Origin of the sequence: Tardiphaga sp. vice154 (assembly GCF_007018645.1) — a bacterium.
Lineage (GTDB): Bacteria > Pseudomonadota > Alphaproteobacteria > Rhizobiales > Xanthobacteraceae > Tardiphaga.
The window spans coordinates 4,905,134-4,960,250 of the sequence record NZ_CP041399.1 but is presented as its reverse complement, the minus strand read 5'-3'; the positions used below and the strand labels follow the sequence as shown (position 1 = coordinate 4,960,250).

Annotated in this window: 54 protein-coding genes and 1 pseudogene (1 of these 55 only partly in view); 26 read left to right on the top strand and 29 right to left on the bottom strand. The window is 65.1% G+C overall.

Going from position 1 to position 55,117, the window contains the following annotated elements:
- Positions 1–265: 265 nt before the first annotated feature.
- Positions 266–814: a hypothetical protein gene (locus FIU28_RS23345; RefSeq protein WP_143575492.1), complete on the top strand. Its 549-nt coding sequence runs from the start codon at positions 266–268 to the stop codon at positions 812–814.
- Positions 815–976: 162 nt separating this feature from the next.
- Here FIU28_RS23345 and FIU28_RS23340 read toward each other — a convergent pair whose 3' ends face one another.
- Positions 977–1,858 (bottom strand): metallophosphoesterase family protein, encoded by an 882-nt coding sequence (locus FIU28_RS23340; RefSeq protein ID WP_143576360.1) that lies wholly within the window; start codon positions 1,856–1,858, stop codon positions 977–979.
- A gap of 136 nt (positions 1,859–1,994) precedes the next feature.
- Between FIU28_RS23340 and FIU28_RS23335 the strand changes: the two genes are divergently transcribed.
- Both FIU28_RS23335 and FIU28_RS23330 read left to right on the top strand, forming a co-directional pair.
- Positions 1,995–2,483 carry an NUDIX domain-containing protein gene (locus tag FIU28_RS23335; RefSeq protein ID WP_143575491.1) on the top strand — a complete coding sequence of 163 codons (489 nt, stop codon included), beginning with the start codon at positions 1,995–1,997 and terminating at the stop codon, positions 2,481–2,483.
- Between the two features lie 44 nt (positions 2,484–2,527).
- Positions 2,528–3,040 (top strand): GNAT family N-acetyltransferase, encoded by a 513-nt coding sequence (locus FIU28_RS23330; RefSeq protein WP_143575490.1) that lies wholly within the window; start codon positions 2,528–2,530, stop codon positions 3,038–3,040.
- 163 nt (positions 3,041–3,203) lie between these two features.
- On the opposite strand, the gene FIU28_RS23325 is transcribed toward FIU28_RS23330, so the two are convergent.
- The 3 genes from FIU28_RS23325 to FIU28_RS23315 form a co-directional block, all read right to left on the bottom strand.
- The gene (locus FIU28_RS23325; protein ID WP_143575489.1) at positions 3,204–5,552 is read right to left on the bottom strand and encodes a TonB-dependent receptor; all 2,349 of its coding nucleotides are present in this window, start codon (positions 5,550–5,552) and stop codon (positions 3,204–3,206) included.
- Positions 5,553–5,672: 120 nt separating this feature from the next.
- Positions 5,673–6,032: a hypothetical protein gene (locus tag FIU28_RS23320; RefSeq protein ID WP_143575488.1), complete on the bottom strand. Its 360-nt coding sequence runs from the start codon at positions 6,030–6,032 to the stop codon at positions 5,673–5,675.
- A 202-nt stretch (positions 6,033–6,234) separates the two neighbouring features.
- On the bottom strand, positions 6,235–7,161 hold the full coding sequence (locus FIU28_RS23315; RefSeq protein WP_143575487.1) for a LysR family transcriptional regulator: 927 nt from the start codon (positions 7,159–7,161) through the stop codon (positions 6,235–6,237).
- A gap of 101 nt (positions 7,162–7,262) precedes the next feature.
- On the opposite strand from FIU28_RS23315, the gene FIU28_RS23310 reads away from it, so the two are divergent.
- Together FIU28_RS23310 and FIU28_RS23305 are read left to right on the top strand one after the other, a co-directional pair.
- Positions 7,263–8,978, top strand: a complete 1,716-nt coding sequence (locus tag FIU28_RS23310; protein ID WP_143575486.1) for an FAD-dependent oxidoreductase — start codon at positions 7,263–7,265, stop codon at positions 8,976–8,978.
- Positions 8,975–9,955 (top strand): Bug family tripartite tricarboxylate transporter substrate binding protein, encoded by a 981-nt coding sequence (locus FIU28_RS23305; protein ID WP_143575485.1) that lies wholly within the window; start codon positions 8,975–8,977, stop codon positions 9,953–9,955. The genes FIU28_RS23310 and FIU28_RS23305 overlap by 4 nt, the downstream gene beginning before the upstream one ends.
- A gap of 20 nt (positions 9,956–9,975) precedes the next feature.
- Here the strand turns inward: FIU28_RS23305 and FIU28_RS23300 are convergent, their stop codons facing one another.
- From FIU28_RS23300 to FIU28_RS23285, 4 genes are read right to left on the bottom strand one after another with little or no spacing between them, the layout of a single operon-like run.
- Positions 9,976–12,039, bottom strand: coding sequence for a hypothetical protein (locus tag FIU28_RS23300; RefSeq protein ID WP_143575484.1), 2,064 nt, complete (start codon positions 12,037–12,039; stop codon positions 9,976–9,978).
- Position 12,040: 1 nt separating this feature from the next.
- The gene (locus tag FIU28_RS23295; protein WP_143576359.1) at positions 12,041–14,854 is read right to left on the bottom strand and encodes a DUF4159 domain-containing protein; all 2,814 of its coding nucleotides are present in this window, start codon (positions 14,852–14,854) and stop codon (positions 12,041–12,043) included.
- Positions 14,854–15,798, bottom strand: coding sequence for a DUF58 domain-containing protein (locus FIU28_RS23290; RefSeq protein WP_210245435.1), 945 nt, complete (start codon positions 15,796–15,798; stop codon positions 14,854–14,856). Before FIU28_RS23290 ends, FIU28_RS23295 begins: the two co-directional genes overlap by 1 nt.
- A complete protein-coding gene (locus tag FIU28_RS23285; RefSeq protein ID WP_143575482.1) occupies positions 15,798–16,799 on the bottom strand; it encodes an AAA family ATPase in 1,002 nt (333 codons plus the stop codon). Before FIU28_RS23285 ends, FIU28_RS23290 begins: the two co-directional genes overlap by 1 nt.
- Before the next feature lie 214 nt (positions 16,800–17,013).
- Here FIU28_RS23285 and FIU28_RS23280 point away from each other — a divergent pair, with 214 nt between their 5' ends.
- From FIU28_RS23280 to FIU28_RS23265, 4 genes are read left to right on the top strand one after another with little or no spacing between them, the layout of a single operon-like run.
- Positions 17,014–17,640, top strand: coding sequence for a DUF1285 domain-containing protein (locus FIU28_RS23280; protein ID WP_143575481.1), 627 nt, complete (start codon positions 17,014–17,016; stop codon positions 17,638–17,640).
- Positions 17,641–17,648: 8 nt separating this feature from the next.
- A complete protein-coding gene (locus tag FIU28_RS23275; protein WP_210245434.1) occupies positions 17,649–18,314 on the top strand; it encodes a CoA pyrophosphatase in 666 nt (221 codons plus the stop codon).
- Complete coding sequence (locus tag FIU28_RS23270; RefSeq protein WP_143575479.1) at positions 18,311–18,574, top strand: DUF6111 family protein; 264 nt, start codon at positions 18,311–18,313, stop codon at positions 18,572–18,574. The genes FIU28_RS23275 and FIU28_RS23270 overlap by 4 nt, the downstream gene beginning before the upstream one ends.
- The gene (locus FIU28_RS23265; protein WP_143575478.1) at positions 18,571–19,827 is read left to right on the top strand and encodes a CCA tRNA nucleotidyltransferase; all 1,257 of its coding nucleotides are present in this window, start codon (positions 18,571–18,573) and stop codon (positions 19,825–19,827) included. Before FIU28_RS23270 ends, FIU28_RS23265 begins: the two co-directional genes overlap by 4 nt.
- 200 nt (positions 19,828–20,027) lie before the next feature.
- On the opposite strand, the gene FIU28_RS23260 is transcribed toward FIU28_RS23265, so the two are convergent.
- The 4 genes from FIU28_RS23260 to queE form a co-directional block, all read right to left on the bottom strand.
- Positions 20,028–20,231 carry a YodC family protein gene (locus FIU28_RS23260; RefSeq protein WP_143575477.1) on the bottom strand — a complete coding sequence of 68 codons (204 nt, stop codon included), beginning with the start codon at positions 20,229–20,231 and terminating at the stop codon, positions 20,028–20,030.
- A gap of 97 nt (positions 20,232–20,328) precedes the next feature.
- Positions 20,329–21,054, bottom strand: a complete 726-nt coding sequence (locus FIU28_RS23255) for an aspartate/glutamate racemase family protein (RefSeq protein ID WP_143575476.1) — start codon at positions 21,052–21,054, stop codon at positions 20,329–20,331.
- Positions 21,055–21,072: 18 nt separating this feature from the next.
- Entirely contained in the window at positions 21,073–21,438 is a 366-nt protein-coding gene (locus tag FIU28_RS23250) for a 6-pyruvoyl trahydropterin synthase family protein (RefSeq protein ID WP_143575475.1), read from the bottom strand.
- 28 nt (positions 21,439–21,466) lie between these two features.
- Complete coding sequence (queE, locus tag FIU28_RS23245) at positions 21,467–22,099, bottom strand: 7-carboxy-7-deazaguanine synthase (protein WP_143575474.1); 633 nt, start codon at positions 22,097–22,099, stop codon at positions 21,467–21,469.
- Positions 22,100–22,262: 163 nt separating this feature from the next.
- Between queE and FIU28_RS23240 the strand changes: the two genes are divergently transcribed.
- Positions 22,263–22,811 carry a YkgJ family cysteine cluster protein gene (locus tag FIU28_RS23240; RefSeq protein ID WP_210247742.1) on the top strand — a complete coding sequence of 183 codons (549 nt, stop codon included), beginning with the start codon at positions 22,263–22,265 and terminating at the stop codon, positions 22,809–22,811.
- A 13-nt stretch (positions 22,812–22,824) separates the two neighbouring features.
- Here FIU28_RS23240 and FIU28_RS23235 read toward each other — a convergent pair whose 3' ends face one another.
- Entirely contained in the window at positions 22,825–23,007 is a 183-nt protein-coding gene (locus FIU28_RS23235) for a hypothetical protein (protein WP_143575472.1), read from the bottom strand.
- A 303-nt stretch (positions 23,008–23,310) separates the two neighbouring features.
- Between FIU28_RS23235 and FIU28_RS23230 the strand changes: the two genes are divergently transcribed.
- The 4 genes from FIU28_RS23230 to FIU28_RS23215 all read left to right on the top strand — a co-directional run bounded on the left by FIU28_RS23230 (position 23,311) and on the right by FIU28_RS23215 (position 25,021).
- The gene (locus FIU28_RS23230) at positions 23,311–23,490 is read left to right on the top strand and encodes a hypothetical protein (RefSeq protein ID WP_143575471.1); all 180 of its coding nucleotides are present in this window, start codon (positions 23,311–23,313) and stop codon (positions 23,488–23,490) included.
- A gap of 107 nt (positions 23,491–23,597) precedes the next feature.
- Positions 23,598–24,329 carry a Crp/Fnr family transcriptional regulator gene (locus FIU28_RS23225; protein ID WP_143575470.1) on the top strand — a complete coding sequence of 244 codons (732 nt, stop codon included), beginning with the start codon at positions 23,598–23,600 and terminating at the stop codon, positions 24,327–24,329.
- 124 nt (positions 24,330–24,453) lie between these two features.
- The gene (locus FIU28_RS23220) at positions 24,454–24,669 is read left to right on the top strand and encodes a hypothetical protein (protein WP_143575469.1); all 216 of its coding nucleotides are present in this window, start codon (positions 24,454–24,456) and stop codon (positions 24,667–24,669) included.
- Between the two features lie 157 nt (positions 24,670–24,826).
- The gene (locus FIU28_RS23215; protein ID WP_143575468.1) at positions 24,827–25,021 is read left to right on the top strand and encodes a hypothetical protein; all 195 of its coding nucleotides are present in this window, start codon (positions 24,827–24,829) and stop codon (positions 25,019–25,021) included.
- Positions 25,022–25,046: 25 nt separating this feature from the next.
- Here FIU28_RS23215 and dmeF read toward each other — a convergent pair whose 3' ends face one another.
- From dmeF to FIU28_RS23195, 4 genes and pseudogenes are all read right to left on the bottom strand, one after another.
- The gene (dmeF, locus tag FIU28_RS23210) at positions 25,047–26,012 is read right to left on the bottom strand and encodes a CDF family Co(II)/Ni(II) efflux transporter DmeF (protein ID WP_143575467.1); all 966 of its coding nucleotides are present in this window, start codon (positions 26,010–26,012) and stop codon (positions 25,047–25,049) included.
- A 32-nt stretch (positions 26,013–26,044) separates the two neighbouring features.
- On the bottom strand, positions 26,045–26,323 hold the full coding sequence (locus tag FIU28_RS23205; protein ID WP_143575466.1) for a metal/formaldehyde-sensitive transcriptional repressor: 279 nt from the start codon (positions 26,321–26,323) through the stop codon (positions 26,045–26,047).
- Between the two features lie 66 nt (positions 26,324–26,389).
- On the bottom strand, positions 26,390–26,836 hold the full coding sequence (locus FIU28_RS23200; protein WP_143575465.1) for a tRNA (cytidine(34)-2'-O)-methyltransferase: 447 nt from the start codon (positions 26,834–26,836) through the stop codon (positions 26,390–26,392).
- Positions 26,837–26,907: 71 nt separating this feature from the next.
- Positions 26,908–28,200 (bottom strand): annotated as a pseudogene (locus FIU28_RS23195) (PepSY-associated TM helix domain-containing protein).
- 466 nt (positions 28,201–28,666) lie between these two features.
- Here FIU28_RS23195 and petA point away from each other — a divergent pair.
- From petA to FIU28_RS23155, 8 genes are all read left to right on the top strand, one after another.
- Complete coding sequence (petA, locus tag FIU28_RS23190) at positions 28,667–29,194, top strand: ubiquinol-cytochrome c reductase iron-sulfur subunit (protein ID WP_143575464.1); 528 nt, start codon at positions 28,667–28,669, stop codon at positions 29,192–29,194.
- 71 nt (positions 29,195–29,265) lie between these two features.
- Positions 29,266–31,329, top strand: a complete 2,064-nt coding sequence (locus FIU28_RS23185) for a cytochrome c1 (protein WP_143575463.1) — start codon at positions 29,266–29,268, stop codon at positions 31,327–31,329.
- A gap of 177 nt (positions 31,330–31,506) precedes the next feature.
- Positions 31,507–32,181 carry a dienelactone hydrolase family protein gene (locus tag FIU28_RS23180; protein ID WP_143575462.1) on the top strand — a complete coding sequence of 225 codons (675 nt, stop codon included), beginning with the start codon at positions 31,507–31,509 and terminating at the stop codon, positions 32,179–32,181.
- A gap of 54 nt (positions 32,182–32,235) precedes the next feature.
- Positions 32,236–32,472, top strand: a complete 237-nt coding sequence (locus FIU28_RS23175; RefSeq protein WP_143575461.1) for an AbrB/MazE/SpoVT family DNA-binding domain-containing protein — start codon at positions 32,236–32,238, stop codon at positions 32,470–32,472.
- Complete coding sequence (locus FIU28_RS23170; protein ID WP_143575460.1) at positions 32,462–32,863, top strand: PIN domain-containing protein; 402 nt, start codon at positions 32,462–32,464, stop codon at positions 32,861–32,863. The genes FIU28_RS23175 and FIU28_RS23170 overlap by 11 nt, the downstream gene beginning before the upstream one ends.
- Positions 32,860–33,330 carry a GNAT family N-acetyltransferase gene (locus FIU28_RS23165; protein WP_143575459.1) on the top strand — a complete coding sequence of 157 codons (471 nt, stop codon included), beginning with the start codon at positions 32,860–32,862 and terminating at the stop codon, positions 33,328–33,330. Before FIU28_RS23170 ends, FIU28_RS23165 begins: the two co-directional genes overlap by 4 nt.
- Positions 33,331–33,528: 198 nt before the next feature.
- On the top strand, positions 33,529–35,706 hold the full coding sequence (locus FIU28_RS23160) for an anthranilate synthase component I (protein ID WP_143575458.1): 2,178 nt from the start codon (positions 33,529–33,531) through the stop codon (positions 35,704–35,706).
- 9 nt (positions 35,707–35,715) lie between these two features.
- Positions 35,716–36,261, top strand: a complete 546-nt coding sequence (locus FIU28_RS23155) for an adenine phosphoribosyltransferase (protein WP_143575457.1) — start codon at positions 35,716–35,718, stop codon at positions 36,259–36,261.
- A gap of 136 nt (positions 36,262–36,397) precedes the next feature.
- On the opposite strand, the gene FIU28_RS23150 is transcribed toward FIU28_RS23155, so the two are convergent.
- From FIU28_RS23150 to FIU28_RS23105, 10 genes are all read right to left on the bottom strand, one after another.
- Positions 36,398–37,066: a hypothetical protein gene (locus FIU28_RS23150; protein ID WP_143575456.1), complete on the bottom strand. Its 669-nt coding sequence runs from the start codon at positions 37,064–37,066 to the stop codon at positions 36,398–36,400.
- A gap of 223 nt (positions 37,067–37,289) precedes the next feature.
- The gene (locus FIU28_RS23145) at positions 37,290–38,039 is read right to left on the bottom strand and encodes a hypothetical protein (protein WP_143575455.1); all 750 of its coding nucleotides are present in this window, start codon (positions 38,037–38,039) and stop codon (positions 37,290–37,292) included.
- A gap of 135 nt (positions 38,040–38,174) precedes the next feature.
- A complete protein-coding gene (locus tag FIU28_RS23140; RefSeq protein ID WP_143575454.1) occupies positions 38,175–39,143 on the bottom strand; it encodes a small ribosomal subunit Rsm22 family protein in 969 nt (322 codons plus the stop codon).
- Positions 39,144–39,352: 209 nt separating this feature from the next.
- Positions 39,353–42,817, bottom strand: a complete 3,465-nt coding sequence (gene smc / locus FIU28_RS23135; RefSeq protein WP_143575453.1) for a chromosome segregation protein SMC — start codon at positions 42,815–42,817, stop codon at positions 39,353–39,355.
- A 208-nt stretch (positions 42,818–43,025) separates the two neighbouring features.
- Positions 43,026–44,006, bottom strand: a complete 981-nt coding sequence (locus tag FIU28_RS23130; RefSeq protein ID WP_168203020.1) for a hypothetical protein — start codon at positions 44,004–44,006, stop codon at positions 43,026–43,028.
- 1 nt (position 44,007) lies between these two features.
- Positions 44,008–45,003: a DUF262 domain-containing protein gene (locus FIU28_RS23125; RefSeq protein WP_210245433.1), complete on the bottom strand. Its 996-nt coding sequence runs from the start codon at positions 45,001–45,003 to the stop codon at positions 44,008–44,010.
- A 917-nt stretch (positions 45,004–45,920) separates the two neighbouring features.
- Entirely contained in the window at positions 45,921–46,583 is a 663-nt protein-coding gene (locus FIU28_RS23120) for a DsbA family protein (protein WP_143575450.1), read from the bottom strand.
- A 103-nt stretch (positions 46,584–46,686) separates the two neighbouring features.
- The gene (locus FIU28_RS23115) at positions 46,687–47,166 is read right to left on the bottom strand and encodes a DUF721 domain-containing protein (protein WP_143575449.1); all 480 of its coding nucleotides are present in this window, start codon (positions 47,164–47,166) and stop codon (positions 46,687–46,689) included.
- A 31-nt stretch (positions 47,167–47,197) separates the two neighbouring features.
- The gene (locus tag FIU28_RS23110) at positions 47,198–47,518 is read right to left on the bottom strand and encodes a HigA family addiction module antitoxin (protein ID WP_143575448.1); all 321 of its coding nucleotides are present in this window, start codon (positions 47,516–47,518) and stop codon (positions 47,198–47,200) included.
- On the bottom strand, positions 47,490–47,774 hold the full coding sequence (locus FIU28_RS23105) for a type II toxin-antitoxin system RelE/ParE family toxin (RefSeq protein ID WP_143575447.1): 285 nt from the start codon (positions 47,772–47,774) through the stop codon (positions 47,490–47,492). Before FIU28_RS23105 ends, FIU28_RS23110 begins: the two co-directional genes overlap by 29 nt.
- A gap of 76 nt (positions 47,775–47,850) precedes the next feature.
- On the opposite strand from FIU28_RS23105, the gene mutY reads away from it, so the two are divergent.
- On the top strand, positions 47,851–48,936 hold the full coding sequence (gene mutY / locus FIU28_RS23100; RefSeq protein WP_246660784.1) for an A/G-specific adenine glycosylase: 1,086 nt from the start codon (positions 47,851–47,853) through the stop codon (positions 48,934–48,936).
- Positions 48,937–48,941: 5 nt separating this feature from the next.
- Here the strand turns inward: mutY and FIU28_RS23095 are convergent, their stop codons facing one another.
- Positions 48,942–50,687, bottom strand: coding sequence for a sensor domain-containing diguanylate cyclase (locus FIU28_RS23095; RefSeq protein ID WP_143575445.1), 1,746 nt, complete (start codon positions 50,685–50,687; stop codon positions 48,942–48,944).
- A 228-nt stretch (positions 50,688–50,915) separates the two neighbouring features.
- Between FIU28_RS23095 and FIU28_RS23090 the strand changes: the two genes are divergently transcribed.
- Together FIU28_RS23090 and FIU28_RS23085 are read left to right on the top strand one after the other, a co-directional pair.
- Positions 50,916–51,452 carry a PAS domain-containing protein gene (locus tag FIU28_RS23090; RefSeq protein WP_143576358.1) on the top strand — a complete coding sequence of 179 codons (537 nt, stop codon included), beginning with the start codon at positions 50,916–50,918 and terminating at the stop codon, positions 51,450–51,452.
- Positions 51,453–51,507: 55 nt separating this feature from the next.
- On the top strand, positions 51,508–52,746 hold the full coding sequence (locus tag FIU28_RS23085; protein ID WP_246660783.1) for a methyl-accepting chemotaxis protein: 1,239 nt from the start codon (positions 51,508–51,510) through the stop codon (positions 52,744–52,746).
- 181 nt (positions 52,747–52,927) lie between these two features.
- On the opposite strand, the gene FIU28_RS23080 is transcribed toward FIU28_RS23085, so the two are convergent.
- The gene (locus FIU28_RS23080; protein WP_143575443.1) at positions 52,928–54,061 is read right to left on the bottom strand and encodes a site-specific DNA-methyltransferase; all 1,134 of its coding nucleotides are present in this window, start codon (positions 54,059–54,061) and stop codon (positions 52,928–52,930) included.
- A gap of 229 nt (positions 54,062–54,290) precedes the next feature.
- Here FIU28_RS23080 and ypfJ point away from each other — a divergent pair, with 229 nt between their 5' ends.
- Positions 54,291–55,117, top strand: partial view of a KPN_02809 family neutral zinc metallopeptidase gene (gene ypfJ, locus FIU28_RS23075; RefSeq protein WP_143575442.1) — the 5' portion only. Its footprint extends 103 nt past the window's final position; the window shows 827 of its 930 coding nt (coding positions 1–827); its start codon is at positions 54,291–54,293; the stop codon falls past the right edge of the window.

Below are 55,117 nucleotides of genomic sequence, written 5' to 3'. Positions count from 1 at the left end.
AGTGTCCCCTCCCCCACCGGGCGAAGCGAAGCTTCGCTAGGTGGGGGAGGGTCAGGGAGAGGGGGAGCCAGAGGCTCTGTCGCCCGTGGCACCCCTCTCCCGTACGCGCTGCGCGCGGCCACCCTCCCCCGCAAGCGGGGAGGGGACCCAAACATGGCCAGTCGAACTCATGGCTGGCCGAAGTGTCTGGAAACAAACGGCCTTTTCGAGGCTTATGGTTACTGATAGGTTAATTGCCGTGCAGGCCAGCGTTGAGGCCGGGAGTATGTCGAGCGTGTCACCCTACGGGACCCCTTCGGACGATGACAAACCCTTGCGGCTGCGCGATGCGTTGCGCCGCGCCCGGATCGAAGCCGCGGACCGCAGCGGCGTGGTGGTTGAATTGCGCGATGCCGAAGTGGCGCGGCTGGAAATCCTCAACGACGCGCTCGACCCGCTGTTCGACGAAATTCCGGCGCGCGTCGATCTCTTTGATCGCGGCATCAGCCAGGGCGACGCGCCGCGGCTGTGGATCGACATGGTCGCCCATGTCGCGATGGGACGCGACAAGCGGATGTATCGCTTCGTGCAGGACGCCCGCTTCGGCCGCGTGGTGCTGGCCGAATCGCATGACGTCACCGCGATCGTCAAAGCCGTCACCGACTACATCGCCCGCCGCCTGATCGAGCGCGAGCACGCGCTGGCACCGGCGCCGGCGCCGGCCACGGCGCTGGCGAAGCCGCGCAGCCGGTTCTGGCCATTCCTGCTGGGCGTGATCGTCGGCGCGCTGGCACTGTTCGCCGTGGCACTCGTGGTGGCCGTGCAGGGGGACTGAAGGTTCACTGTCGTTCCGGGGCGCGAGCGCATCAGCGCGAGCGAACCTCAGCCACTCCAATTGGAGTGGCGGGGAACCTCGAAGTGTTACGATGAACATCTCAAGATTCCGGGCCTGCGCCATCCGGCTTCGCCGTCTGTCGCATCCCGGAATGACAAACTGTTAGGTCAGCGCGGCCCGCTGCAATTGCTGAATCCCCGTTCCATCCCCGAACCCGCGCACCGTCTGCTCGCAGCGCCACGCATCGCCCGCGCGTTCGATCGCAAACAGGTTATATGCCGCCGCCGGCCGATGTCCGTGCGCGATCGCTGACGCCGAGGGCACGCCGATCGCCGGGATGCGGCACGACGGCCCCTCGAACCACATCGTCGAATGGATGTGGTCGTGGCCATGGAGGATCAGCTCAACGCCGTGGCGCTTCAGCACCATTTGCAGCGCGTCGGAATCGGTCAGCCGCTTGTGCTTGTGCTTCGACCGCAGCGGGTGATGGATCATCAGCACGCGAAACAGCTCCGCGCCGGACACTTCGCCGAGCATGCGGTCGAGTGTGGCGAGCTGCGCCGCACCCAGCGTTCCCGTCGCCATGAACGGCGCCGTCGGCACGGCGGTGGACAGCCCGATCAGCGCCAGCGGTCCGCGCCTCTGCAGATAGGGAAACCCCACAGCCCCGGTGTCGCTGCGCATGTAATCGCCAAAGGTCTTCTCGAAGCGCGGCACGGCGTTGCGCGTATAGGCGTCGTGATTGCCGGGCACCAGACTCACAAGCTGAGGCGCGCCGACTCCCTCGATCCATTGCCGCGCCGGCGCGAATTCGGCGGCGTGTGCGAGATTGACGAGATCGCCGGTGACCGCGATATGGTCGGGCGCCTGCGCCTTGATGTCGGCGACCAGCGCGTCCAACACGTCGCTCTGGTGGATGCGGTGCCGGTTGCGCTTCCAGTTGATATAGCCGAGCATCCGCTTGCCCAGCAGTTCGCCGATCGCGGGTTGCGGCAGCGGCGGCAGGTGCACGTCGGACAGATGCGCGAGCGTGAACGCCGTCATCGCGGGCGGCCGGTTCGGCAAGTTGTGTTCAGCCGGGTCACGTCCGTACCATCCCTGTGAAATCTTTCAATGTTTTGGCAAGGTAGCGGATGTTACGCAAGACCCAGCCGCCAGCCAGACCAGGACTTCGCCCGCGATGACCACCCCGACCCTGCGGCTGCGGCTCGAGCCGTATCTGCGAAAAATCTTCCATCTGTATTTCCGCGTCGCCCGCGGCATGACGCTCGGCGTCCGCGCCGTGGTGCTCGATGCCGACAACCGCGTCTTCCTGGTCCGGCATACCTATGTCTCCGGCTGGTACCTGCCGGGCGGCGGCGTCGAGGTCGGCCAGAGCTTTCGCGAGGCGATGCTGCGCGAATTGATGGAAGAGGGCCGCATCGAGGTGCTGGGCGAGCCTGTGCTGCTCGGCGTCTATCTCAACAGCCACGTCTCGCCGCGCGACCACGTCGCGGTCTATGTGGTCCGGCAGTTTCGCCAGGACCGGGCTCCCGAGCCGAACCGCGAGATCGCCGAAACCGGCTTCTTCGCCCTCGATTCGTTGCCGTCTGACACCACCGAGGGCACAAGGCTACGGCTTGCCGAGGTATTGCACGGCCGGCCGGCCGGCATCACCTGGCGCGACTGACCGCGATGGACCGGGGCGCCGCCAGATGCTATTCCGCGCCCGACATGAACGATCTCTCTTTGACCATTCTGGCGGAAACCGCCAACGACGCCCAGATCGTCGAGCGGTTGCACGCCCGCACCTTCGGCCCCGGCCGCTACGTGCTGTCGGCCTACCGGCTGCGCGAGCAGGTCGGCCATCTGCTGGCGCTGTCCTTCACCGCCCGCATCGGCACGCTGCTGGTCGGCTCGGTGCGGCAACTGCCGATCTGTGTCGGCGACACCAGGGCGCTGCTGCTCGGCCCCCTCACGGTGGAGCCGCCGTTCCGCAGCCGCGGCGTCGGCCGGGCTTTGCTCGACCGCGCCATCTCTGACGCGCGAAAGGCCGGCCACCGGCTGATCGTGCTGGTCGGCGACGAACCCTATTATGCCCGCGTCGGCTTCAAGCTGATTCCGCCGGGCACCGTGACGATGCCCGGCCCGGTCGATAAGAAGCGGCTGCTGGTGCTGGAACTGGAAGAGGGCGCCGCCGAGGGCCTCGCCGGCGCGGTGCGCCCGGACTGGGACGCGGCCAAATAACGCGCTGTAGCCTTACCTCTCCCCGGCGGGGAGAGGTCGACCGGCGAAGCCGGTCGGGTGAGGGGCACACCGTCATTCGAAGTCCCAAACCCCTCACCCGGATGTCCTCGCTGCGCTCGCACATCCGACCTCTCCCTACGGGAGAGGTGACAGCGAGCGGAACTCAGAACTTCAAATTCGCAAACGCCCTTACATTCAACCCCGGCTGCAGCACGTCGTTCTTGTTGTAGGACGACGCGTTGCGGATGTTCTCGTTGAGTAGGTTGTTGCCGACCACGCCCACCGTCATCTCCTTGGCGCCGTAGATCCGCGGATCGAGCCTTGTGTTGTAGCTTACCTCCGCCTTCAGCAGATTGTAGCCGTTGGTCGGCGTCTCCGCGATCACGGCGACGTCGTTCTGCGCGAAGGCATGCAGCAGGTTGACCCGCGTCAGCCAGTTGGCGTCGCGCCAGAACAGGCCGCCGCCGGCGCGCACCGGCGGAATCCGCGGCACGTTGGTGCCGTCGGCAAAGGTCGCGCGCACCACGTCGGCCTGGGTCTCGATGCCCCAGGTGCCGCCGTAGAATTGCGAGACGTCGAGCTGGCTCTGGAATTCGCCGCCGCGGAAGGTGGCATCGCGCTGCGAGTAGATCGCCTGGTTCAGCTCTAGCCCGGCGCCCGCGATGCAGCTCGCGCCGTCGCACGAGTTGCCGGTGAGGCGGCGGTAGATGAAGCCGTTGAACTGCGTGTAGTAGCCGGTGATCTCGAAGCGGAACGGGCCGGTCGCCTTGCTTAGCGCCACTTCCACCGACTTCGCCGTCTCGATGCCGAGGTTGGGATTGCCGATGTCGAAGGTGGTCGTCGCATCATGCCCGCCGCGCGAAAACAGCTCGGCCGCCTTCGGCGCGCGCTCGACATATTGCCCGGTGACGCTGGCGATGAGGTCGTAAGGCAGCGCCTGGATCAGGCCGAGGCTGAAGCTCTTCGGCGCGAACGACAAATCGCGCCCGGTCGCAGCACCGATGTCGCCGGGATTGGCGGCGAGATCGAACAGTTGCGGGATCAGGCTCGGCGTGGTGCCGGTGAGGTTGACGTGCTCGATGCGGCCGGCGACCTGGGCCTTGGTGGTCTCGGTGAACTTCAACTCGTTGAACACGTAGCCGGCGACGCGGGTGTTCTTGTTGGGCGAGAACAATCCGTTGAGCGGGCTGTTCGGATCGTCCGGGCTCGGCGCCGTCAGCTCCTGATGGCTGGCCTGCACGCCGAACGCGGTGGTCACGGTAGCGAAGCGGGCGTCGAACGGCATCATCTGCAGCTCGACGCGGCCTTCCTGCTCCTTGTTGGTGAAGGTCTGGCGGACGCCGTCGCTGGCGGGATCCGCGGCATCGGCGCGGCCGACCTCGTTGTGGCGGTAGTCGGTGATCCCGGCCCAGAACCGGACCGCCTCGATCGCCGCCGAATCCGGACGGTACTCGCCCTTGGTGGTGAACTTGGTCTGGTGGCCGACGATCCGCGTCCCCACTTGAGCGCCTTCGGGGCCGGGAATCCGATAGACCGTATCGTTCTGCGTCAGGGCCGCGCCGATGAAGCCGCCGTCGAAAATATAGGAGCCGCCGATCGAGGCGCCGCTGGATTGGTTCGATGAGTTCGGCTGCCGGCCGTTGAAGGCGAGGCCGGGGGCGGCATAGGGGTAGCTCGGCACATTGTAGTCGCCGCCGCGGCGGCCGTAGACGTCGGCATGCAGGGCGACATTGCCGCCGGCGGCATCGAGCAGCACGCCGCCCTCCACGCCGCGATCGGCCGAGGAGATCGAGGTCCGCGTTTCGGCATTCATGCAGGGCGCGGCGCCCAGCACAGGCGCCTTCGCCGGCAGGCCGTAGCTCTGGAACGGCGCGGTGGCGCAGGCCGGCATCGCGTCGGGGATCCGGTTGTTGCTCGACGACACCACGCCGCCGATCGATTGCGAGCCGTAGCGCAAGGTCGCGGGGCCGCGGATCACCTCGATCTGATTGGCCGCGAACGGATCGACCGGCACGAAGTGGTCCTCGCCGAGATCGGAGGCGCCGTTGCTGGCGATGCCGTTCTCGACGATGCCGACGCGGTTGACGTCGAGGCCGCGGATGATCGGCCGGCTGGCCGCGCCCGGCGCGTAGCCCGAGGCGGTGATGCCGGGCTTGTTGCCCAGCAGGTCGCCGAGCGTGGTGGCGCCGGAGCGGCGCAACTCTTCGGTGGGCACCACGGTGACGGTGGCGAACTGGTCGGTGACGACGGGCAGCACGCCGCGCTGTGGCGCCAGCGCGGCCACGGTCTCGGGGGGCGTACCGGCATTGCGGCCGGGCGCGGTGCGGGCCACGCGCACCGGCGCGCGGGCGACGGCCGGCTTGCGCCGCACGATCGGGCTCGGCGCGGTGACGGAGATGGTGGGCAGTTCAATGGGCGCGGCGCTCTGGGCGAGCGCGGTGCCATCAAGCAGACCGAGGCCGGCGATGGCGGAGCCGCCGAGCAAGACGGCATGGTGGAAGCGGATGGGCATGGAGGTGTCCTGACTGTACCAGCAGCGCCGCAGGAGCGGCACGCCAACCGGGACCTGCACGGCGCAGGTCGACTTTAGAACGACCGCCGCGACGGGGCGGCGATCAGCAAAGGTCGGAGGTCAGGCGAGGGGTGGGCCGCGCGGCTGGAACGCGACGCCGGACGCGGCGCGATCAACGAACTGCTCGCGCGCATCGAGCAGCCGGAAGTCTGTTGCAGGCGGCGGCGGCAGCGCGGGTGGCGATGCGGCCAGCACGGTGCCGGCCATCGAGAGGACGGCGCAGATGTCGCAATGGTCGGCGGGATGCTGGTCGGATGCAGGAAGCTGGTCGGCCGGAAGGTGAAGCGACTCGATGGCCGAGCCGGCTGGCGCCTGCGCTCGCGCCGGGTGGACATGGCCGAACGACAGCACGAGCTGGATCGCCAGCGCGAGCAGCGCCAGTCGCGATCCATTCCTGATGTGTGTCCGAAACCACTTCATGCCGTCAGGCGCCTTGCCTCGGGCATGGATACTCTCCATATCGCCCCGATGTTACATTGTAACATCGCAGGCGATGGAAGCCGATGTCAATGACGGACCGGGGCTCTCAATGAAGGGGGCTCTTACTGTGGGATTACGGCAACGCTCGCCGCCGCCTTCCGTTGCCCGGCCCCTGCAGAGGTGACCATACAGGTATCCCGCGCTATGCGACTGGGCGCCGCGCAATGGCTGTGGCGTGTGCGCTGGCGACGACGCGAGCGGTCATTTTCTGAAATTGTCGCGCTGCCGGTGACAGCCCGCGGCCGGTCTGCTGGATCCAGGATAACTGGCGCATGATCGCCGGTCGCACCAGCGGGAAGGCGATCAGTCCCGGATACTGTTCCGTAGGCATCATATAGGACGGCAAGATCGCGTAGCCGATGCCCTTCGCTGTCATCGACAGTGCGGTGTTGATAAGGGACACCTCGTGGGTCGGAACAAGTGTTTTGCCGTCGCGCGCCAGCCGGCGGTCGATCTGGGCGCGGATCAAGGTGTCGTGCCGCATCGCGATGGTCGGCAACGTGGCGAGTTCGTCCCAAGACAGCGTTTGCATCGATGCGATCGGACAGCCCGGCCAGCCAATGGCGCTCAGGCGCCCTTTGACCAGGGGCGTCAGTGTGACATCGGGCACTGGCCCATCGACGCTGCCGATCGCGAACTCGGCGTCCGACGCGAGAAGCGTGCCGACAAGCTGGTCGGCTGCGACATCGCGCATGATGACGTCAACGCCGGGATACGCCGTGCGAAAATCGGCCAGCACCGCAGGCATAAGTGCCGAGGCTGCGCCGGCCGATGCGACGAACACTACCGTGCCGGTTCGAGCTTCCGACAAACTGCGCATCTGGCGCGAGAGGCCGAGGGTGTCGCCGAGGATGCGTTCTGCGGCCTGTATGGCCTCACGCCCGGCTGCCGTCGGCGTGCAAGACCTTGTCGTGCGATCGAACAGCCGGACGCCCAAATGCAATTCAAGCTGGCGGAGCAGCAAGCTGATTGCCGCTTGGGTGACGTGCAGTTGTTCGGCTGCGCGCGTCATGGAATTGGCGCGGCTTACTGCGACCAGGGCTTCTAGCTGGCGAAGCGTAATGTTCATCAGGTAGACTTATCAAGTATACCTGAGAAAGAGAATTCTCTTATCAAGATTTCTTGTTAGCCTCGAGGCAATGCGCGCAGACGCAGTCGGGGAAGGTAACGATGCAGAATTATGAGACGTCCGTCGTCGTCGTCGGCGCAGGTCCGGTCGGACTCACCGCGGCGCTGGACCTCGCGTCCCGAGGGATCGATGTCATTGTGATCGAGACCCGGCACGCCGGTGAGCCGCCCAACGTCAAATGCAATCACGTTTCGGCCCGGTCGATGGAGGTCTTTCGCCGACTCGGCATCGTCACCAAGCTCCGCGATGCCGGCCTGCCGGCCGACTTCCCAAACGATTGTTCGTATCGCACTACCGCAACCGGCATCGAACTCGCCCGCATCGTCATTCCGTCGCGTGCGACACGCTATACTGCGACCGATGGTCCTGACACGTGGTGGCCGACCCCCGAACCCCCGCACCGCATCAACCAGATCTATCTGGAGCCCATCCTGTTCGCGAGTGCTGTTGCCAATCCCAAGATTACGATCCTGCCTCGCACCGAGATGGTGCATTTCGATCAGGATCTCTCGGGTGTCTCGGTCGACGCTCGCGAACTCGATGGGGACCGCGCTTTCACCATCCGCTGCCGCTTCCTCATTGGGTGCGACGGAGGGAGGTCGTTGACGCGCAAGCTGATCGGCGCAGCTTTCGTCGGAACCCCGATTATCCAGCGCGTCCAATCGACGCTCATCGATGCCCCCGATCTCAAGACCTTGATGCAGCCGCATACGCCGGCCTGGATGGTGCTGTCGCTCAACCCGCGCCGGACCGGCACAGTCGTTGCCATCGACGGGCATGACCGGTGGCTGATTCACAACCATCTGAAACCGGACGAGCCCGAATTCGATACTGTTGATCGTGACTGGGCGATCCGCACGATCCTCGGTGTTGGCCCTGACTTTGTTTACCGGGTCGTCAGCAAGGAGGATTGGGTGGGTCGCCGTCTCGTTGCCGATCGCTTCCGCGACCGTCGCGCGTTCATCTGCGGCGATGCCGCGCATCTTTGGATGCCATACGCCGGCTATGGGATGAATGCCGGGATCGCAGATGCGGTTTCGCTGTGCTGGATGCTGGCTGCGCATCTCAACGGCTGGGCGGACGTCGGCCTTCTCGATGCCTATGAGGCCGAACGTCAGCCGATCACCGAACAGGTGTCGCGGTTTGCCATGGAGCACGCGATTGCCAGCATCGGCCAGCGCGCCGCGGTGCCTGCGTCGATCGAGGAAGACTCGGAGGCTGGCGCGGAGGCCCGCGCGACGGTCGGTCGGGCTGCCTACGAGCTCAATGTCAAACAGTACTGCTGCGCGGGACTGAACTTCGGCTATTTCTACGACCGGTCGCCGGCGATCGCGTATGACGGTGAGACGGCTCCATCCTATACGATGGGTGATTTCACACCATCGACCGTGCCGGGCGCCAGGATGCCGCATATCTGGCTGAAGGACGGCCGCTCCGTCTTCGACGCGATGGGCCCCGGTTACACACTGTTGCGTTACGACCCGGCTTGCGACGTGACGGATTTGCTTGAGGCCGCTGTCCGCAACAGCGTTTCCCTGACGCTGATTGAACTGTCGCCTGACGAGGCCGGCCCGGAGCGGCCTGTCGAAGGTCTCTTGCTGGTGCGACCCGACTACCATATTGCGTGGCGCGGCCATCATGCGCCGTCGGATCCTGAAGCGTTGGTCCATCGCCTCACCGGCAGAGCCGTGCCGTCGCATCCACAACCTGCAGGCAATCGCGCTGCGGCACATGCTCTTTCGGGAGAACGCGCATGAGTGCCATTATCCTCACCCGCAGAACGCTGCTGGCAGGGGCGGCAACCTCGATCGTGGTTGGTGCGACAACGGCATGGACCTATCCCGATCAACTGATCAAGATCATCGTCACTTTCCCGCCCGGCGGCAGCGCCGACATGTTCATTCGTGCGCTCGAACCGGTGGTCGCCGCCGACCTCAAGCAGGGCTTCGTCATCGAGAATCGCGGCGGAGCGGGTGGCAATATCGGTATGCAGGCCGTGATGCAGGCCAAGCCCGATGGCTACACCCTCGGCGTGGGACCGGCAGGCGCGCTGAGCATCAACCCTCATCTCAATCCTTCGACGCCGTTCGATCCGATCAAGGATCTGGCGCCGATTACGTTGCTCGCCGACATCCCCTTTGTGCTGGTGGCAAACGCTGACGCTCCATTTGCCACGCTGAAAGAAGCGCTGGCAGCGGCCGCCGCAAAGCCCGGACAATTGTCGATCGGATATGGCGGCAACGGCACGGTGATGCACATGACGGCAGCGCTGCTCCTGCAATCCGCGCGGATCAAGCTCACGCTGGTTCCTTATCGGGGCACAGGTCCGGTGGTCACCGACGTGCTGGCCGGTCATATCTCGCTCGCTGTTCTCGATATTCCCAGTTCGCTGGAATTGATCCGTGCCGGTCGGCTGAAACCGCTAGGCGTCACCAGCGCCAAGCGCGTCCCGTTTCTGCGCGAAGTGCCGACACTCGACGAGCAAGGCGTGACCGGGTTCGAATCGACCGGTTGGTTTGGACTCGTCGCTCCCGCCGCCACGCCAGCCGACATCGTGGCGCGTTTGAACGGTGCTTTTGTCAAGGCGCTCGGAGATCAGGACGTGATCGAAAAGCTGCGAACGATCGGGGCCCAACCGGCGCCGTCGACGACTGAAGCCTTCGCCGCCTACATCCGCTCGGAAAGCGCAAAGTGGGGGCGCCTTACACGGGATATGAACCTCACCGCGCAATAGCAGCGCCAACTGCCTCTGCTTTACCGGCTCTCGCGCAGCCATGTCGCCGCGAACGCGCCGAGCAGCAACAGCAGCCCGATCAGCCCGGCGAATACCGGCAGCACGCCGACGCCGCGGACCACGCTGGCATCGCGCATGTGGACGCCCATCCAGCCGTCGCCGCGGAAGATGGTCGAGGCGCGGATCGGCACGATGCGCGGCAGCTCGACGCCCGACCCCTCGTGGATACGACGGGAATCGCCACCGGTGGCCTGCGCCAGCGGGCGCAGCGTCTCGGTGGTCGAGGTGACTTCCGAAAACTCCTTCGGATTGATCGGGCCGACATTGATCAGCGCCTTCAGCGTGCCGTCGGTGGCGGCCCACAGGCCGAGTTCGTCGGCCGGCGTGGTAGCGCGCCACAGGCCGGGCTCGCCGGCGGAAAGCGCCAGCTCGCGGGTCTTGCCGGACGGCGAGGTGACGGTGACCGGCGCCACGCTGTCGCCCATGGTCTGGCGGTTGACGACCAGATCCTTGCCGGCGCTCGACAGCTTGAGCGCCTCCTCGTCGAGGTCGGGCTGCTTCATCAGCCAGTGCGACATCCGTCGCAAGAGATCCAGATGCGGACCGCCGCCCTCATAGCCGCGCGCCCACAGCCAGATGTGGTCCGACAGCAAGAGCGCCACGCGGCCCTCGCCGGAGCGCGACAGCAGCAGCAGCGGCTTGCCGTCGGCGCCGGTCATCACCGGCGGCGTGGTGGTGTTGCGGGTATCGACGGTGCGGAAGAAGCGCGACCATTTCGGCGGCTCGGAGGCGCCGCCTTCCAGCCCGCGCGTCACCGGGTGGCGTTTGCCGACGTCGCTGAGATGCGCATAGAATGGCTTCTCGGTGACGCCCACCGGCTCGGCCGGCAGCACCGAATCCAGCGGCGTGCGCCAGATTGACGTGTTCGATGCATAGTCCGGCCCGGCCGAGACCAGCACCGCGCCGCCATTGCGGACATAGCGCGCGATATTGTCGAAATAGGCGATCGGCAGCACGCCCTGGCGGGCGTAGCGGTCGAAGATGATCAACTGGAATTCGTTGATCTTCTGCTGGAACAGTTCGCGGGTCGGAAACGCGATCAGCGACAATTCGTTGATCGGCGTGCCGTCCTGCTTTTCCGGCGGCCGCAGGATGGTGAAGTGCACGAGGTCGATCGAGGCGTCGGACTTCAAGAGATTGCGCCAGGTGCGCTCGCCGGAATGCGGCTCGCCGGACACCAGCAGCACGCGGAGCTTGTCGCGCACGCCGTCGATCGCCACCACCGCGCGGTTGTTGACCAGCGTCAGTTCGTTCTCCAGCGGCGAGGCCTCGATCTCGACGATGTTCGAGCCTGCGTGCTTGATGTTGATGTCGATGCTGACGGTCTGGCCGCTGAACACGGTGCGTTCGTTGATCGTATCGCCGTCGCGGCGCACCACGACGCGCGCGCTCTGCCCGGTGACGCCCTGGTCGTCGAGTCGGTAGGTGACGGTCTGGCTTTGGCCCACGATGCCGAAGCGGGGGGCTGCCACGATGGCAATGCGGCGGTCGCGCTCGTTGCTGCGGCCGGTGATCAGCGCATGCACCGGCGCGGTGAAGCCGAGCGCGGCGGCATTGGCGGGAATGTCATGGACGCGGCCGTCGGTGATCAGGAAGGCGCCGGCGACGCGGTCGGTCGGCACGTCGGAGAGGGCGGAGGACAATGCGCCGAACAGCCGGGTGCCGTCGGTCTCGCCATCGGCCTGGCCGGCCTCGACGACGCGGACCTCGAGGCCCTTGACCTGCTTCAGCCGGTCGACGAGCTGCTTCTGCGCCTCGTCGGTCTCCTTGTTGCGCTCGCCGAAGTTCTGGCTCGGGCTTTTGTCGATCACTACGGCCGCGACGGAGGACAAAGGCTCGCGTTCCTCGCGCGTGAACGACGGATTGGCCAGCGCCAGCAGGATCAGTACGAGCGCCGCCAGCCGCATAAACGCGCCGCGCGCGCGGCCGACCAGCAGCAGCACCGCGATGACGACGATCGCGGCAAGGCCGATCCACAGTACCAGCGTGGGGACGAGCGGCGTGAAGACGATGCCGTATTGCATTTTACTGTCCCAGCCGTTCGATCAGCGCGGGGGCGTGGACCTGGTCCGCCTTGTAGTTGCCGGTCAGCGTGTACATCACGATGTTGACGCCGGCGCGGAAGGCGAATTCGCGCTGGCGCGGTTCGCCGGGCACCATCGGCAGCATCGGCTGGCCGTCGGGGCGCAGCGCCCAGGCGCCGGCCAGATCGTTGGAGGTGATGATGATCGGCGACACGCCGTCGCCGCCGCGCGCAGGACGCGACGCCGCGTCGTCGCCGTCGTCGCGCGGCAGCGTCTCGACCCAGGTCGGTCCCGAATTGAAGCGGCCGGGGAAGTCGCGTAGCAGAAAGAACGTCTTGGTCAAGACGTGCTCGCGCGGCACCGGCTCCAGCTCCGGCACGTCGAGCGACGACAGGATGTTGCGCAGGGTCAGCATGCCCGGCGTCTGCGACTCGCCGTTCGGTCCGGGCGGCGCCTCGACGGCGTCGCGGGTGTCGAACAACACCGTGCCGCCCTGTTTCATATAGGCGTCGATCCGGTTGAGCGCGTCCTGCGACGGCTTCGCCGCGCCGGGGATCACCGGCCAGTAGATCAGCGGGAAGAAGGCGAGTTCGTCGCGCGCGGGATCGATGCCGACCGGCTCGCCGGCCTCCAGCGCGGTGCGCTGGGCCAGAAACAGCGTCAGCCCGGTCAGGCCCGCCTTGACGATCGAATCGACGTCGGCATTCCCGGTCACCACATAGGCCAGCCGCGTCTGCGATATTGCCTTGATGGCGAAGTCGTCGGACGCCGCATCGGCATGCGCGGATGTGTACGAACCCGTCACCGCCGACAGCGCCAGCATGATCGCGAGGGCTGCCGGCACGGTTCGCCGGCGCAGCAGCGCGGCAAAGCCGCCGCCGAGCAGTGCGACGATGATGGCATCGATCAGGAACAGCAGCAGCGCGGTCGACAACAGGATGCCGCGAAGGTCGCGCGGCTCGGCCGATGTGTAGCTCGCACGTCGCGCCTTCAGCGCGGAGGCGTCGAGCGGCGCGATGCGGTCGGCGGCGGCCAGCGCGTTGACGGCGAGCGGGCCGTCGGCGGGACCGTAGAAGCCGGGCGGATGGTCGATACTGGCGCGGTCGCGGAAATCGGCCGGCAGCGGCTTGGCGGTCGAGGGCGGCGGGCCGAAGGCGCCGAAGCCGTCGAGCGTGCGCAGCGGCGCCACGCTGGCGCTGCCGGTTTGGCCTTCAACGCCGGCGCCCGGCGTCGATGTATAGCCGGACAGATCGACGACGCGGCGGAGCATCTCGACGAAGGTGCCGGACAGCGGCAGATCGGACCAGCGCATGTCGGCGCTGACATGGAACAGCGATACCATGCCCTTGCCGCGGCGCTCGCCGGTGACCAGCGGCGTGCCGTCCACCAGCGAGGCCCAGGTCTTGTTGGCGAGTGCCGCGTCGGGCTCGGCCAGCACCTGGCGGTTGACGGTGATGTCCTTCGGCACGGCGAGGCCGGCGAACGGGCCGTCGGCGGTGAAGGAGGCGAGAAGCTGCGGCTTCTCCCAGGTCAGGCTGCCGCCGAGCTGGCGGCCGCCGCGGCGCAGTTTGACCGGCACGAGATCGTCATCGGCTTGCGCGAGGCGCGGGCCGGCAAAGCGCACCAGCACGCCGCCCAGGTCGATCCACGCATTGAGGCGCTCGCGGATTTCCGGCGACAGCGTTCCGACATCGGCCATGACGATCATCGGCAGCTTCTGGTCGAGGAATTGGGCAATCGCCTGCTGCGGCGCGCCGCGGTCGCCGAGCCGGACGTCGGCGAACGGCGCCAGCGCGCGGGTCAGGTAGAATGTCGAGGCCAGCAATGGCTGCGCGGTATCGGAGGTGGCACCCGAGACAATGCCGATGGAGCGGCGGCGCCAGCGCTTGTCGAGCAGTTGCACGGCGCCGGCCGAACGCTCGCCGGCGATCTCCAACCTTGCGATGTCGTTGCGCAATTCCACCGGCAGTTCGAACGAGGCTTCGGTCTCGCGTTCGTTCAGCGCGAAGGAGAATGCAGCTTCGCCGACCGGCGAGCCCTTCTGGTCCAGCCCGCGCACCACGCCGGCATCCAGCCCGCCGCCCTGCGCGCGCAGCACTTTGACGGTCATTTTGGCGGCGGCGTTTTCGGCCGCGACCAGCGCATGCGCCGGCACGGCGCCGTTGTCATAGATCGTCAGCACGCGCTCGCCGATCGTCTTGCCCAGCGCCTGGGTGAACTCGACGCCGCGTCCGGTATCGACGCCGTCGGACAGCCACACCAGCTCGCTGTCGCCGGTGGCTTTCAGGAAACGGTCCAGCGACGGCAGCGTCTCGATGCGCTCGATCGCGTAGGGCTTCGGCGAAAGCTGCCGCAGCGCCACGCGCGCGGTGCCGGACGGCAGCAGCGTGATGTCGCGGGCAGGCTCCGACAGAGGTACCAGCGCCACGCCGCGACGATCCGAATCCGCATTGGCGATCAACTCGTCGGCGGCCTTGATGCGGGCGTCCCAGCTCGACGCCGCCGACCAGCCGTCGTCCAGCAGGATCACCAGCGGCGCCTTCGAGGCGGTGGCGCCGGTCTGGGGATTCCAGATCGGGCCGGCGGCGGCGAAAATGATCAGCGCGGCGGCGAGCAGGCGCAGCAGCGTCAGCCACCATGGCGAGCGCGACGGCGTCTCTTCCTTAGGCGCGATCTCGAACAGCAGCCGGGTCGGCGGAAAGGCGATGCGCTGCGGGCGCGGCGGCATCACCCGCAGCATCCACCACAGCACCGGCAGGCTGACGAGGCCGAGCAGCAGCAGCGGTTGGGCGAAGGCGAGGGGGAACGCTGCCATCATGCCGACCGTCCCGCCTTGACCATAATGCCGCCGCCGGCTGCTTTATTAACGGCCATGCCGCTGTGCAGGAACAGCAGCAGCTCGGCGGCCGAGCGCGTCGTGGTGTGAGTCGAGAACAGCCAGCCGAGCTTCCCGGTCTCATTGCGGATTTCGTCGCGGTGCGCGGCGACTCGCGCGACGTAGTCCGTCGCCCACTTCTCGGCACGGCCGGCGGTGATCACATTGCCGCTTTCCGGCTCGGTGAATTCGACGCGGCCGGAATAGGGGAATGTCTCTTCCGCGGGATCGACGATCTGCACCAAGGTGCCATGCGCGCCATTCGATGACAGGCCGGCGAGCATGGTCTTGATGTCATCGATGGGCGACCAGAAATCGCCGAGCACGACGACCTCGGCCAGCGCCGCCGGCACGAAATTCGGCGGCAGGCTGTCGCGGGTCAGCGTATCGTGCAGCATCGACTGCGCCATCTTGTCGACGACGTTGCGGCTGGAGGTCGGGTTCATCAGGCCGGGCACGCCGACGCGTTCGCCGCCGGCGACCAAGAGTTCGGCCAGCGCGAAGGTGACGATCAGCGCCCGCTCCAGCTTGGAGTTCAGCGCGCCCCGGGAGGCGAACGCCATCGACAGCGAACGGTCGGGCCACAGCCAGATCGTGTGCGCGGCCTCCCATTCCTGCTCGCGGACATAGAGATGATCGTCGCGCGCCGAGCGGCGCCAGTCGACGTTCTGCGACGGCTCGCCGGAGACGAAGCGGCGATATTGCCAAAAGCTCTCGCCGTGCCCGGCGCGGCGGCGGCCGTGCAGGCCGTGGATCACGGTGGCGGAGATGCGCCGGGCCTCCAGCACGAGACGCGGCAGCGATGCTGCGAGCGAACGGCTTTCACCATCGGCGCGGCGGACTGCGAGGATCTCCTGCGTGGCGTGGTCCGGCGCAGCCGCCATCAACCGATCCGCGACTTCAACTGGCGGATCACGTCGGGGATGGTGCGACCTTCGGCGCGGGCCGAGAAGGTCAGCGCCATGCGGTGCTTGAGGATCGGTTCGGCGAGGTCGAGCACGTCGTCGATCGAGGGCGCCAGACGGCCGTCGAGCAGCGCCTTGGCGCGCACCGCCAGCATCAAGGATTGCGAGGCGCGCGGGCCGGGGCCCCAGGCAATCAGCTTGGAGGCATCGCCGGCATCCGGGCCGGGACGCGCCGAGCGTACCAGGGTCAGGATCGCCTCGACCACGCTGTCGCCGACCGGCAGCCGGCGCACCAGCCGCTGCGCGGTGACCAGCACGTCGGAGGTGATCGCGGCCTTGGCGATCGTCTCGTCGGCGCCGGTGGTCTCGAACAGGATGCGGCGCTCGGCGTCGCGGTCGGGATAGTCGACGTCGATTTCCATCAGGAAGCGGTCGAGCTGGGCTTCCGGCAGCGGGTAGGTGCCTTCCTGCTCCAGCGGATTTTGCGTCGCCAGCACATGGAACGGCTTCGGCAGATCATGCCGCGCGCCGGCCACCGTGATGTGCTGCTCCTGCATCGCCTGCAGCAGCGCAGATTGCGTGCGCGGCGAGGCGCGGTTGATCTCGTCGGCCATCAGCAACTGCGCGAAGACCGGGCCGGCGATAAAGCGGAACGACCTTTTGCCGGCGACGCTCTCGTCCAGCACCTCGGCGCCGAGAATGTCGGAGGGCATCAGGTCGGGGGTGAACTGGATGCGCTTGGCGTCGAGGCCGAGCGTGGTGCCCAGCGTCTCCACCAGCTTGGTCTTGGCGAGGCCGGGGACGCCGATCAGCAGCGCGTGTCCACCAGACAGGATCGTCACCAGCGTGTTCTCGACGACCTTGTCCTGGCCGAAGATGACCGTGGAGATCGCCTGCTTGGCGGTCAGCATCTGGCCGGCGACCGTTTCCGCCGAGCGGACGATCACGTCTTCGAGTTTTTCGACACTGTCTGCGGCCATCGTCGTTCCCTTGTGATCGTCTGTCGGCGTCGTCTTGCCGCAACCCCCATGCTAGTCCCTAGCGAAGGTCATGGTTTTGCTGAATGAAACTATCCCCACATTATCCGCAGGCAGCTATGAACTGCATCACGTTGTGGCGAGTTGGTAGCGGTAAAACACGACATTTGGCCTGCACCAATCATGCCAGATCGATGCGATAACCTCAGGGATAACCATGGCGAAGCAAGGGCAGATGGCGCAAGGGAAGCAAGCGAAGATCGCCGCCGGCCTCGAGGGCCTGACCACGGCGGCCACCCAGGCTACCGGCGGTAAAGTCCGCGGCCTGCCGCCGGTGCATCTGTGGAATCCGCCATTCTGCGGCGATCTCGACATGCGGATCGCCTCCGACGGCACCTGGTATTATCTGGGCTCGCCGATCGGCCGGGTGGCGCTGGTGCGGCTGTTTTCGACCATCCTCAAGCGCGAGGACGGCAAGCACTTTCTCGTGACCCCTGTGGAGAAGGTCGGCATTACCGTCGATGACGCGCCGTTCCTGGCGGTCGAGATGGAAAAGCAGGCGGACGAGAGCGGGCCGCGGCTGCGGTTTCGCACCAATGTCGACGACTGGGTCGATTGTGACGCCGACCACCGGCTGCGCTTCGAAACCGCCGCCGATGGCGGGCTGATGCCCTATCTGCATGTCCGCGCCGACCTCTGGGCCAAGGTGACCCGGGCGCTCTATTACGATCTGGTTGACATCGGCGAGGAGCGGGTGGTCGATGGCAAGCCGATGTTCGGCATCGCTTCCGCCGGCGCATTCTTCGCCATGGCGGATGCGGAGCAGATGAGGGAAGCGCCTTGAACGGACCGATGTTGACGACCGAGCCTCAGGCTGCAGAGATCGGTTCATCGGAATTTTTCGCCCGCGCCCGCGCCCGGCTGAATTTCGAGGTGCCGGCCGGCCTCACCGACGCCAGCGTCGTGCCTTTGTCCGGCGATGCCGGGACCGACCAGATGCTGCAGATCATCGCCGCCGAGCGCCCGATCCGGCCCGCCGCGGTGCTGATCGCCGTCGTCGAGCACGAACAGCCGACCATCCTGCTGACGCAGCGCGCCGCGCATCTCAACGACCATGCCGGGCAGATCGCCTTTCCCGGCGGCAAGATCGACGCGTCAGACACCTCGCCCCTCGACGCCGCGCTGCGCGAGGCCGAGGAGGAGGTCGGGCTGGATCGCTCCTTTGTCGAGCCGATCGGCTATCTCGATCTCTATGGTACCGCGTTCGGCTTCCGCATCCTGCCGACGGTGGCGCGGGTCAAGCCGGGCTTTCAGCTCACCATCAACGAAAACGAAGTCGAGAGCGCCTTCGAGGTGCCGCTGTGGTTTCTGATGGACCCGCTCAACCACCAAGTTCACAGCAAGGAATTTCGCGGCATGGCGCGGTCGTTCTACGCGATGCCGTTCGCGGAACGTTACATCTGGGGCGCGACCGCAGGGATCCTGCGCATCATGTATGAACGGATTTGCCTGAAATGATCCGCCCCGTCTTTACCGAAGTCGGCATCTTCCTGATCCCGTTCGCCGTCTATGCGATTTTCCTGATCGCCAGCAAGAACGGCGTCACGCTGAAATCGTCCTGGCCGCTCCGTGTCGTCGGCCGGCTGGCGTTGGTCGCTTTGCTGCTGGTGGTGCTCAGCCTGGTGCTGCTGGCGCACTATTCCGGGGCGCCGCCGAACTCGACCTACGTGCCCGCGCATCTCGAAAACGGCCGGCTGGTGCCGGGGGTCGAAAAATGACTGCGCTGCGCACGCTGCACGACGCGCCATGGCTGAATTCAGGGCCGGCGGCGCGGGTGCTGGCGCTGCTCAATGAAGAGGGCGAAGAAGCCCGGGTCGTCGGCGGCGCCGTGCGCAACGCGCTGTTGAAACTGCCGCTCGGCGATCTCGATATCGCCACCACCGCCCTGCCGGAGGAAGTGGTGCGCCGTGCCCGCGCCGCGCACATCAAATGCGTGCCGACCGGGCTGGAGCACGGCACGGTGACGCTGGTGGTCGATGGCACGCCGTTCGAGGTCACGACGTTGCGCGAGGACGTCGAGACCTTCGGCCGCAAGGCCAAAGTGGCGTTCGGCCGCGACTGGCAGCGCGACGCCGAACGGCGCGATTTCACCATCAACGGCCTGTCGGTGTCCTCCGACGGCGTGGTGCACGACCATGTCGGCGGGCTCGTCGACATCGACGCGCGCCGCGTGCGCTTCATTGGCGATCCCGACCGCCGTATCGCGGAAGATTACCTGCGCATCCTGCGGTTTTTCCGCATCCATGCCGCCTATGGCAGGGGCGCGCCGGACCGCGACGGCTATCTCGCCTGCATCCGCGGCCATGCCGGCATCGCCGGCCTGTCGGCCGAGCGGATCCGGATGGAATTGCTGAAGCTGCTGGTCGCGCCGGGCGCTCACGCGGCCGTGCAGGCGATGGCTGGCGGCGGCCTGCTGTCGCAATTGTTCGGCGGCGTGACCTATCCCGGAACGCTGGCGGCCATGATCGCCGCCGAGGAGACACTGGCACACGCGCCCGATCCCGTGCTGCGGCTCGGCGCGCTCGGCGTTGCGGTGACCGAGGACGCGCGGCGTCTGGCGACGCGGCTGCGGCTGACCAATGCGGAGTTCAGGAAACTGGATTCGATGGGCCATCGCTGGTGGCGGCTGAAGGGCATGGACGATCCGATCGCGCGGCGGCGGCTGTACCGCCTCGGCGAAGCGCGCTACCGTGATCGCCTGATGCTGGCCTGGGCACGCGACGGCCGCGGCGCCGACGATGCGGCGTGGCAGGCGCTGGTGACGCTGCCGGAGCGCTGGAAGGCGCCGGTGTTTCCGCTCAAGGCGGCCGATTTTATCGCCCGCGGCGTCGCTCCCGGCCCCGGCCTCGGCCACGTCATCGCGCTCGCCGAAGACGTCTGGCTGGCGCAGGATTTCCCGCTGGAGATTGACGTGCTCACGGTGATCGCGGATCAGACCGTGGCGCGATTTTCGCGGGAGCACCGGCTGTAGCGCCAATCGTAGCCCGGATAAGGCGGCGCGACGCACAGCGTCGCGGTGCCGCCATCCGGGGACAGCGCTTCAACGATAGGCCGGCCCCGGATGTCGCTCGCGCCTTCGCTCTGCGAGCGCCGGCGCAAGCTCATCCGGGCTACAAAAAAAACCGCCGGGCTAGGAACCCGGCGGCTTTATTCACAACGCTTCGACGTGGCTTACGCCTCGTCTTCGTCTTCATCTTCTTCGTCGTCGGAGGCCAGCAGCGCCAGTTCCAGCACCGACAGCGGCAGGGTCTCGCGGAACAGGTCGCCTTCGTCGCCCATCCACACGCAGACGACGTTGTCGCCGTTCACTTCGGCAACGGTCATCGGATGGCCGCCTGATTTCAGCATGGCGACGTCGCCGGATTTCAATTCCATGATTCTGTCCTTTGGGTTTGCAAGCGGTCTGACACCGGCCCGGTTCATAGCGGCCTGTGATGACAGGCCGAACACAGCGATGCGCGAGGGTCGGCTTCTACGCCCCCCGGAGCGATTTAGCGAGGTCGGATGACAGCCCTACGCTGTTTATTGCCGGCGGGGTTTCGCGCCTGAAGGGCGCCGCCGCGGCAGCCACCGCCGCGCGGGTGCCGGCTGCGACGGAACACAGCAGCTGCACCGGTACAATCGGCTGGATTCGTTCGGCAATCCCGGCCAGAGCCGCGCCGCCGAGAATCACGACCTCGGCGCCGTCCTGCGTCGCGCAGGCCGTGCAGGCGTCCGCGAGCAGTGCGAGTGCGGCGTCGGGATTTTCCGCGATCTCGCCGCCGGTGGGCGCGACCGTGCGTATCGCGGCAAGCCGGTCTTTGAGGCCCATCGCGGCCACGAACTCCGTCAGCATCGGCCCCCACAGCGCGCCGCCGGTGACGATGGCGAAACGCCGGCCATTTCGCGCAGCCTCCAGACACGAGGCCTCGGCCATGCCGACCACCGGCACCGGCGCCAGCTCACGCAGCGCCAGCAGGCCGGGATCGCCGAAACAGGCGAGATAGACCGCGTCGCAGCCCGCGCCATGGCGCGCCAGCGCGTCCAGCGCGGCGTGGCCGGCAATCGCCGCCGAAGCCCGGCTGGAGATGTAGCGGGCGCCGAAGGCACCCGTCACCGGTTTGATGCTCGCGGCATCGCCGGCGATGGCCGCGACATGGCGCGCCACGAGCTCGGTGACGCTTTCGGTCGTGTTCGGATTGATCAGCAGGATGCGCAAGAGCGGTCCTTCCGGTGTTCAGCCCTGCGGGCCGAAATAGACGCAGCTTTCGTTGCACGAGTCGCGAAACACGCCGACGCGGACGAGGTGGCCTGCATGCCCGACGCGGTCCCAGATGAATCGCGACAGGTTTTCCAGCGTCGGCGCGCCAAGCGCTTCGATGTTGTTGAGAAACTTGTGGTCGAGCATCTTCTGCACCTCGGCCATGCGGCCTTCAAGGAGGCCCAGGTCCAGCACCATGCCGGTCGTGGCATCCTGCGCGCCGCGGATCGTCACCTCGGCGCGAAACGAATGGCCGTGAATTTCCTGGCTGGCTTCGCCCAAAGTCGTGCCGGGCAGCGCATGCGCCGCCTCGAAACGAAACGATTTCGTCAATTCCCACATCGCACGTCTTGTCCTGGAGTCCGTCGTTCTATCGAATGCCCAGCGTCTTGTGCGTTTGCACGGAGAGCCGCCATTGCGGGTGGCGCAGACAGTAATCCACCGCCTGCGCGGTATTTTGCAGCGCGTCCGGCCCGTCCATCGGCTGCAGCGAATAGCGCTCAAAGCGCATGGCCGCGAAATCCTCCGGCATCGCCTGCGGCTGCGGATAGACCAGCTTCAACTCGTGGCCGTGCTGCACCACCAGCTCGGCGCCGGCCTTCGGGCTGACGCAGATCCAGTCGATCCCGTCCGGCGGCAAAATGGTGCCGTTGGTCTCGAGGCCGATTTCGAAACCGTGGCGGTGCAAGGCCGTGATCAGGGCGGCATCGACCTGCAGCAGCGGTTCGCCACCGGTCAGCACCACGTAACGATGCCCCGCCGGGCCGACCCATTGCGCGGCGATCGTCGAGGCGAGCTGATCGGCATCGGCGTAACGGCCGCCCAAAGTGCCGTCCATCCCGATGAAATCGGTATCGCAGAACCGGCAGATCGCATTTTCGCGGTCCTGCTCGCGCCCGGTCCACAGATTGCAGCCGCTGAACCGGCAGAACACCGAGGCCCGGCCGGCATGCGCGCCTTCGCCCTGCAGCGTTAAAAAGATCTCTTTTACCGCGTAACTCACCGCATCCACTCACTGATTGGCGCATCGTCTAGCGCAGAGACCGGGGCAAAGCCATGGCATGGCAGCCATCCGGCGCTCTCCTTATTGGTGATCACCGAGATTTCAATTGCTCTAACCTGTCGCCGGGCCCAAAGCCCGCACTCGCCTAATTGCCGCAGGCCCCATGTCGACCGTTCAGCCGCCCCTGGTTTCAGCTCCCGCCCCCTCTGCCGCGCCCGCCCGCGCCTGCGGGACGTGCACGATGTGCTGCAAGGTCTATCGCATCGACGATCTCGCCAAGCCGGCGGGCAAATGGTGCCCGCATTGCGCGATCGGCTCGGGCTGCAAGATCTACGACAGCCGCCCGGAGCAATGCCGCGCTTTCGATTGCGTGTGGGTGCAAAGCGAGGAACTGCCGGCTTCGTGGAAGCCGGAACTGTCCAAGATCGTATTTTCCGTGTGGCCGTCGACCGGTTTCATCTATGGACAGGTCGATCTGAAATCGCCCTTCGCCTGGCAGAAGGAACCGTATCTCACCGGCATGCGTAAATGGTCGGAGCAGTTGCTCGAACAGCGCCGCCATCTGCTGGTGTTCGTCGGCTCGGATGCCACGCTGATCATGCCGAGCGGGCCGGTCCCGATCGGACCGATGTCGCCGGCCGACGGCTTTGTCGTGCGCGAGACGTTCAATGCGCGCGGCAAGCACTACGTCGCGGAGCGCGTCGGCCGGTAGCACGGTTCTTCGGTCAGGTACGAGGAGAAAGGTCGAGGCCACCAACCTTGGACGAAGGCTCGTTTTCGACCAGTTGCAGCCAGGCCGCCGCCATTTCCCGCAACTGAATGCGACTATCCCGATCATTCATGGAGCCGGCCAGATGCAGGCAGGTTTCGGCGTGTCTCAGGTAGTCCTGCTTAATATCTTTGGACATGGGATATCCCACCTGTCGAGCGCGCGCACCATAACGTTGCCATGGCGACTTAGCAACGTCGATTCTGTATATGTCGCGTGTCGATGAGTCGGATTGTGACGTATTGCGAATTGGGTTGGGTGTAGGCGTCGGGATACTGGCTACGGCCGGTGACTCGCAAATCGACATTCGCGCCTTGATGGCGCGTGGCGCCCGGTTCGACGGTGAGACCTCACCACCCCATCGCGGCAAGAGCTGTGTTGCTACGTATATCGAAACCTTTTGGTCGGCGGCGCTTTCACCCAGCAAAAAAAGAGACTTGCGATGGATCAAACCGACACCAACGCCGAGTTGCGTGTCCGGGTCGCCGAATATCGCGCTCTGGCACGCTTGACGACCGATCAGGAAATTGCACAGCGGATTCACGAACTGGCGAATGAACTTGCAGCGCGGATCCGCGAGATCGCGAGCGTCGACCGTCGATTCGTCGCAGGGCCCGAATAAGGTCGCTCAACGGACATACATCGTGTATGGTACCTCATCACCGCGCGCCCTCGGCAGTTATCGGTGACAGAGAGTTCTTGTGCTCCCGCCTTGCGCAGCAGAGCACCATGACCGAATCCCATTCGCTTCATCACGTCCACCCCAATCATCTGCTGGCTGGTCTGCCTGCCGACATTCTGGCATTGCTGACGCCGCATTTGACGACGCACGCCTTGAAGCAGGGCCATGTTCTGTATGAAGCCGGCGACGAGGTCGAGCTGGTGTATTTTCCTCACAGCGGCATGGTGTCCCTGCTGTCGGTCATGCAGAACGGCAAGGCGATCGAAAATGCCACCATCGGCCGCGAGGGCGTGGTCGGCGCAATGGCCGGACTCGGACTCTACACCTCGATGGTGCGGGCCGTCGTGCAGTTGCCGATCGTTACCAGCCGGATCAGTTCGGCGCGTTTCCGCCAGGTCACCGCCCACTGCAGGGCGATAGAAAATCTCTGTATCCGCTACAACGAAGTGCTGCTGACGCAGGCGCGCCTGACCGCGGCCTGCAATGGCCTGCATCCCGTCGAGGCCCGGTTTTGCCGCTGGCTGTTGCAATCCGCCGATCGCGCCGAGAGCAACACCTTGCCGCTGACGCAGGAATTGCTGTCGGAGATGCTTGGCGTGCGGCGCACCTCGGTGACCGACGTCGCCGGCCGGCTGCAGCGGGAGGGGTTGATCGTGTTTTCGCGTGGCGTGATCCAAATTCTCGATCGCCCGGCACTCGAAGCGATGACCTGCGAATGCTACCGCGCACTGATCGATCAATCCGCCATGCTGGGTACGCGCGCGTTAAGTTCCGTATAAGTACGATACCGGGCAGACGGTGTGTAATGTCCGGTCTATGACTTTATCATCATCGTCCGATCTTCTGGCTTTTGCCGGTGACAGAGAGCTTTTTGGTGCTCCCGCCTTCAGTGCGAGTAGAGCTATGCCGGCTAGCGAACGCCTTCCAGATCGTGCGCAGTTTTACACGTCTGAGGAGTTGCACCATCTGCGCCGCACCGTCGTGCGCTTTGCGCGGACATTCCCGCCGGGCTCGGAGCGTAACCAGCATCGCCAGATCGCGCTGTCGTTGCGCGCTTTGTTCAGGAACTCCGCCTGGCTGATGAAACACGTTGTCGAGGACCGGGTGGCCCTGTCATGAGCCACCCGCCAAGCTGCACCGGGTGCGGCTCACCGATGCAGGCGGATGCGCCGGTTGACGGTTGGCGGTCGTTCAAATGCCCGCACTGCCGCCGCATCCAGCGCGCCGCGGTAGTCGGCGAAAGCCATTCTTCTCTCTCTGTCGAACCGGTCCAGCCATGAAAATGCGAAAACCTTCCCGTCCCGATCTGCATGATTGGGATGCTCGCGCCACCGAAGCGCTAGACGCGGCACGTTTGTTGCCGGTTGGTGCGGCCCGTAACGAAGCCCTGAAGAAAGCCGGCGCGCTGCGCTGCGCTGCCGACGCGCGCGGCATTTTTGCGCCGAGTCTTTCGCACCCCGCCAAGACGTGAAACGTCGCGGCGGCAACGGCGACGATCAGGTGGCAGACTGCAGGTGCGCCGGCCCGTCCACCTCGATGGTGACGTGCGACAGATCGTGGATGCCAGCCAGCCGCGCCCGGTAGGCGGCCAGCGATTTCGGCGCCGGTGACGACAGCGAGATGATCGCGGCGTGGTGGCCGGGGCCGACCTGCCAGACGTGCAGGTCATTGACCTTGTCGCCGTCGATCTCGATCAGGCCGCGGATTTCCGCCGGCAGGTCTTCGTCTTCCGGCACATAGTCGAGCAGCACGGAGCCGGCATCGCGCATCAGGCCGAAAGACCAGCGCGCGATCACCAATGCACCCACCACGCCGATCGCGGGGTCGAGCCACAGCCAGCCATAGACGCTGCCGAGCAGCAGCGCCCCGATCGCCAGCACCGAGGTCAGCGCATCGGCCATCACATGCAGATAGGCCGCGCGCAGATTGTTGTCGGTCGCGCCGTGACCGTGATCGTGGCCATGCGCATGGTCGTGATCATGATCGTGCGAATGGCCGTGATGATGGTGGTCGTCCCGCAACAGCCAGGCGCTGACCAGATTCACGGCCAGGCCGACGGTGGCGACCAGGATCGCCTGCGCAAAGTCGATCGGCACCGGACTGGCGAACCGCAAAAAGCTTTCCCAGCCGATCAGGAGCGCGACCAGCGCCAGCACCACGGCGCTGGCAAAGCCGGCGAGGTCGCCGAGCTTGCCGGTGCCGAAGGTGAAGCGCGGGTTGCGGGCCTGCTTGCGCGCATAGAGATAGGCCAGCGCGCTGATCAGCATCGCCGCCGCATGCGTCGACATGTGCCAGCCGTCCGCCACCAGCGCCATCGAGCCGTAGGCGGTGCCAGCGATGATCTCGACCACCATCATCGCAGCCGTCAGCGCGATCACGAACCAGGTGCGGCGCGCATTGCGGTCGTGATTGTCGCCGAGATAGACGTGCTCGTGCTGCGAGGCGAAGGCGTGGTCGGTCATGGCGCAAGTTCCGTGGCGGCGATCAGCCGGGGTCATTTGAGATAAGTCCGGATCACGTCGATCAGCTCGCTGGCGCCGCGGGCGCGCTCGGCATCCGGTTCGCGGTGCGGGTCGACGACGTGGTGGACGATATGGTCCTCGATCAGCTCGACCGTCAGGCCGTTCACCGCGCCGCGCACCGAGGCCACCAGTTGCAGCACGTCGCCGCAGCCCAGCTCCGCCTCGAGCGCGCGTTCGACGGCCTCGATCTGCCCCTTGATGCGGCGGACGCGCGCCAGAAGCTTGCTCTTTTCCTTGATCGTATGCGCCATCGGCGGCTCCGTGGGATAGGGGGGTACCCTATATTGGGAAGCGGACCGTTTCGCAAGCGACTTGCGTCAGCGCGTCTGCCGCAGCGCCTCGCCGAGCGCCATCGCCGCCGCCATGGCAAGGTTCAGCGAGCGCAGGTCGGGCCGGATTGGGATCACCACGCGGGCATCGGCCGTGGCCGCGACGTCGTCCGGCACGCCGGCGGATTCGCGGCCGAACAGCAGGATGTCGTCGGCCGCGTAGCGATGCTCGAGATAGGGCGTGGCGCCCTTGGTGGTGAACAGCACCAGGCGCAAATGCTGCTCGGTGCGCCAGCGCGCAAAATGGCCCCAGGAATCGTGCCGGACGATGCTGACCTGATCGAGGTAGTCCATTCCGGCGCGGCGAAAATGCCGGTCGGAGACCGGAAAGCCGGCCGGCTCGATGATATGCGCCTCGACGTCGAGGCAGGCGCACAGCCGCAGGATGGTGCCGGTGTTCTGGGGGATGTCCGGCTGGTAGAGCGCGAGGCGCATGAGGTCTCCGGGGCGGCTTCATCCGCCATCCCGGCAGGCGATAGCGCCCCGGCGGCCGGGCCGCAAGCCGGCTATTCCGCCGGCGCCAGACGGCCGTTCGACCGCGCTTCGGTGGTGTCGCGGACGCGCACCCGGGCGCGGCGCTTGCGCCACCAGATCACCACGCCGGTCACCGACAAGGCCGCCACCACCAGCCCCATGATCGAAATCAGGATGCGGCCGGGCAGGCCGATGATGCGGCCGGAATGCAGCGGAAACTGCAGCTGCACGAAAATGTCGGCGGCGGTGCCGACCCACGGCACGCGATCGCCGATTCCGCGGCCGTCCTCGCTGTCGTAATAAAGCTGCGCCGGGGCGACACCAGCGGCACCGTGGTCGTCGCCGGAATGAAAGAACGCCGCGGCATAGACGCCGTGCGCCGGCCCATAGAACAAGGACCCGACCGGCGCCTCCCAGCCGCGGGCTTTGCCGTCGGCGGTGGCTCGCGCCAAAATATCGGACCATGTCATCTTCGGCTCGATCGGATGGTCGAGGTCGCGATATTCGCGCAACTCGTAGGGCGTCGGCGTGTAGTCCGAGACCTGCTTCATGATCGGCGAGAACACTTCGAAATACAGGTTCAGCGAAAATGCCGTAAACGCGACGATGAACAGCAGCCCCCAGGTCCACAGGCTGAAGGCGCGGTGGATGCCGAAATTGATGCGATAGGCGCTACCCGCGGTCTTGATCTTCCATGCCGGCTTCCAGCGCGCCCAGAAGCCGCGGCCGAATGCGCGCGCCACCGAGGGTGCGGCACCGGCCCGGATCAGCCGCCGCGCCGGCAGCGTCAGATAGAAACCGACGAAGCAGTCGATGGTCCAGATGATAGCGATGATGCCGAGCAGCCGGGCACCCCAGCGGTCGCTGCCGCAGAATTCCGGAATGTGCATGGTGTAATGCAGCTTGCAGAGGAACGAGACGAAATTCTCCGACGTGACCGGCCACGCCGCGCCCCAATAGCGCTTGCCGAGTTCGGCGCCGCTGTTGGGATCGAGGAACACCTGGTTGTAGGCCACGTCGGTGTAGCGCTTGCCGGTGGCGGGATCGATCCGCGGCTGTACGAAGAACGACAGCGACTCGCCCTTTTCCGGCGTCGTCATCAGATAATTCACCCGCACCCGCGGGTCGCGCTGCTCGATTAGTGCGGCCAGTTCGACCGACGGTTTCGCTGGGCCGCTCGAGGTGACGTCGTGAAATTGCTTGTTCAGGAGATCGTCGAGCTCGTGATCCCACGAGATCACCGTACCCGTGACGCCGGAAAAGAACAGAAAGCCGGCGGTGGCAAGCCCCGCCTAGCGATGCAGTTTTCCGAATAACGATCTCATTCCGCGCGCCCGTGTTGTTGCCGTGGCCCTACCTAGCAAAGGTCGATACTGTCGGCGACCTGCCGGTGGTATCGATTAGGAGGGTTCTAATCGGCCAGCGGCCACTACCGCTTGCGAGCCTCGATAGAGGCTGAGCCCCGGATCCGGTTTCGATCTCGCGGCTTCCCGGTCGCGTCGGTGTCGGGCCGGCTGGCTGCCGAAAGCCCGGCATTCGGTCGCCGATAGTCCGCGGCGCGGAAACGGCGATTTTGATGGTGCATCGCATCTTTCTGGACCTCCAGCAGACTTGCACTACCGCGGCAACGGTGCGAATAGAACGATTCTGGACTGTTTGCTGCCGCATTGCGGCCGTAAGTGAGGTCCTGCCGCCGCGGGGAAACACCGCGGGCGCCGGTTCGTATCAGGTCAACGCGTTTGCGTGGCCGGTATGGCAGTCACCGGCCGCAGATAGAAAGGGCTCGGAATCGTGACGACAACGTCTTCGGCGGAACACACGCGCCGTGATTTCCTTTTCGTGGCCACGGGCGCCGTGGCTGCCGTGGGAGCAGCCGCCGTCGTCTGGCCGCTGATCTCCCAGATGAACCCGGACGCTTCGACCATCGCGGCGGGTGCGCCGATCGATGTCGACCTGGCGCCGATCGCCGAAGGACAGGACATCAAGGTGTTCTGGCGCGGCAAGCCGATCTACATCATGCACCGTACCAAGAAGCAGATCGACGAGGCGCGCGCGGTTACGATCGCGAGCCTGCCCGATCCGCAGACCGACCAGGCCCGCGTCAAGGAAGGCCATGACCAGTGGCTGGTGGTGATCGGCATCTGCACCCATCTCGGCTGCATTCCGATCGCCCATGAAGGCAAGTACGACGGCTTCTTCTGCCCGTGCCATGGTTCGCAGTATGATTCTTCGGGCCGCATCCGGTCCGGCCCCGCGCCGCTGAATTTGCCGGTGCCGCCTTACGCCTTCGCATCCGACAGCAAGATCAAGATCGGCTGAGCCGTGGCGATGCCGCGGCGTTTCGCCCGACCTCTCGCTTGTCCCAACGTTTCTCTCCTCAGGATCGCATCATGAGCGGACCATCCACCTACCAGCCCACAAACCCAGCTTTGAAGTGGCTCGAGCGGCGGCTGCCGATCGTCGGCCTCATGCATTCGGCATTCGTCACCTATCCCACTCCACGCAACCTGAACTACTGGTGGACGTTCGGCGGTATCCTCTCGTTCATGCTCGGCGTGCAGATCATCACCGGCGTGGTGCTGGCGATGCACTACACCCCGCATGTCGACATGGCCTTCAACTCGGTCGAGCAAATCGTCCGCGACGTGAACTACGGCTGGCTGCTGCGCTATCTGCACTCGAACGGCGCCTCGATGTTCTTCATCGCCGTCTACATTCACATGTTCCGCGGCCTGTATTACGGGTCGTACAAGGAGCCGCGCGAGGTCCTCTGGATTCTCGGCGTTATCATCTACCTCCTGATGATGGCGACCGGCTTCATGGGCTATGTGCTGCCGTGGGGCCAAATGAGCTTCTGGGGCGCCACCGTCATCACCAACCTGTTCTCCGCTATCCCCTATGTCGGCGACAGCATCGTGACGCTGCTGTGGGGCGGCTACTCGGTCGGCAATCCGACGCTGAACCGCTTCTTCTCGCTGCATTACCTGTTGCCCTTCGTGATCGCCGGCGTCGTCGTGCTGCACGTCTGGGCGCTGCATGTCGCCGGCCAGAACAATCCGACCGGCGTCGAGCCGAAGACCGAGAAGGACACCGTGCCGTTCACGCCCTATGCCACCATCAAGGATGGCTACGCCATGGTCTGCTTCATGATCTTCTTCGCCTGGTTCGTGTTCTACGTGCCGAACTACCTCGGCGACCCCGACAATTACATCATGGCCAACCCGGGCGTGACGCCCGCGCACATCGTGCCGGAATGGTACTACCTGCCGTTCTACGCCATCCTGCGCTCGATCCCGAGCAAGCTCGGCGGCGTGATCGCGATGTTCGGCGCCATCCTGGTGCTGGCCTTCCTGCCCTGGCTCGACAACGCCAAAACGCGCTCGTCGCGCTATCGCCCGCTCGCCAAGCAGTTCTTCTGGATGTTCGTGGTAACCTGCATCCTGCTCGGCTGGCTCGGCGGCAAGCCGGCGGAAGGAATCTACATCATCGCCGGCCGCATCCTGACCTTCGTGTACTTCGCCTACTTCCTGATCGTGCTGCCGGTGCTCAGCAAGATAGAGAAGCCACGCGCGGTACCGAATTCGATTGCCGATGACGTGCTGGCCAAATACGGCAAGAAGGTCGCCGGAGCGCTGGTCGGCCTGATCGTCGCCGGTGGCCTGGTGTTTGGCGGCGCGCAGGACGCCAGGGCCGCAGAGGGCGGACCGACGCCGCCGTCGCTGAGCTGGTCGTTCGCCGGTCCGTTCGGCAAGTTCGACCGCGGCGCGCTGCAGCGCGGCTACAAGGTCTACAAGGAAGTCTGCGCGACCTGCCATTCGATGAGCCTGATGCACTTCCGCAACCTTGCGGATCCCGGCGGTCCGGGCTTCACCGAGGCGCAGGCGCTGGCAGTGGCCTCCGAGATCCAGGTCAAGGACGGTCCGAACGACGCCGGCGACATGTTCGACCGGCCGGGCCGTCTCGCCGATCCGTTTCCGAAGCCGTTCCCGAACGAGAACGCCGCGCGCGCGGCGAATGGCGGCGCCTATCCGCCGGACCTCTCGCTGATGGCCAAGGCGCGTAACTACGACCGCGGCTTTCCGCAGTTCGTGTTCGACTTCTTCACGCAGTTCCAGGAGAAGGGCCCGAACTACATCGACGCGCTGCTGCAGGGCTATGTCGATCCGCCGCCGGCCGATTTCACGCTCCCGGAAGGCTCCTATTACAACACCTACTTCCCGGGCCACGCCATCAAGATGCCGAAGCCGCTGTCGGACGATCAGGTGACGTATGAGGATGGCACGCCGCAGAAGCTGGCGAATTACGCCCACGATGTTTCCACCTTCCTGATGTGGACCGCCGAACCGCACCTTGAGGCGCGCAAGAAAATGGGCCTGCAGGTCATGGTGTTCCTGATCATCCTGGCGGGGCTGTTGTACTTCACCAAGAAGAAGGTCTGGGCCGACGCGCATTGAGCGGTTGCCGGTTCGACTGGATGAAAAAGCCCCTTCGGGGGCTTTTTTGTTGCGCGACGTGTACGCTCTCCCTGTCGTCCCCGCTTTCGCGCGGACGACGAGCGAGGCAGTTGCCTTGTCATCCGCCCGCCGTCTAATTACCTCTCAATACAGCGGCAACACCCCTCGGAGGACATCATGGGCACCACCATCAGCTTCAAGCGACCGGACGGCCAGGACGCCACGGGCTATCTTGCCAATGCGGCGACCGGCAACGCGCCGGGCGTGATCGTGATCCAGGAATGGTGGGGCCTGTCCGAGCAGATTAAGGGCCTCGCCGACCGTTTCGCGCTGGCCGGCTTCGACGCGCTGGCACCCGATCTCTACAACGGCGTGGTGGTGCCCTATCACGACACCGACGCCGCGGCGAAGGAGATGAACTCGCTGGACTTCATGGACGCCACCACCCAGACGGTGCGCGGCGCCGCGCAATATCTCGCGCGCAACGGCGCGAAAGTCGGCCTCACCGGCTTCTGCATGGGCGGCGCGGTGTCGATCATCGGCGCCTGCAAGATCCCCGAACTCGGCGCCGCCGTGGCGTTCTACGGCATCCCGCCGGAAGGCGCCGCCAAGCCGGCCGACGTCAAGATCCCGCTGCAGGGCCACTTCGCCAGCCGCGACGACTGGTGCACGCCCGCCGTGGTCGACGCCTTCGAGGCGGGGCTCAAGGCCGCCGGCAAGGCCGCGGAATTCTTCCGCTACGAGGCCGACCACGCTTTCGTCAACGAGCAGCGCATGTCGGTGCACGACCGCGAGGCCGCCGAGCTCGCCTGGGGCCGGGCGACGGCGTTCTTCCACAAGCACCTCGCTTAACGAGGCCGCCAACTCCTGATATGCTCGCTCCGGCTGCATATCAGGAGCATGGCCATGATCGTCACCAAGATCGGAGACAGCCTCGCCGTCCGTCTCTCCGCGGACGACGTTGCCCGCCTCGGCTTGAAGGAGGGCGACGAAGTGGTGGTGGAAGTGAAGCGGGCGGAGCCGCAGGTGTCAACCGAGGAGGCGGCAAAACGCCGGGAGGAAGCGTTCGAGCGGTTGAGAAACTTCCAAGGGATGATGCCGCCCGATTTCAAATTCGACCGTGATGAGGCGAATGAGCGGTAGTTTCTTCGATTCGAACGCTCTGCTCTATCTGGCTGCTCCCGAAAGCCAGAAGATCGAGCGCGTTCGTTCGCTGCTCTACAAGGGTGGCTTCATCAGCGTTCAGGTCTTGAACGAGATGAAGCGCGTCTCACGCCGAAAATCTGGAATGTCGTGGAGCGAGATCCATCGCCTGCTAAACACCGTGCGCGAGTTTGTAAAGGTCGAGCCTTTGACGCTCGAAACTCACGAAGCCGGCCTGCGCCTCGCCGAGCGCTACGGCTTCGCCATCTACGACAGTTTCATCGTCGCCGCGGCGCTCGCGGCGGAATGCGAGACGCTGTGGTCGGAGGACATGCAGCACGGCATGCTGGTCGATAACCGGCTGCGCATCGCAAATCCGTTTGCGCCATGAGCATCACGCCCGCGATCTCCGATCTCCGCCAAAGACCTGAATTCTTCGACGCCGTCGCCGATCGCATCTGGCGCGCGTGGTGGCAGCCGAATGGCGTGCCGCTCGACTACATCGTTGGCCGGCTGCGCGAAAACATGGTCGCAAGCCCCATTCCATGCGCTTTTGTCGCTCACGTCGGCGAAGCGTTCGCCGGCACCGCCTCGATCATCGCCTCTGACCTCGACGAACGCCCGCAATATACCCCGTGGGTGGCTGCGGTGTGGATAGAGCCAGCGTTCCGTTCGCGCGGCGTCGGGCGGCAACTGGTCGATCACGCGACGGCTTACGCCTTCGGCCTCGGCGTCCCGCGTGTTTATCTGACGGCCCGGCCGGCGCGGCGGTCGTATTACGAGGAACTGGGCTGGACCCCGATCGAGGACGGTGTCGGCGGGCTCCGGATGACGGTTTTCGCCCGCGACCGCCCTTGACCTCGCCCGCCCGCCGTGGCTCATTCCGGCCATGAACGCAGCCCTTCGCACCCTCCTGCTCTGGTGGCGCACCTCCTGACCCGAGGTGGCTGTGCGATTTTTCGTGTTTCGATCGTCTAAGGCCGCCCTCGCAGTGCGACGGCCTCTGTTCGTATGTCCTGTGTGGCGCGCCTCTCCCGGATTTTGTAAGAGGACCCCATGAACAGGACGGTTTTTTCGCTTCCCCCCGAAACGGCCTACCAGACCCGCGGCGGCCTTGCCGTGCTCCGGCACGCCGATGCCTTCACCGGCGGCGCTGCGCTCGACCATCTGATCGAGCATCTCGACCACCGCCGCGGCGTGGTGCTGTCGTCCGGCACCACGGTGCCCGGCCGCTACGAGAGCTTCGATCTCGGCTTTGCCGACCCGCCGCTGCTGCTGGAGACCACCGGCCCGGAGTTTGCGCTGACCGCGCTGAACGCCCGCGGCGAGGTGCTGATCTCTTTCCTCGGCGACACGCTGGCCGAGGCCTGCGTCGTCATTGACGAGCGCACCGTAAGCCGTCTCAAGGGCCACATCGTCCGTGGCGATGCGCCGATCGATGAGGACCAGCGCACCCGCCGCGCCTCGGTGATGTCGCTGGTGCGCGAGATGGTGGCGCGGCTGTTTTCGTCGGAAGACCCGATGCTCGGTCTGTTCGGCGCCTTCGCCTACGACCTCGTGTTCCAGATCGAGGACCTCCAGCAGAAGCGCGCCCGCGAGGCCGACCAGCGCGATATCGTGCTGTACCTCCCGGACCGGCTCCTGGCCTATGACCGCGCCACCGGCCGTGGCGTCACTCTGAGCTATGATTTCACCTGGAACGGCCGCTCCACCGCCGGTCTTTCGCGCGACACGCCGGACAGTGGCTACACCAAACAGCCGCGCCAGGGTTTTTCCGATCACGCGCCGGGCGATTACCAGCGCACGGTGGAGACCGCGCGCGCCGCCTTTGCCCGCGGCGACCTGTTCGAGGCGGTGCCCGGGCAGTTGTTTGCCGAGCCTTGCGAACGTTCGCCGGCCGAAGTGTTCCAGCGGCTCTGCGTGATCAATCCCTCGCCCTACGGCGCGCTGATGAATCTCGGCGACGGCGAATTCCTCGTCGCGGCCTCGCCGGAAATGTTCGTGCGCTCCGACGGCCGCCGCATCGAGACCTGCCCGATCTCCGGCACCATCGCGCGCGGCGTGGATGCGATCGGCGATGCCGAGCAGATCCGCCAACTCTTGAATTCGGAGAAGGACGAGTTCGAGCTCAACATGTGCACCGACGTCGACCGCAACGACAAGGCGCGGGTCTGCGTGCCCGGCTCGATCAAGGTGCTGGCGCGCCGCCAGATCGAGACCTATTCGAAACTGTTTCACACCGTCGACCATGTCGAGGGCATGCTGCGCCCCGGCTTCGACGCGCTCGATGCATTCCTGACGCATGCCTGGGCCGTCACCGTCACCGGCGCGCCGAAGAAATGGGCGATGCAGTTCGTCGAGGACAACGAGCGCTCGTCGCGCCGCTGGTACGCGGGCGCAATCGGCGCCGTGACCTTCGATGGTGGGCTCAACACCGGCATCACCATCCGAACCATCCGCATGAAGGACGGCCTCGCCGAAGTCCGCGTCGGCGCGACCTTGCTGTTCGACTCGGATCCCGTCGCCGAGGAGATCGAGTGCCAGACCAAGGCCGCGGCTTTGTTCCAGGCGTTGCGCGGCGACGCGCCGAAGCCGCTGTCGTCATTCGCGCCGGATGCGTCGGGCTCCGGCAAGAAGGTGCTGCTGATCGACCACGACGACTCGTTCGTCCACATGCTGGCGGACTATTTTCGCCAGGTCGGCGCTGATGTCACGGTGGTGCGCTATGTGCACGCGCAGACGGTGCTCGCGCGTGAAAAATTCGACCTGCTGGTGCTGTCGCCGGGGCCGGGCCGGCCGGAGGATTTCGGCATCAAGGGCACCATCGACACCGCGCTGGCGAAACATTTGCCGGTGTTCGGCGTCTGCTTGGGCGTGCAGGCGATTGGCGAATATTTCGGTGGTGTGCTGGGTCAGCTGGCGCAGCCGGCGCATGGCCGGCCGTCGCGCGTGCAGAACCGCGGCGGGCGGCTGATGTTCAACCTGCCGAACGAGATCGTGATCGGCCGCTATCATTCGCTGTTCGTCGAGCAGGCCAGCATGCCCGCGGTACTCACCGTCACGGCCGCCACTGAGGACGGCGTCGCGATGGCGCTGGAGCACAAGACGCTGCCGATCGGCGGCGTGCAGTTTCACCCGGAATCGCTGATGTCGCTCGGCGGCGACGTCGGCCTGCGCATCGTCGAAAACGCGTTCCGGCTCGGTGACAAATTCAACCAAACATCAATCCTCTGAAAGACGTCGATGACCCCCGAACTTGAACACGACCTCAAAGCCTCCGTCCGCACCATCGCGGATTACCCGAAGCCCGGCATCCTGTTTCGCGACATCACCACGCTGCTCGGCGACGCGCGCTCGTTTCGCCGCGCGATCGACGAGCTGGTGCAGCCCTGGGCCGGGCTGAAGATCGACAAGGTCGCCGGCATCGAGGCGCGCGGCTTCATCATCGGCGGGGCGATCGCGCATCAGCTGTCGGCCGGCTTCGTGCCGATCCGCAAGAAGGGCAAGCTGCCGCATACCACGGCGCGGATCGCCTATTCGCTGGAATACGGCCTCGACGAAATGGAAATCCATGTCGACGCCATCAAGCCGGGCGAGCGCGTCATCCTGGTCGACGACCTGATCGCCACCGGCGGCACCGCCGAGGGCGCGGTCAAGCTGATCCGCCAGATCGGCGCCGAAGTGATCGCGGCCTGCTTCATCATCGACCTGCCGGACATCGGCGGCGCGGCGAAACTGCGCGCGATGGGCGTGCCGGTGCGCACGCTGATGAGCTTCGACGGGCATTAAGGAAAACTGTCGTTCCGGGGCATGCGCGGCACCCGCCGCGCGTGAACCCGGAACCTCGGACTGTTCAGCGCTGAACATGTCGGGATTCCGGGCTCGCTCGAGCTACGCTCTCGCGCCCCGGAACGACACGATTTTGCTACGACCTCTGCAACAACAGCTGCAGCTCGATCTCGCGGAAGCTGAAGTAGTTCTTCCGGATCCACTGGTGCAGCTCGGTCGATGAATCCTTCTCGCTGCGCAGGTAGTTCGTGAACGAGAAATTCAGCCGGTCGATATAGGTCTTCAGGAACACCGGCAGCGCCGCGATGGGAATCACATGGCCGCGGCCGAGCGGCGGCGGCATCTCGCCGCGCAGCACGTGCTCGTTGTCGATCGTGTACAGCGCGCGATCCGGAAACTGCTCCTGCAGCGTCGCATAGGCGCGTAAGGAAGCGCGGTCGGTATCCGCCATGAACAGCACGATCGGCGCCACGCCGCGGCGCGCCGCTTCCTTGGCGAAGCCGATCTCGGCGGTCATGCGGAAGAATTCGTCGAAGGCGTGGTAGCCGAGGTCGATCACCTTGCCCTGGTCGTCATTGACGATCAGCCGGTCCATCAGCGCCATCTTGCCGAACGTATCCTCGACGCTGGCGGTCTCGGTCAGTTTAGGCAGGAAATCCAGCAGCGACGGTTCTTTGAGATTTACGTCGAACGCCGTCACGCCGCCGCGCTGCAGCGCGAGAAATTCGGTCAGCAGCCGCGCCATCAGCGTCTTGCCGACCTGCGGGCGTGTCGAGCAGATGATGTAGACCGGGGTGCGGCGCATGGGGCGAATATATCGGGCGGCAGGGATTGTAGTTGCGTTTTATTGAAGGCTGGACGCCGGCCTCGCGCCCCCTCTCCCCGTTGGGGAGAGGGCTGGGGTGAGGGGGCACCGGCCTCTCGAAAAAAGCGAAGGCCCCTCACCCGACCGGGCTTCGCCCGGTCGACCTCTCCCCCCACGCGAAGCGAAGCTTCGCTAGAGGGGAGAGGTGAAGAAAGCGGCTGCCTTACTTCTCGCCGGGGCGGCTCGGCTTGTCGTTGACGAGGTCGGTCAGCTTGATGCGGTCGAACTCGCTCCAGACGTTGGCCAGCCAGTGTCGGACATAGCCGCGCAGCACGAAGGAGTAGTTCGCGGCCTCGTCGTTGACGCCCTTGTTGGCGACGAATTTCAGGAACGGCACCGAGGACACTTCGACCTGCTCGTAGGCCATCTCGTTGAGCTTCGGGATGGTGATCTCGGTGGCGCCCTTGATGCGGTGGAAATACGAATTGTAGGTCGCCTGGTCCCACTCGAAGAAGCTGGTGTTGTTGATGAAGTTCTTCACCAGGAAGTATTTCGCGCCGTCCATGAAGCCGGCGGTCTCGGCGATCTCGTCCAATGATGCGATCGACGGGCCGAGGATATGAAACACGGCGAAGGTGATCTGACCGGATTTGGCGGCGTCGAGGAAGCCGATGTCGCGCAGATCGGCGAGCGCCTTGGACATCAGTCCGGCCCGGATGTCGATCACGGTGACCGACGGCGCCGAAGAGTTCAGCGTATCGAAGATCTTCATCTGGTCGGCCGTGGTCGTCATGTCGACGATCTCGGTGATGTCCGAATGGAAGCGCTTCAGGGTACCGCGCGGCGCCTCGGTGTCGAAGGCGCGGGTCGGCACGTTGTTGGCGCTGAAATAATCCAGAACCGTCCGCGACACGGTGGTCTTGCCGACGCCGCCCTTGTCCGCGCCGACCACAATCACTGCTGGCTTAGCCATGGAATTCCTTTACGTGCCGGATAATTTCGCGCGATGGAGAATCGCTTGGGCGAACAATAGCCCAAGCCGGGTTTGGGCGCGAACATGGCAGAAAGATGGGGGATTTCAATGACCCGAAAGCGTCGCTTGGGCGAATTAATCCACCGCGTCGCCCCAGCCCCATTTGCGGGCGCGGGCATAGGCCGCCTTGTCGCGGCGCGGGGCGACGGCGGCGACCACGCCGTCCGGCGTACACAATTTCGCCGTCACCGCGACCTTGCTGACCACCGGCTGCGCCAGCACCCGCGACGGCCGCCGGGTCGCTGGCGAGCGCGACAGCGCGAGGTAGATGAAGCGTTCGTCCTCGTAGGGCAGCTCGGCGGATTTCAGCTGCTTGTGCACACGGGAGCGCTGCAGCCGCTGCGAGAAGTGGCACCAGTCGGGTGCTGTCAGCGGGCAGGCGTCGTCATGCGGGCAGGGGGCGAGGACGTGGCCACCGTCGGCGATCAACATCGCGCGGGCGTCGAGGATGCGTTGGTAGCCGGCGGGCGTGCCGGGCTCGACGATCAGCAGCGTGTCGAGCGTCTTGGCCCACATCGCCGCGACCAGTTTCTGCCGGGCGGCGTCAGGGAGTTCATTGATGACGTAGCTGGCGATCACCAGATCGGCCGCGGGGGCTTTCGCGATCGTTGCCGTGGCATCGCCGAGCTCGTAGCGCAGCGCGGGCAGACGCATGCTGTCGCGGGTAAGGTCGAGCGCGAGGCTGCGCAGCGCAGGATTGGCATCGAGCAGCGTGAATTCGTTTAGGGAGGCGAAGGCCTCGGCGCAGGCCCAGCTTGCGGTGCCCGGCCCAGCGCCGCAATCGAGCAAAGAGCGCGGGGGGAAATCCGGCCGCACCTCCTGCAACGCGTTGAGGCTGGCGGTCACCGCCGCATAGGTCGCCGGCATCCGCGCCAGCGCATAGGCCAGCGCATCCGCTTCACTACGGATCGCGATGGAGCCACCGCCGGATCGGTAGGTTTGCGAGATCGTATCGGAGCGCAAGGCGGCATCGTTGCGCGACAGCCCGTGCAGGCGGGCATTCAGCGCGGCGGTGAGTTCGGCGGGCAGCTCGGGGGCGGTCATCGGAGCGCGGTTCTTTCCCCTCCCCCTTGCGGGGAGGGTGGCCCGGCGAAGCGTAGCGAAGCCGGGTCGGGTGGGGGTAGCCACAAACTCCGAGCCCGTGGCACCCCCACCCCGGCCTCCACTCTCAATGATGCTATCGCATCATCGCTCGTTCGGCCGACCCTCCCCGCAAGGGGGAGGGAGGCCACTGCCGCCGTCGTTCCGATTAGTTACGCGACTTCCATGTCCAAAATCTTCACGGCGTTCTCGAGATCGACCGAGACCAGCTGCGAGACGCCGCGCTCCGCCATCGTCACGCCGAACAGCCGGTGCATGCGCGCCATGGTGATCGGGTTGTGGGTGATGGTGATGAAGCGGGTTTCGGTGGTGGCGCACATTTCGTGCAGCAGGTTGCAGAACCGCTCCACATTGTGGTCGTCGAGCGGCGCGTCGACTTCGTCGAGCACGCAGATCGGCGAAGGGTTGGTCAGGAACACCGCAAAAATCAGCGCCAGCGCGGTCAGCGCCTGCTCGCCGCCGGACAACAGCGACAGCGTCTGCGGCTTCTTGCCGGGTGGCTTGGCGACGATCTCGAGGCCGGCCTCGAGCGGATCGTCGCTCTCGATCAGCTTCAACTCGGCTTCGCCGCCGCCGAACAATTCGACGAACATCCGCTTGAAGTGGCCGTTGACCACCTCGAACGAGGTCAACAAACGCTCGCGGGCTTCCTTGTTGAGGCTCTGGATGCCCTGGCGCAGCCGCTTGATGGCTTCCACCAGATCGTCGCGCTCGCCGGCAAGCCCGTTATGCGCGCCCTCGACTTCGCCCAGCTCTTCCTCGGCGCGAAGGTTGACGGCGCCGAGGCGCTCGCGGTCGCGGCGCATCTTCTCCAGGTCGGATTCGACTTCGTGCAAGGGCGGCAGGGCGGCGCCTTCCTTGATCTCGGCCATGGCGGCGACGCCTTCCGGCTCGACTTCCAGCATGTCGCGGATTTCGCGCTCGATGTCTTCGAGCCGGCGCTTGCCGCCTTCCATGCGCTCCTCGACGCGGGCGCAGGCTTCGCGCGCGGCCGACAAGGCTTCCAGCGAGGCTTTCGCCTCGCGGTCGGTTTCCTTCATCGCGTTCTCGGCGACCTGCAGCGCGTCGGCGGCGAGCTGGCGGGCTTGCTCGGCGCTCTCGACTTCCGAGATCAGCGCGCGGCGCTTCTGCAGGAACAAGGCCGGCGCGTCTTCCAGCTCGGCGCGCTCGGCGGTGACTTCGGCCATCCGCGAGGTCACGGTCTGGATCTGCGACGCCGCGCCCGACTTCCGGCTCTCCCACTGCGCGCGCTCACTGATGATCGCCTGCAAGCGCCGGTCGGCCAGTTCGGCATCGCGCGCCAGCGCCTGAGCTTCGGCGCGCACTTGCGCGGCGAGCCGGCGATGGCCCTCGATCTCGCTGCGCAAGGCGGCAAGCTGCGCTTCGGCATCAGACGAATCCGGCAAATATTCCAGCGCGGCATGCGCGCTTTCCAGCGACGCCTCGGCTTCCAGCCGGTCGTTGTCGAGGCGCGACTGCGCCTCGGTCAGCGCCGAGCGGCGGGCGGCGTGGCGATTGATCTCGCGCTCGGCATTGGCGTGGCGCTCGCGCGACTGGTCGATGTCGCGGCGGGCATTGCGCAGCGCGTCGCGGGCGGCTGCTTCGGCGGAAGACGCCGTCTTCAGCGCGGCCTCGGCCTGCTCCAGCATTTCGCGCTTGATCTGCGCATCGACGCGCGAGGCTTCCAGATCGGCCTCGATGTCGGTGAGGCGGGCGCGTTCGGCGAGGCGGCGGGCGGCGCCGGTCGGCGCATGCGCGCCGGCGACGAAGCCGTCCCAGCGCCATACGTCGCCTTCGCGCGACACCAGGCGCTGCCCGGTCTTGAGGTGCGCGACGAGCGCTGCGCCCTGTTCCTTTGAGACGATGCCGATCTGCTTCAGGCGGCGCGCCAGCTCGGGCGGCGCATTGACGTGGTCGGCCAGCGATTCGACGCCGTCCGGCAGGGCCGGATCTTCGGCATGCACGCCGGCATCGGTCCAGCGCATCGGCGCCGAGGGATCGACGGGGGCGTCGAGATCGTCACCGAGCACGGCGCCGAGCGCCTTTTCAAAACCCTTGGTGACGCTGACGCCGTCGATGATCGGCGGCCACAAATTCTTGGTCTCGCCGTTGAGAATCTTCGAGATAGTGCGGGCTTCGGTCTCGAGCCGCTGCACCTTTTTGTCGGCCTCGTTGAGCGGCGCACGCGACGCTTCAAGCGTTTGCCTGGCCGCAACATGGGCCTGCTCGGCGTCCGAAACCGTGGCTTCCGCCATCAGCAGGATTTCCTGCGCGGTCTCCATCAAGGCGGCGAGTTCGTCGATGTCGCCGAAGCCGGAGGTGGTCTGCGTCAGCCGCTCGATCTCGGCCTCGACATTGGCGATTTCCTGACCCAGGCGCGTCAGCCGGTCGGCGTGGGTCCGCACGTTGGACTGCAGCTGGTTGCGCTGCGCGGTCATCGACGCATGCGCGGTGGTGAGTTCGGAGAAGGTGCGCTCGGCCGCGGCGAGCACGGCTTCGGCCTCGGAGACGCGATCGTCGACGCCGCCGCGCTGGTCGAGTCGTCCTGCGATCTCTTCCTTCAGCATGACGTCTTCTTCGTCGAGCTTCATCAGCGCGATTTCGGCGTCTTCCGCCTGCTGCATCTCGCGCGCGGTGTCGCTTTCGAACTGCGCGAGGCGGCGGTCGAGTTCGCCGACGCGCTCCTTGGCGCGGATTTCCTCGCGGTCGAGCAGCTCGCGGGCATTGGTCAGGCGCTGCAGAGACGCGGCGGCGCGGGCCTCGGCCTCGCGCAGGCCGGGCAGGTCGTTGGCACGGATCGCCTGGATGCGCGCGGCCTCGCCCTGTTCGCGGGTGCGCTCGGCGAGCTCGCGGACGTTGAGGTCGTGGGTCTGCTGGGCCTCGGCGACGTCGGCATGGGCCTGGATCCAGCGCATGTGGAACAGCATGGCCTCGGCCTTGCGGACCTTCTGCGCCACTTCGCGGTAACGGATCGCCTGGCGGGCTTGCTTCTTCAGGCCCTCCATCTGGCCGGAGAGCTGGCCGATCACGTCCTCGACGCGGGTGAGGTTGGTTTCGGCGGCCTTGAGGCGCAGCTCGGCCTCGTGGCGGCGGGCGTGCAGGCCGGCGACGCCGGCGGCGTCTTCCAGCACGCGGCGGCGCGCTTCGGGCTTCGCCTGGATGATTTCGCCGATCTTGCCCTGGTGGACGAGGGCGGGCGAACGCGCGCCGGTGGCGGCGTCGGCAAACAGAATCTGCACATCGCGGGCGCGGACGTCGCGGCCGTTGATGCGGTAGCTGGATCCGGCGTCGCGCTCGATACGGCGGGAGATTTCGAGGATTTCGGCGTCATTGACCGCCGCGGGCGCGGTGCGGTCGGTATTGTCGATGGTCATCACCACTTCGGCGTGGTTGCGCGAGGCGCGGTTGCCACTGCCTGCAAAGATCACGGCGTCCATGTCGGCGGCGCGCAGCGACTTGTGCGAGGTCTCGCCCATCGCCCAGCGCAAAGCCTCGACGAGATTCGACTTGCCGCAGCCGTTCGGCCCGACCACGCCGGTGAGGCCGGGTTCGATCATGAAATCGGTGGGTTCGACGAAGGATTTGAACCCGTGCAGGCGCAGGCGCGTGAGTTTCATGGACACGTTACTCTATGGTCGCCGCCGGCCGGAAAGCCGGTGGAATCTGGGCGAAACGCGAATCGTGCAGCACGAACAATACCATAGAGGGATCGCCCACGCCCGCCGGGACTCGCCGCCCCGCTTCTCTCAAGCGCCGGACAATGGCGGCCAGGGGACGGGGGCGCAACGCGCGGCGGGGGGTTTTCCAGAGGTTTGGGAGGGGGGGCTACACCGCGCCGTAGTCAAAGACGGGCGAAAGTGTCCGCAATTCTGGGTACAGTTGCGTGAGAGGGTCCGTTATATGGCAAGTGTATTTTTGAAGTGGGCCGGTCAGAATGCCTTTTTGACATAAGAGGCCCATGCAAACCTGCAATATCGAAGCGCTTCTAGGGAACGTGTCGATCGTTAACGTTCGCAGTTCTCGCTCCAATTCACTCAGCGCATCTCCCATTTTTGGTTTTCTTTTTGAAGATTGAATAAGGGAAACTAGGTTCTCTGAAAATCGAGAAAGATCTTTAGGCGCCGCTTCCGCCGGAATGATTTCGTCATCGACGAGCCTATGGATCATTTCGATTATGAGTGCTTTTTGCTGGATCTCAGGCCATGGAGCTTCTGCTACGGATTCTGCGAGAACGTCAAAAGAATTAATTGCGAGGTCAAGCTGTTCAGCAGATGCTTTTAGCTGTGCAGCAAGACGAAATCGCTTCCAGTCGACCGTTTCAGACTTATAAGTTAAGGGATGGGTCGCTACGATCCAAGCGTGCTCAAACGCAGTACGAATCTGAATTTCAAAAACAATATCGTAAATCGATATTCCCCTTATATCGACGCCATCTGGTTTCTGCAGGCGCCCATATAGTCTAGTACTATCAAATCGAAAGACGTCCGGCGCTTTCTTGGCTGAAGTGCGATTTCTAATAGAGGAGATCACAAAGGAGTTAGCGCAATGCGCCACCGCCTCTTCCTCATGCTTTAGTGTTGGGACGACAACGGTGAAAGCTACTAGATCGTCAATTTCCTCGAACGATCGGTAGCGTCCTGTCTCAATTTTCTCTGCGGCGGATTCAATGGTTTTGATTCTGGATATGAAAGGTAGAAGTCTGCTGTCAGCATATGCCCGCAATGCTTGATTGACGCGCCCTTCTACATTTTTCAGTATGGGGGTTAGCTCAGCATATACCGAGATGAGAGCTTGGGGAATGTTCACTTTAAGATGCCTGAAGCAAGGCGACCTCACCGAGCAAAATCTCTTTCATGATATTTATTCTCGTTTGTCGCGGGCCGGCGTCGTTCGAAGCGGCTCGACTTGCGGCAAAATAGCTTGCCGCGCTCGGGATTTCCGCGCGCCGTTCTTCGTTGTCGACCGTTGCTAAAAACTGACGAAGACGCTCCCGAGCTTCATCAGGTGCAATGTCGTGCCCCGTTTCGGATAGGGCGTAAACGCCTCCCACCAACGAATAGAAATCGGCCTGATTTCTTAACCGGCTTCGTGTAATATCCAATGTTTGGTCGCTCCGAACGATTTGATCAATCTTCTGAATGGCCATTCTATACTTGTCTGTTACCTCTTCGGCTCGCTCCCATACGGGATCTCGAGAGCTGAAGGCTTTATCCAAATCGTCTTGTGAATACGATTTCGGCCCCTCCTCGATTTGGAGCAGGAGTTGCGCAAGAAACTCGTCATCCCTCATTTGCTTTCGCGAAGACGGCTGAATAAAAGGAAAGTTTTTGGGCAGCGTGCTAAATGTCCACTCCGACAGCTCTTCGACCTTAGTAATAAAGGCTCCTGAGAATTTTGCGTGACGTAATTCTTGTCGAGTTAACTTTGCAACGTTTCGATTGATGCGATCAAATATCGTGTTGATCAAAGTTTCATCTTCCGATGGGATAAACTCCACAGCAAATTGGTATCGCCAAAATCCTCGCTTTGTGTCGTCGTCAAGGTCCTTAAAATATTTGTCCTTGTGCTTCGCAATCGTTGCTTCTGACGAAACGGGGAATTCGTTGTTTGCAAATTCAAAAAGTGTAATGAGTCGTTGCTTGCCATCCACCACGCTGTACTTTGCAACCCCGTCGGGCGTGATGTTTTCGTAGAGAAATATCGCCGGGCATGGATAGTCATTCAATACAGTATCGATGAAGAACTCTTTGTAAGGAGCGTTCCAAATGCTCCTCCTTTGATATGGAGGATCAAGATCGAGCAATCCTCGCTTATATATGTCCCAAAGCCAGGATAGGGACTGGAAGGTTGCTTTTCGTTGCATGGGATCGCTGTCTTTCGATGTGGTAGAGATACTTCAACCACAGGTTATATCGGGCTTTAACTTTTACCAAGTCTGATCGAGTGTATCCTTGGTTTAACGTGCCGTAGCGCTTGGCGCAGGCCGCGTGCATTTCAGTCGCTACTGGTTACTGTCGGCCACGTTCGTGCGATGCCGCAATATAACACTGGGCCGGCGTGTAAGTAGCCGTGGAGCGACAAAAATTTCAAGACCGGTTTATTGACAATAATCCTTTCTTGACTATATTCTCCTTCGTCCTGTCCGCGAGGGGCGCTTCATGAGGCGTTCTGGAGTGGGGCGGGATGCGGCGCCTGCGGACGTGGCTCGCACCCACGGACCCGGGAGGCCGGGGGGCACCGTCCGGGCCCACTACGGGGCTCTGCCGCTCTTTGTCGGCTGGACGTGGACAGGGAAAGGCGGGGAAATCCCGCCGGAAGCTGTCCCGGAAGCACGGTCCTCCGGACAGAAACGCCGCGGTGGCGCGCCGAAAGGCGATGCGCGTGGTGTGGTGGCTCTCGCACAGCCGTCACGCTCCGCGACGAACGATCCCCGCGCCTTTCGGCGCGTCGCTCCCCTCATGCGTGAGGGGAGATCTCGCAAAGCTCGGGCGCATCGGCGTCGCGAGGATGCGGACGGCTGTTTGAAATTGAGAGATGATGAATGCGGGAGTGGTGAGGGTCAGGCGTGCACAGCGATGCGCGTGCGACACCCACCTCTGTCGTCGCCCGGCTTGACCGGGCGACCCAGTAAACGCTGCCGTTCGAAGATCTGTCGCAGACGCCTGCGTATACTGGATCCCCGCTTTCGCGGGGATGACAGCCTGAGTGAAGCGCCTGACCTCAGCTCTTCAAGAGCGGCGTGATCTTCTTCGAGAATTCCTCGAAGCTCTGCTCGCCCTTGAGCATTTCGCCGTTGATGAAGAAGGTCGGGGTCGAGTTGACCTTGAGCACTTCGTTGGCGAATTTCTGGTCGGCGGCGATCTTGTCGAGCAGCGCCTGGTCCTTCAGGCAGGCTTCCACCGCCTCCTGGCTGAGGCCGGCCTGCTTGCCGATCCGGGTCAGGCTGGCGGCGGTGTCCTTCAGCACCCAGTCGTCCTGGGTCTTGAACAGCAGGTCGTTGACCGCGAAATATTTGGCGGAATCGTCCTTGGCGATGCAGCGCGCCAGCATCGAGCCGGCGGCGGCCTTGATGTCGAGCGGGAATTCGCGGAACACGAAGCGGATCTTGCCGGTGTCGATGAAGGCTTCCTTGATCTTCGGGAACACTTCCTTGGTGAAGGTCGCGCAATGCGGGCAGGTCATCGAGGCGTATTCGGTGACGGTGACGGCGGCGTCCTTCGGGCCGAGCGCCATGTCGGGCAGCGACACCGGCTTGGCGACGTCGGCCGCCGAGGCGGTCTGCGCGAACGCCTGCTCGATCAGGAACAGCGGCGAGACGCCGGCCAAAGCGGCGAGGCCGGTGAGGGAAAGGGCTTGGGTGACGGCGCGGCGCGTGATGATCAAGGAAGGCTCCTGTTGGCGCGGCGCGCCCGGAAATGCTGTCTGTGGCTAACTTGAAACCCGAATTGTGGCAAGCGCAGGCCGCGGCCCGGCCTTTGCGAAAAGCTCACTTCCGCTTGATCGTGGCGCCGAGCCGCGCCAGCGCCTCGCGTAGCTCGTCGTCCTCGACGCGGCCCAGGCTTTTGGCGACTTCGGCGACGGCGGCAGCCTCGATCGGCTTTATGGTCTTGCGGACCTTGGGGCGTGAAAGCGGCGCCTGGCGCAGCGCGATCTTGCCGACCGCATTCCAGCCGAAGAACCGGTTGACCCGCTGCAAAATGGCGTCGGAGGAATGCTGGATCTCCAGCGCCATCGGCCCCTCGACGCGCAGGATCAGCGTCGCCGGCACCTGGTTCTGGCCCTCGACCGGCCGCGGCCACTGGATCTTCAGCGGCTCGGAGAATTTGGCGATGTCGGCGCCGGCGATCTCCGCCCAGCGCGTCACCAGCTCGCGCGACGCAAAGCCCTGCTTGGCAAAGGCGTCGGAAAACACCCCGCCGAGCAGCACGGAGAGCGGTTTGGCGGAAATGTAGCCGGGCTTTCTCATCGCGTATCCCTAGCACCTGCCGCCGGCAAAATCAGGCCGCATGCGGCCGGATCGTCTTCAGGTCGCCTTCGATCTCGCGGCGCCGCTGCATCAGGTCGAAATCCATCTGCAGGCCGAGGAAGAAGCCTTCCGAGAGGCCGAAATACCGCGCCAGCCGCAGGTCGGTATCCGCCGTGACCACGCGCTTGCCGAGCACGACCTCATTGATCCGCCTTGGTGCGACATGGACCGCGCGGGCCAGCGCGTTCTGGCTGAGCCCCATCGGCTTCAGAAACTCCTCCAGCAGGATCTCGCCGGGGTGCGGGTTCGGCAAGAGGCCGGCTTTAGCCGTGGTAGTCGACAATTTCGACATCGCGGGGTCCCCCGTCGTCCCAGACAAAACATATCCGCCACTGGTCGTTGATCCGGATCGAATACTGGCCAAGCCGATCGGCTTTCAGCGCTTCGAGCCGGTTACCCGGCGGCACGCGGAGATCGCCGAGCGCGCGCGCCTGATTGAGAAGACGCAGTTTTCGCAGGGCAACGGCCTGGATGTCCGACGGCAGCTTTCGGCTGCGGTGGCCAGACCAGATCACCTCCGTCTCGAAGCTGGCGAAACTCTGGATCATTATAACGCGCCGCGTTATGGCCGGCAACATCACGTTCGGCGCTGGCCTTGCCCCGATTCTGATTTTACAATGCTTCGTGCCCGCATCCCCAGCCACCAAAATCCGCAAGCTTGCCGTCGCCGACCGGCCGCGCCAATTGCTCGACTGGTACGACCGGCACCGGCGAAAACTGCCGTGGCGGCCGCTGCCGGGCGGGGCGATCGATCCGTACCGGGTCTGGCTGTCTGAAATCATGCTGCAGCAGACCGGGGTGCAGACGGTCGGTCCGTACTTCGAGAAATTCCTGGCGCGCTGGCCGACGGTCGCCGATCTCGGCGCGGCCTCGCAGGACGACGTGCTGCGGATGTGGGCGGGGCTCGGCTATTATTCGCGGGCGCGCAACCTGCATGCCTGCGCGGTGGCGGTGTTGCGCGACCATGGCGGCGCGTTTCCCGACACCGAGGAGGGCCTGCGCACGCTGCCGGGCATCGGGCCGTATACGGCCTCCGCCATCGCCGCGATCGCGTTCGGCCGCCAGACCATGCCGGTCGACGGCAATATCGAGCGCGTGGTGTCGCGGCTTTATGTAGTGGAAGAGCCGCTGCCGAAATCCAAGCCGCAAATCCAGGCACTCGCGACGACGCTGCTGGCGGCGACCCGCGCCGGCGACAGCGCGCAGGCCCTGATGGATCTGGGCTCCACCATTTGTACGCCGAAGCGGCCAGCCTGTGCGCTGTGCCCGATCAACGACGATTGCGCGGCGCGCTTGCGCGGCGACCAGGAGACGTTTCCGCGCAAGGCGCCGAAGAAGGCCGGCACGCTTCGCCGCGGTGCGGCCTTCGTGGTGACGCGCGGCGACGAACTGCTGGTGCGGACGCGGGCGGAAAAGGGCCTGCTCGGCGGCATGACCGAAGTGCCGTCATCGGAATGGCGCGCCGGCCACGACGATGCGGCGGCACTGCAGCAAGCGCCGTCCGTGAAGGGCGTCGCGACCTGGCACCGCAAGGTTGGCGTCGTCACCCACGTCTTCACGCATTTTCCGCTGGAGCTGGTGGTCTACACCGCGCGCGTTGCGGCACGCAGCCGCGCGCCGGCCGGCATGCGCTGGGTGCCGATCGCCACGCTGCATGGCGAAGCGCTGCCCAATCTGATGCGCAAGGTGATCGCGCACGGGCTCGGCTGAGCGCGTCAGGCGGCGCGAACGCGGTCGATGTCAGTATCCGGCAGCAGCACACAGCGATCGCGACCGGAGTTCTTGGCGACATACAGCCCCTGGTCGGCGCGTTCGATCATGTCCTGCACGTCACGGTCGGACGCGCCCATCATGGCGATCCCGATCGAAACCGTGACCTTGAGGCGGGTCGCCTTGTCATAGATGACCGTCATCCCGACGGCGTGGCGGATCCGCTCTGCCAGCAGCTGCGCGCCGGCCTCGTCGACCTCGCGCAGCAGCACCAGGAATTCCTCGCCGCCAAAGCGCGCCGCGCGGTCGGTGCTCCGGATCGCTCCGGAAATGATGTCCGCGATCTTCCTGATGACGACGTCGCCGGCGGCATGGCCATGGGTGTCGTTGATCGCCTTGAAGTGATCGATGTCGATCATCAGGGTCGCCATGCCGCGCCGGTAGCGCTTCGAGAAGTCCATGGCGTCATGGGCGGCTGCCAGAAACGCGCGGCGGTTCAGCAGGCCGGTCAGGAAATCGGTATCGGCCAGCATGCGCAGCCGGGTGATGTCGTCCTTGAACTGCATCGCATTCTCACTGGCGCGCGCTTTGGCCTCCTTGGTCCGCTCCTCGGCGAAGCCGATCCGGCGCAGCAGCGAGCGCAGCGCGCGGGTCAGCTGCACCACCTCCCGCGAACCGTTCAGCCGCGGCAGCATGGTGGGGCCGGAAGCGCGGCCGATGCGGTCGGCTTCGATCGTGAGGGCGCGGATCGGGTGGGAAATCCGTCTTGCAATCACGAACGCCATCAGCACGCCGACCAGTCCGGCAAGTGCGCCGATCGCCAGAATGGTCGTAGCCGTCTCGATCGCGGCGGCCAGCGCGACGCTGGCCGGCTGGCTGGCGGTTACGATCCAGTTCAGGCCCTGATAGTCGCGATGACCGCGGCTGACGAAGAACGCCCGCAACATTTTATCGTTGGCCGTTACATCGCTGAAGGTACCGGATTTTTCGGCGATCATGCGGGACAGCTCGCCGGCATATTTGCTGGTGCCCATGCCGGGGCCGAGCAGCACGGTGCCGGTCTTCGACAACACCGCCATTGTGGTATCGGTGCCGCCGTCATTGGCCTCGGCGCTTGCGATCACGCCGCGCGCCCAGTCCCAGTTCAGGTGGGCGCCGAACACGCCGATCAATTGACCGTCGGCATCGCGCACCGGCAGCGCGACATCGACGAAGCGATGCGGTTCGCCGTCGGCGCGTTGCGCCAGCAGCGACGATAGCAGAGCCGCCTCGTGAACGTCGCCGACCACGGATTCGTGCAACCCGGTGCGAAACCACGGCCGCTGCGCGACCGAGGCGCCTTCCAGCAGGCCGCCGGTCGAGGCGGCGACAATGCCATCGGGACGGGCAAAGCCGATCCAGGCAAAGTCGGTGAAGGAGGCTTGCAGCTGTTCCAGCGATCGGCGCAGCGCGGCCGGATCATCCTGCCAGAGCTTCTTCATCGGCTCCAGCTGCGAGAACAGTTTGATCTCCTGCTGGCGCACCGCCATGTAGCGGTCGAGCCGCTCCGCGGTCGTGGAGGCGACGCTGGTCAGCCGGCTGTTCACCAGCGTCGCGGTGGTGCGGTAGCTGACGAAAGCCGCACCAGCGGCCAGCGCACCGACGAGGATGATCGTCATGAGGCCGACGGCGGCGGCAATCTGGCTGCGTACGGACAGGCTGTCCCGGGTTGCGTTGAGTAAATCATTCAGGCGTCGCCGCGAAATGTGCATCAGAAGGCCCCGGTTGCCTCGTTTCTTTCACGCGGCCATTGCGAAACCCTTATACCTCTCTGTCCAATGCCCTCATGCTGAACAACAGATGAATCCCGACGCGCTTCTGCAGCGCCTGCCGCTGGCCCATCGGCGCCACGCACAACCTTAACGTCATCTTCAGGCTGGCGACGTAACACGGCGTCACAACCGTATTCGATTTCGGCAGGCCCCATGTCCCATAACGTCATGTCCCATACCGTCAAGCCGACCAACCGCGAGGTGTTCTTCCCGGCCTCCGAACTGATCGTATCGAAGACCGACCTCAAGGGGCGGGTGACCTACGCCAACCAGTTGTTCTGCAGGATCGCCGGCTACAGCGAGGCGGAAGTCATGGGCCGGCCGCACAGCATCATCCGGCATCCCGACATGCCGCGCAGCGTGTTCAAGCTGTTGTGGGACGCCATCGAGGACCGCCGAGAGATCTTCGCCTATGTGAAGAACATGGCGAGGACGGGCGATCATTACTGGGTGTTCGCCCATGTAACGCCGTCGTTCGGCGCCGACGGCCGGATCAATGGCTACCATTCCAATCGCCGCGCGCCGGCACCCGACATCATCCGCACCACCATCGCCCCGCTGTATACGCAGGTGCTCGCGATCGAGCAGCGTCATGTCAACGGCAAGGACGCGCTCGCCGCCGGATACAAGGCGCTCACGGATTTCGTTGCCAGTCAGAAGGTCAGCTATGACGAACTCATGTTTTCTATCAAGAGCGCAGCTTAGCACGGCGCTCGTCGTCCTCGCTCTCGTGGCGTCGCTGGCGTTGCAACTGGCGGGCATGGGCACATTGGCGATGGCGCTGCAGGCACTCGCGATCGCGGCGGCCGGGGTGACGCTGTGGTGGATGTCGCGCGCAGCCGCCCTGATCGTGCTGGCGCGCGATACCTGCCGCCGCATCGTGCAGGGCGATTTCGAAGCCCGGATTCTCGGCATTCCGACGCAGGGTGCTACGGGCGAACTGCTGCACGCGATCAACGACATGATCGATGGCTGCGATGCCTTCGTACGCGAGGCCACCGCGGCGATGACCGCCGTCAATCACAACAAGTATTATCGCCGGATTCTTCGTGCCGGCCTGCATGGCGGCCTGCTGCACGGCGCGGATGTCATCAACGCCGCGACCCACAGCATCGCCGCGCGGATCGGCCGGTTCGAGCACCAGACCTCCGAGCTCGAAGTCACCGTCAACGGCATCGTGTCGGCGCTCGATAGCGGCGCCAGCGAAATGAGCGGCAATGCCGGCAATTTGCGCGCCGGGGCGTCCTCGACGCTGCACAGCGTCACCTCGGTGGCGGCAGCGTCGGAACAGGCGGCGACCAACATGCAGTCGGTCGCATCGGCCACGGCGCGGCTGTCCTCCAGCGCCGGCGAAGTCGGCGCCGACGTCAGCCGCTCGGCGACGATAGCGCACCGCGCCGTCGATCGGGTGGCCGATGCGGCGGGGCATGTCGATGTGCTGCGCGAGGTCGCCGTGCGGATCAGCGAGGTCGCCAAATCGATCAACGGGATCGCCAGCCAGACCAATCTGCTGGCCTTGAACGCCACGATTGAAGCGGCGCGCGCCGGCGAGGCCGGCCACGGGTTTGCCGTGGTGGCCCATGAAGTGAAGGCGCTGGCGACGCAGACCGCCACTTTCACCGCCGAAATAGAGGCCCAGATCGGCCAGGTTCAATCGGCGACCGACAAGGTCAGCGATTCCATCGCCGAGATCGGCACCGTGATCGCCGAGGTCAACGAGATCACCAGCAAGGTCGCCGGCGCCGCCGAAGCGCAGTCGGCGGCGACGGCGGAGATCGCCCGCAACATCGACGAGGCCTTCGCCGTGGTGCGCGAAATATCCGTCAACGTACAGTCACTGGCGGAAACCGCGCGCACCACCGAGCAACTGGCAACTTCGACGATGCAGGCGTCGGGCGATGTTTCTTCGCAATCCGGCCTGCTGACGCAGGAGATCCGCAGCTATCTCGGCGAAGCCCGGCAGAACCTGGTGGATCAGGCCGGCACCAAGGCGGCGTAGGACGAAAAGAACGTAGGGTGGGCAAAGCCGGCGTCCGCGCGCAGCGCGGGCGGCGGCGTGCCCACTAATCGGCCGGCGACAAATGGAAGACCGTCGATAGAAAAAAGGGTGGGCACGGCGCAAGCCCGCCTTTGCCCACCCTACATCTGAACGATCCGATTCGACCTCAGCCGAACTGGCTCTAGCCCAATCCCATCTCGCTGCGGATCTTGGCGCGCAGTTCGTCGATCAGCGTCAGGCCTGTCTTGGTTTCGACGTGCCAGAACGTCCAGCCGTTGCAGGCGGCCGAGCCTTGCGCCATCGCGCCCATGCGGTGGATCGAGCCGACCTTGTCGCCGAACAGGATGGCGCCGTCGGCGCGCACCAATGCGCCGTGGCGCTTCTTGGCGTCGACCAGTCTGGTGCCCGGCGCGATCATGCCGCGCTCCAGCAGTTCGGAGAAGGCGACGCGGGGCGCCGAGCGCGCCGTCATGAACGGCGCCAGGGTGGCTTCCGGCAAGGGCTCGATCGCGGCGATGCGCGCTTCGGCCGCGGCGGCATAGTCGCGGTCGCGCTCGAAGCCGATATAGTTGCGGCCCAGGCGCTTGGCGACGGCGCCGGTAGTGCCGGTGCCGTTGAACGGATCGATGACGAGATCGCCGGGCTTCGATGACGACAGCAGCACGCGCGCCAGCAGGCCCTCCGGCTTCTGCGTCGGATGCACCTTCTTGCCGTCGGCGCCCTTCAGGCGCTCGTCGCCGGTGCATAGCGGGATCAGCCAGTCGGAGCGCGCCTGAACGTCCTCATTGGCAGCCTTCAGCGCTTCGTAGTTGAAGGTGTAGCCCTTGGCATTCTCGTCGCGCGCGGCCCAGATCATGGTCTCGTGCGCGTTGGTGAAACGGCGGCCGCGGAAATTCGGCATCGGGTTCGACTTGCGCCACACGATGTCGTTCAGCACCCAGAAGCCCAGATCCTGCATGATCGAGCCGACGCGGAAGATGTTGTGATACGAGCCGATCACCCACAACGTCGCCGACGGTTTCATGATGCGGCGCGCTGCCAAGAGCCAGGCGCGCGTGAAATCGTCATAGGCGGCGAACGACGAGAACTTGTCCCAGTCGTCATTGACGGCATCGACATGCGATTCGTCGGGGCGCTTCAGGTCGCCCTTGAGCTGCAGGTTGTACGGCGGATCTGCGAACACCAGATCGACCGAATGGGCCGGCAGCTTGGACATTTCGGCGACGCAATCCCCGATGACAATGCGGGAAGAGGGGCCGGATTCAAATTTGATGCGGGGCGCCCTTGCAGACGCCCCGCGAAGCGAAACAACCATGACTCAATTACTCTGACTCAGGCGACGCTGTCGGCGACGCGGGACTAACAAACCGACTACCCACACCATGACGCCGCAAAGTAAAAATCGACTTAATTGCAATCCTGTTTGCGGCCGTTCATGCTAGGCATTATTTGCCGGGCAGTTTAGTGCTAGGGCGATGGAAATTTTCCGCGATTGACGCGTTAGGGTCGGCCCCGATCCGCGGATGAAATGAAGGACCATACTTATGCGTTACGATGACTTTCGTCGCAGCGACAATATCGACGACCGTCGTGACGACAGCGGTGGTGGCGGTGGCGGTGGCGGCGGTTTCGGGATGGGCGGCGGCGGGCTCGGCATCGGCACGGTGATCGTGCTGGGCTTGGTCGGCTGGGCGTTCGGCATCGACCCGCGCATCCTGATCGGGGGCGCCGAGGTCCTCACCGGCGGCGGGCAGGCGCCGACCTACCAGACCGACCGGCGCTCCGCGCCGTCGAAGGGCGCTGCGCCGACCGATGAAATGGGCAGCATGATTTCCGGCGTGCTCGGCGAAATCGACGATCGCTGGGACGAGATCTTCAAGGAGAGCGGCCAGAAATATGTCGGTCCGCGCATTGTGCTGTTCAAGAACGCCACCAATGGCGGGCGCTGCGGTCAGGCCCAGGCGGCGATGGGTCCGTTCTACTGCCCGCCCGACAAGCAGATCTATCTCGACACCGGCTTCTTCCGCCAGGTCGAAACGCGCTTCCGTGGCTGCTCCGGCAATGCGTGCAAGTTTACCGCCGCCTACATCATCGCGCATGAGGCCGGCCACCACATCCAGAACCTGCTCGGCATCCTGCCCCGCGTGCAGCGCCTGCAGGAGCAGGCCGGCAGCAAGGCGGCGGCGAACCTTTTGCAGGTCAAGGTCGAATTGCAGGCCGACTGTCTCTCGGGCGTCTGGGTCAACCGCGAAGAGAAGAAGCGCCCCGGCTTCCTCGAGAAGGGCGACATCGACGCCGCGCTGACCACGGCGGCGGCGATCGGCGACGACACGCTGCAGCGCCAGGCGCAGGGCCGCGTGGTGCCGGATTC

What these genes read in the sequence shown, in the direction of transcription:
- FIU28_RS23335 (WP_143575491.1), top strand. Translation starts at nt 1,995, where the DNA reads ATGACCACCCCGACCCTGCGGCTGCGGCTCGAGCCGTATCTGCGAAAA.
- FIU28_RS23310 (WP_143575486.1), top strand. Translation starts at nt 7,263, where the DNA reads ATGCAGAATTATGAGACGTCCGTCGTCGTCGTCGGCGCAGGTCCGGTC.
- FIU28_RS23345 (WP_143575492.1), top strand. Translation starts at nt 266, where the DNA reads ATGTCGAGCGTGTCACCCTACGGGACCCCTTCGGACGATGACAAACCC.
- FIU28_RS23140 (WP_143575454.1), bottom strand. Translation starts at nt 39,143, where the DNA reads ATGACCGCCCCCGAGCTGCCCGCCGAACTCACCGCCGCGCTGAATGCC.
- FIU28_RS23280 (WP_143575481.1), top strand. Translation starts at nt 17,014, where the DNA reads ATGGCGAAGCAAGGGCAGATGGCGCAAGGGAAGCAAGCGAAGATCGCC.
- FIU28_RS23225 (WP_143575470.1), top strand. Translation starts at nt 23,598, where the DNA reads ATGACCGAATCCCATTCGCTTCATCACGTCCACCCCAATCATCTGCTG.
- FIU28_RS23240 (WP_210247742.1), top strand. Translation starts at nt 22,263, where the DNA reads ATGTCGACCGTTCAGCCGCCCCTGGTTTCAGCTCCCGCCCCCTCTGCC.
- FIU28_RS23230 (WP_143575471.1), top strand. Translation starts at nt 23,311, where the DNA reads ATGGATCAAACCGACACCAACGCCGAGTTGCGTGTCCGGGTCGCCGAA.
- FIU28_RS23110 (WP_143575448.1), bottom strand. Translation starts at nt 47,518, where the DNA reads ATGTCGAAATTGTCGACTACCACGGCTAAAGCCGGCCTCTTGCCGAAC.
- FIU28_RS23200 (WP_143575465.1), bottom strand. Translation starts at nt 26,836, where the DNA reads ATGCGCCTCGCGCTCTACCAGCCGGACATCCCCCAGAACACCGGCACC.
- FIU28_RS23095 (WP_143575445.1), bottom strand. Translation starts at nt 50,687, where the DNA reads ATGCACATTTCGCGGCGACGCCTGAATGATTTACTCAACGCAACCCGG.
- FIU28_RS23165 (WP_143575459.1), top strand. Translation starts at nt 32,860, where the DNA reads ATGAGCATCACGCCCGCGATCTCCGATCTCCGCCAAAGACCTGAATTC.
- FIU28_RS23300 (WP_143575484.1), bottom strand. Translation starts at nt 12,039, where the DNA reads ATGCAATACGGCATCGTCTTCACGCCGCTCGTCCCCACGCTGGTACTG.
- FIU28_RS23330 (WP_143575490.1), top strand. Translation starts at nt 2,528, where the DNA reads ATGAACGATCTCTCTTTGACCATTCTGGCGGAAACCGCCAACGACGCC.
- FIU28_RS23170 (WP_143575460.1), top strand. Translation starts at nt 32,462, where the DNA reads ATGAGCGGTAGTTTCTTCGATTCGAACGCTCTGCTCTATCTGGCTGCT.
- FIU28_RS23285 (WP_143575482.1), bottom strand. Translation starts at nt 16,799, where the DNA reads ATGGCCGCAGACAGTGTCGAAAAACTCGAAGACGTGATCGTCCGCTCG.
- FIU28_RS23085 (WP_246660783.1), top strand. Translation starts at nt 51,508, where the DNA reads ATGGGCACATTGGCGATGGCGCTGCAGGCACTCGCGATCGCGGCGGCC.
- FIU28_RS23320 (WP_143575488.1), bottom strand. Translation starts at nt 6,032, where the DNA reads ATGAAGTGGTTTCGGACACACATCAGGAATGGATCGCGACTGGCGCTG.
- FIU28_RS23175 (WP_143575461.1), top strand. Translation starts at nt 32,236, where the DNA reads ATGATCGTCACCAAGATCGGAGACAGCCTCGCCGTCCGTCTCTCCGCG.
- dmeF (WP_143575467.1), bottom strand. Translation starts at nt 26,012, where the DNA reads ATGACCGACCACGCCTTCGCCTCGCAGCACGAGCACGTCTATCTCGGC.
- FIU28_RS23215 (WP_143575468.1), top strand. Translation starts at nt 24,827, where the DNA reads ATGAAAATGCGAAAACCTTCCCGTCCCGATCTGCATGATTGGGATGCT.
- FIU28_RS23315 (WP_143575487.1), bottom strand. Translation starts at nt 7,161, where the DNA reads ATGAACATTACGCTTCGCCAGCTAGAAGCCCTGGTCGCAGTAAGCCGC.
- FIU28_RS23270 (WP_143575479.1), top strand. Translation starts at nt 18,311, where the DNA reads ATGATCCGCCCCGTCTTTACCGAAGTCGGCATCTTCCTGATCCCGTTC.
- FIU28_RS23235 (WP_143575472.1), bottom strand. Translation starts at nt 23,007, where the DNA reads ATGTCCAAAGATATTAAGCAGGACTACCTGAGACACGCCGAAACCTGC.
- FIU28_RS23340 (WP_143576360.1), bottom strand. Translation starts at nt 1,858, where the DNA reads ATGACGGCGTTCACGCTCGCGCATCTGTCCGACGTGCACCTGCCGCCG.
- FIU28_RS23205 (WP_143575466.1), bottom strand. Translation starts at nt 26,323, where the DNA reads ATGGCGCATACGATCAAGGAAAAGAGCAAGCTTCTGGCGCGCGTCCGC.
- FIU28_RS23145 (WP_143575455.1), bottom strand. Translation starts at nt 38,039, where the DNA reads ATGGCTAAGCCAGCAGTGATTGTGGTCGGCGCGGACAAGGGCGGCGTC.
- FIU28_RS23155 (WP_143575457.1), top strand. Translation starts at nt 35,716, where the DNA reads ATGACCCCCGAACTTGAACACGACCTCAAAGCCTCCGTCCGCACCATC.
- FIU28_RS23185 (WP_143575463.1), top strand. Translation starts at nt 29,266, where the DNA reads ATGAGCGGACCATCCACCTACCAGCCCACAAACCCAGCTTTGAAGTGG.
- FIU28_RS23115 (WP_143575449.1), bottom strand. Translation starts at nt 47,166, where the DNA reads ATGAGAAAGCCCGGCTACATTTCCGCCAAACCGCTCTCCGTGCTGCTC.
- FIU28_RS23150 (WP_143575456.1), bottom strand. Translation starts at nt 37,066, where the DNA reads ATGCGCCGCACCCCGGTCTACATCATCTGCTCGACACGCCCGCAGGTC.
- FIU28_RS23295 (WP_143576359.1), bottom strand. Translation starts at nt 14,854, where the DNA reads ATGGCAGCGTTCCCCCTCGCCTTCGCCCAACCGCTGCTGCTGCTCGGC.
- FIU28_RS23160 (WP_143575458.1), top strand. Translation starts at nt 33,529, where the DNA reads ATGAACAGGACGGTTTTTTCGCTTCCCCCCGAAACGGCCTACCAGACC.
- FIU28_RS23290 (WP_210245435.1), bottom strand. Translation starts at nt 15,798, where the DNA reads ATGGCGGCTGCGCCGGACCACGCCACGCAGGAGATCCTCGCAGTCCGC.
- FIU28_RS23180 (WP_143575462.1), top strand. Translation starts at nt 31,507, where the DNA reads ATGGGCACCACCATCAGCTTCAAGCGACCGGACGGCCAGGACGCCACG.
- FIU28_RS23265 (WP_143575478.1), top strand. Translation starts at nt 18,571, where the DNA reads ATGACTGCGCTGCGCACGCTGCACGACGCGCCATGGCTGAATTCAGGG.
- FIU28_RS23250 (WP_143575475.1), bottom strand. Translation starts at nt 21,438, where the DNA reads ATGTGGGAATTGACGAAATCGTTTCGTTTCGAGGCGGCGCATGCGCTG.
- FIU28_RS23275 (WP_210245434.1), top strand. Translation starts at nt 17,649, where the DNA reads ATGTTGACGACCGAGCCTCAGGCTGCAGAGATCGGTTCATCGGAATTT.
- FIU28_RS23305 (WP_143575485.1), top strand. Translation starts at nt 8,975, where the DNA reads ATGAGTGCCATTATCCTCACCCGCAGAACGCTGCTGGCAGGGGCGGCA.
- FIU28_RS23220 (WP_143575469.1), top strand. Translation starts at nt 24,454, where the DNA reads ATGCCGGCTAGCGAACGCCTTCCAGATCGTGCGCAGTTTTACACGTCT.
- FIU28_RS23260 (WP_143575477.1), bottom strand. Translation starts at nt 20,231, where the DNA reads ATGGAATTGAAATCCGGCGACGTCGCCATGCTGAAATCAGGCGGCCAT.
- FIU28_RS23090 (WP_143576358.1), top strand. Translation starts at nt 50,916, where the DNA reads ATGTCCCATACCGTCAAGCCGACCAACCGCGAGGTGTTCTTCCCGGCC.
- FIU28_RS23325 (WP_143575489.1), bottom strand. Translation starts at nt 5,552, where the DNA reads ATGCCCATCCGCTTCCACCATGCCGTCTTGCTCGGCGGCTCCGCCATC.
- FIU28_RS23105 (WP_143575447.1), bottom strand. Translation starts at nt 47,774, where the DNA reads ATGATCCAGAGTTTCGCCAGCTTCGAGACGGAGGTGATCTGGTCTGGC.
- smc (WP_143575453.1), bottom strand. Translation starts at nt 42,817, where the DNA reads ATGAAACTCACGCGCCTGCGCCTGCACGGGTTCAAATCCTTCGTCGAA.
- FIU28_RS23080 (WP_143575443.1), bottom strand. Translation starts at nt 54,061, where the DNA reads ATGGTTGTTTCGCTTCGCGGGGCGTCTGCAAGGGCGCCCCGCATCAAA.